The sequence below is a fragment of the Bacteroidota bacterium genome (assembly GCA_035506275.1).
Lineage (GTDB): Bacteria > Bacteroidota > Ignavibacteria > UBA10030 > UBA8401 > JAGVPT01.
On record DATJPT010000007.1, the window covers coordinates 57,672 to 115,342 of the forward strand.

The following is a 57,671-nucleotide window of genomic DNA, read 5'->3' on the forward strand; positions in this document are numbered from 1 at the left end:
CAATCTGACATTCTGTTACTGTTTATTGCTTACTGCTCACTGCTTTCTGTATTCTGTCTCCTGTCTTCTGCTTTTAAACTACAAATGCTTTCCCTCCAGCGGCAAATATTTCTTCACGTCTTCCATTAATTTTTCAAATTGTTTCGGCATCAATGATTGCGCTCCGTCAGAGTATGCTTCTTCGGGATTTGGGTGTACTTCAATGATCAAGCCGTCCGCGCCGACGGCGACCGCCGCTTTCGAAACCGGATGAATGAGACTTCTCACGCCCGTTCCATGGCTCGGGTCGACGATCACCGGCAAGTGGCTCAGTTCTTTCAGCGCGGGAACGGCGGAGAGGTCGCACGTATTGCGTGTGTAGTCCTCGAACGTCCGGATCCCCCGCTCGCACAGGACAACGTTATAATTTCCCTGCGACATGATATACTCCGCGGACATCAGCAATTCCTTCACCGTGCTTGACATACCCCGTTTCAGGAGGACCGGTTTCCTGATGCGTCCGACCTCTTTGAGCAGGGCGAAATTCTGCATGTTGCGCGCGCCGATCTGCAGCATGTCGGCGTATTCCGTCACGAGCGGAACGTCCGTCGGCGTAATCACCTCGGTGACGAACGGCATTCCGGTTTTCTCGCGCGCCTCAGCGAGGAGCTTCAATCCTTCTTCTTCCAACCCTTGAAAACTGTACGGCGAGGTCCGCGGCTTGAACGCGCCGCCGCGAAGCACCTGCGCCCCGGCTTTCTTGACCACCTCGGCGCTCTTGAGAATCTGCTCCCGCGTTTCGACCGAGCAGGGTCCCGCCATCACCACAAACTGCGGACCGCCGACCGAATACTTTCCCACCTTGACGACCGTTTTCTCCTTCCGCATCTCCTTGCTGGCGAGCTTGAACGGTTTCAAAATCGGCATCACGCTTTCGACGCCCGGAGCGACTTCAAGCGACTGCAGCCGTGTCTTCCCGCGTTCGTCGCCGATGCACCCGATAACCGTTCGTTCCGTTCCTACGATAGGATGCGGCTGAAAACCGAACTCCTTGACTTTTTCAATAATGTGGTTGAACTCGGCCTTCGTCGCGCCGGGTTTCATGACGATGATCATGCTGTCTGTTTCCTGTTCTGGATTTCAATGAATGAACCCGAATTATACATCAAAATTTATCTCTCACTTTTCAACAAATGAAAACTCAAACTGTCGACGAGCGCCTTCCAGCTTGCTTCGATGACATCCGGCGAAACGCCGACCGTGTTCCACGAAGCGCTGCCGTTCTGTGTTTCGATCAGAACGCGAACCTTCGCCGCCGTAGCGCTTTTGCTGTCGAGCACCCGCACTTTGTAGTCGGTGAGCTTGATCTGAGACAGTTGCGGATAGAAGCGCCCGAGCGCTTTCCGCAAAGCCTGGTCCAGGGCGTTCACGGGCCCGTTTCCCTCGGCAGCGGCAAGTTCGGACTTATCTCCCACGCGCACTTTGATGATAGCCTCCGAGTGCGGCTGGGCTTCGTATGATTCCTTGTGAATAATGACCTTGAACCCTTCCAGCTCGAAGAATTCCTTGAACTCTTTCGTCCTTTTTTTTACGAGGAGCTCGAACGACCCTTCGGCATCTTCGTACTGGTAGCCGTAATGTTCCATCTCTTTGAGATCGTCGACGATGTGCTGCACGGTCGGCGACTTGTCGTCGATGTCGATCCCGAGCTCCTTTGCCTTGTAGAGAACGTTGCTCCGTCCCGACAGGTCGGAGACAAGTACGCGGCGGACGTTGCCGACATTTTCCGGCTTCGTATGCTCATACGTTTCCGGAGTTTTCATCACGGCGCTGACATGCACTCCCCCTTTATGCGCAAAGGCGCTCTCACCGACGTAGGCAAGACTTTTTCTGTGTGTCAGGTTTGCGAGCTCGCTGATGTAATGCGACAGTTCCGTCAGTGTTTTCAATTGTTCATCTTCAACGCAACGATACTGCAGTTTCAACTGCAAATTCGGAATGATCGAACAGAGGTTTGCATTGCCGCACCGCTCGCCGTAGCCGTTGATTGTCCCTTGCACATGCACGCACCCGTTCTGAATTGCGGCGATGGTGTTCGCAACGGCAACTTCCGAATCGTTATGGGTATGGATGCCGAGAGGACACTTCACCTTGGCTTTCACTTCCCGCACGATGGAAGAAAGTTCATCGGGAAGCGTTCCGCCGTTGGTATCGCAGAGGACGATCACGTCCGCGCCGGCCTTCTCGGCAGCGTTCAGCGTTTTGAGAGCGTATCCTTTGTCCGATTTATATCCGTCAAAAAAATGCTCGGCGTCGTAGACGATCTCTTTGCCGTTCTTTTTGAGATAGCGGACGGTATCTTCGATGATCTCCAGGTTCTCGACATCGGAAATTTGGAGAGCGGCTTTCACGTGAAGGAGCCAAGTTTTTCCGAAGATCGTCACGACGGGCGTTTGAGCATCGAGGAGCGCTTTGATATTGGCATCTTCATGCACCGGGTTCTTTGCGCGGCGCGTGCTGCCGAACGCGGCGAGCTTTGCATGTGCGAAACGAACCTTCTTCGCCAGCTCAAAGAACTCCATATCCTTCGGGTTCGATCCCGGCCAGCCTCCTTCGATATAGTCGATACCGAACGCATCAAGCCGCTTCGCGATCTTCACCTTGTCGTCGGCGGAGAATGCCACTTCTTCCCCCTGCGTCCCATCGCGAAGGGTCGTGTCGTATGTGAAGATCTTCTGATTCATGATAAGCCCCGGAAAAGAAAATTAAAGATGAAGGATGAAAAATTGAAAATTTATGATCTAAAAATTTCTTCCCGTAATAAGGTTTTTAATTTCTGATTCTTGATTACGAGAAGCTATCTCAAAAATAAGATGAGATTGACCCTTCGACGCGTTCGCTCCGCTCACTTGCTCCCCAAAGGACCCCTTCGGGGAGTAAGCGATCCCACTCGAAGAGCTGGAGAGAGCATCGTCAACGCCCCTGCGGGTCGCAAGCCCGTCGGGAAGGATGAAGTGACATATTTTTGAGATAGCTTCTAATTGCCCTTCTTCCAGTTTTCCGGCCTCAGGCTTCGCACGGCGTCGCCGGTTTTCCACATTTCGGAGTTCTTCCACTCGTCCAATTCCTTCGTCAGCTTCTCGCGGTAATCAGGAGCGCCGCACGTTTCAAGGACTCTCCGTGTTTCGACTCCTTGTTGCACATCCCGGTATAAAAGCTCGAACAGTGGTTTGTTGACCGCTTCGAATTTCTTCGACCAATCGAGAGCTCCCCGTTGAGCCGTGGTGCTGCATGCGGCGAACATCCAGTCCATCCCATGAGCGCCGACGAGAGGATACAGACTCTGCGTCGCTTCTTCGACCGTCTCGTTGAACGCTTCGCTCGGCGTGTGCCCCATCGCGCGAAGCACGTCGTACTGTGCCTTCATAATTCCCGCGATCGCTCCCATCAACACGCCCCGCTCTCCCGTGAGGTCGCTGATCACTTCCTTCTCGAACGTCGTCGGGAACAAATAACCCGATCCGATGGCGATCCCGCAGGCAATCGCGCGTTCGCGCGCGTGCCCCGTCGCATCCTGATAGACGGCAAAGCTCGCGTTGATGCCGCTTCCGGCAAGATAGTTGGAGCGGACAGTTCTCCCCGAGCCCTTCGGCGCGACAAGCACCACGTCGACGTCGGACGGCGGAATGACGTTCGTCTGATCCTTAAAGACGATCGAGAAGCCGTGAGAAAAATAGAGCGCCTGTCCCTTTTTCAGATGCTTCTTGACGATCGGCCACTGCTCTTTCTGCCCTGCGTCGGAAAGGAGATATTGAATGATCGTGGCTTTGTCGACGGCCTCTTCGATCTTCGAAAAAAGGTTCTTCCCTTCCACCCAGCCGTCCTTCAACGCGTCGTCCCACCCCTTGCCCCCTTTCCGCTGGCCGACGACAACATTGATGCCCGCATCGCGCATGTTCAGCGATTGTCCGTACCCCTGCGGACCGTAGCCGAGAATTGCGACGACTTCGTTCTTCAAGACTTCTTTTGCTTTTGAAAGCGGAAATTCTTCCCGGGTAACGACTTCTTCTTTGACTCCGCCGAAATTTATTGTTGCCATAGGTAGCTGCCTTTTCCTTATTTTTTCTGTTCTAGTGTTGCTTCCACATCCTGGTCTTTTGATACATCAAGCGCTTTGTTCACTTCGGAAATTTTCTGCTGGCTCGAGAACGGCGTCACCTTCCAGAACATGTAGGAATATTCCTGCCAGCCGTTCAAAATTTCACGCGCTCGCTGGCTGTCGGTCTGCTCCAGATGGCGATAAATCGTCGCCTGCAAAAATTTTATGTCCTTCTCGTTGTCCAGACGGCTGATGCCGATCAGCTGTTTGTTGTACCGCTCTTTGAAATTTCCGTCGGCATCGAAGACGTACGCAACCCCTCCGGTCATCCCGGCGCCGAAATTCTTCCCCGTGCTGCCGAGGACGACGACGGTGCCGTTCGTCATGTATTCGCAGCCGTGATCGCCCACTCCCTCAACCACCGCCAGCGCCCCGCTGTTGCGCACGCAGAAGCGCTCGCCAGCCCGTCCGCTGGCATAGAGCGAGCCGCCCGTGGCACCGTACAACACGGTATTACCGATGATGACGTCCTGCGCTGCCGTTGCCCTGCCGAACGGGGGCATGATCGTGATTTCCCCGCCGCACATCCCTTTGCCGACATAATCGTTCGCTTCGCCGACGAGGATCATCCGGATGCCGTTCACAAGGAACGCGCCGAAGCTTTGACCGGCGCTTCCGTTGAACCGGAGCTCGATCGTCCCGTCCGGCAATCCTTTGTCCCCGTAAAGGTACGCAAGCTCGCCGGCAAGCTTGGTGCCGACCGAACGGTTGGTGTTGTTGATCTTGTAATTCTTAACGACCGAACTCTTCTCCCGGATCGATTCCTTTACGTCGAGAAGGATGGTATCGTCGAGAGGCGAGTCGGATTTCTCCTTGCGGGGCTCGATCCGCTGGCGTTGTTTGCTTCGCGTATCGCGCGGGGAGAGGATTGCGGAAAGGTCGACCGTATTCGCCTTGGGATGATTCTCCACCTTCACCTGGGTGAGCAGATCGGTACGTCCGATGACCTCGTTGACGGACGTGAAACCGAGTGACGCCAGGATCTCCCGCACTTCGTTCGCCACGGCCGTAAAATAATTGATCAGCATTTCCGGTTTGCCGTCGAAGCGGGTGCGGAGCTGCTCGTCCTGCGTCGCGATGCCGACCGGGCAGGTGTTGAGATGGCATTGACGCACGTACCGGCAGCCGATCGCGATCAGTGTCGCCGTGCCGAAATTAAATTGTTCTGCGCCAAGCATCGCTCCGATCACAATATCCCGCCCTGTTTTCATCCCGCCGTCGGTCCGCAGCGTGACGCGGCTTCGCAGACCGTTCAGCACGAGGACCTGCTGGGCTTCGGCGACGCCGAGTTCCCAGCTGCTGCCGCAATTCTTCACCGAACTCAATGGCGATGCGCCCGTTCCCCCTTCATGACCGCTGATAAGGATGACATCCGCATGAGCTTTCGCAACGCCGGCTGCGATGGTTCCGACGCCGGCTTCCGAAACAAGCTTCACGCAGATCTTAGCGCGCGGGTTGACCTGCTTCAGATCGTAGATCAGCTGCGCAAGGTCTTCTATACTATAAATGTCGTGGTGCGGGGGGGGCGAGATCAATTGGACGCCGGGCGTCGCGCGCCGCAGCCGCGCGATCAATTCGGATACTTTGTGTCCGGGAAGCTGCCCCCCTTCTCCCGGCTTCGACCCCTGCGCCATCTTGATCTCGATTTCTTTTGCATTCACAAGATATTCGGCCGTCACTCCGAAACGCGCCGATGCAATTTGTTTGATGGCGCTGTTTGCAGAATCGCCGTTGGGACGGACGCGGAACCGGGACGGATCTTCTCCGCCCTCCCCGGTGTTGCTCTTGCCCCCGATGCGGTTCATCGCGATCGCGATGGTCTCATGCGCTTCCGGAGACAGGGAGCCGAGCGACATCGCCGCCGTGGTGAATCGCTTCATGATGTCTTCGGCAGGCTCTACGTCTCTCAACGGTATCGGCTGTTTCCCCGACTTGAACGCCATCAGATCTTTCAGCGCAACCGGATCGTGCTCGTTCAATGCGCGGGAGAGATGTTTGTAATCTTCCTGGCTTCCCGATTTTCTCAGCAGCTGCATTGCGCGCAGCGCATCCGGAGACCAGGCGTGCAGCTCGCCGGTCTTCTTAAAGCGGTAGATCCCCTGATCGGTCAGTTTCGCGTCCGGCTGACCGTAGGCCGATGCATGCCGGGTCAGCGCCTCGCCGATGATCTCTTTCAATCCGATGCCGCCGATCCGCGAAGGGGTATTGGTGAAGTATGCATCGATCACTTCCTTGCCGACGCCGATCGCCTCGAAAATTTGAGCACCGCGATAGCTTCCCAGCAGGGAGATTCCCATCTTCGACATGATCTTCAGGATGCCGCTTTCGACCGCAACCTTGAAATTCTTGAACGCCGTTTCAAGCGTGAGCGATTTGTCGGCGCGGACATCGACGAGGCGGCGGATCGTTTCCAACGCGAGGTAGGGGTTGATCGCATTCACGCCGTACCCGATGAGCGTCGCGAAATGGTGGATGTCCCTCGGCTCGGCGGTCTCGGTCACGACGCTTAATCGTAAACGCTTGTTCTTCCTGATCAGGTGATTGTGAACCGCGCCGGTCGCAAGCAGCATCGGGAGGGGAACATTTTTTTCATCAACCCCTCGGTCGCTCAGCACGACAAGGTATTTCCCTTCGTCGGCGGCGCGCTCTGCTTCGGCGCACAATTCTTCCAGTCTTTTTTCCGCACCGGTCAATCCCTCTGAAAGCGGGAACAGCGTTGTGAGGGTTACGGACTGAAACGCTTCGTCTTCGAGCGAACGGAGCGCCTCGAGTTCATAGTCGAACAAGAACGGACTGTTGATCTGAACTTGCTTTGCATGCTCGGGCGTCTCTCCGAACCAGTTTCGCCGGAGCCCGAGTTTGCCCGTCAGCGACATCACCAATTTTTCCCTGATCGGATCGATCGGCGGGTTCGTCACCTGGGCGAATTGCTGTTTGAAGTAAGAAGAGAGCAATTTCGGCTGGCGCGAAAGAACGGCGAGCGGCGCGTCGTCCCCCATCGAACCGACCGGCTCCTTCCCTTCCTCGATCATCGGCGGAAAAATGAGCCCGAGCTCTTCGTAACTGTAGCCGAAGCAGAGCTGCAGGCGGAGAATTTCTTCGGGCGTCAGCTGCACTTTCGATGAAAGCGCCGGATGGACATGTTCCTGCATCCGCACAAGATTTTCCGACACCCATTTTGCGTACGGCCGCTCGGCCGCGAGTTCGCGCTTGATATCGAGGTCCTTCAGCAGCACACCCCGCTCCGTGTCGACCGCGATCATCTGTCCGGGTCCAAGCCTCCCCTTCTTCACAACGGTCGCATCGTCCATGTCGACGGGACCGACCTCGGAGCCGACAACGATCAATCCGTCGCTCGTAATCTTGTAGCGGCACGGACGGAGTCCGTTGCGGTCGAGCGATGCCGCGACGGTCACGCCGTCGCTGAAGATCAGTGCGGCCGGTCCATCCCACGGCTCGCTGAAGCACTCGTGGTATTCGAAGAATGCGCGGACCGCAGGGTCCACCCGGTGCGAGGAACTCCAGGCCTCGGGGACCAGCATCAGCATCGAATGAAGTATTCCTCTTCCGGATAACGTCAGCGCTTCGAGAGCGTTGTCGACGTTCGCCGAGTCGCTCGCATTCGGCTGGAGAATCGGCTTCAGGAATTCGACGTCGTCCCTCCAGAACGGCGATTCCAGTTCGGCCTCGCGCGCCCTCGTCCAGTTTCTGTTCCCCTGGATCGTGTTGATCTCGCCGTTGTGTCCGAGCATGCGGAACGGATGTGCGAGCTCCCACCGCGGAAACGTGTTCGTGCTGAAGCGCTGGTGGAAGATCGCGAGCGCCGTTTCGTACTCGGGGGACTGCAGGTCGAGGTAAAACCTGTCGAGCGCCAGCGGGGTAATCAGCCCTTTATAGACGATGGTCCGGCTTGAGAACGAGGATGCGTAAAAGTTGTCGATGGACGCTTTCTTCATCTCCCGCTCTATCTCCCGCCGGGTAATATAGAGCGCCCGCTCAAATTCCGCGGCGTTCAGGTGCTGCGGTTTTCCGATCAGAATTTGACGGATGTTCGGCTGTGTTGCCGCGGCCTTGTCGCCAAGGTATGAAGAATCGGTCGGCACGATGCGCCAGCCCAGGAATCGGAGCTCCCGTTTTTCAATGACCGATTCGACGATCGTTTTGCACGGCGTGAACGAATGCTCTGTTGTGTGCGGCATGAACAACATTCCGACCGCAAGCTCGGACTCGCTTTTTATTTGCGAGGACAGCTCCGGAACCGCGGAGAAGAAGAATTTTGCAGGAAGCTGCGTCAGGATCCCGGACCCGTCCCCCGTCTGCGCGTCCGCATCGACGGCTCCGCGGTGTGTGACGTTGCAGGCGGCCTTCAATGCCCGCTTGAGGATCTTGTTGCTCTTCGCGCCGGAAATATCCGCAACGAACCCCGTGCCGCACGCGTCGTGCTCGAAGCGAGGATCGTATAACGGAAAGTCTTTGCGGAGGTCTGTTTCGTCCGAGGGTTTCTTCAATCTACTTCTCCTTGGAATTCACGTTTCAAAGCAACTCTCCCGGTGCGCGCCATCTCTTTGATGACGAAGGGTTTCAGCATTTTGATGATCGCATCGATCTTCTGCTGGCTCCCAACAGCTTCAACGGTGACTGTCTTTGGACTGATATCGATTATTTTTGCCCGGAAAATTTCCGCGATCTGCATGATCTCTGACCGCGTTTCGGGCGTCGTCTGTACCTTGATGAGCGCAAGATCGCGTTCGACGTAGCTCTCGTACGTCAAGTCGATGACCTTCAGCGTGTCGATGAGCTTGTTGAGCTGTTTGATGATCTGCTCGATGATGTTGTCGTCCCCTTGCGTTACGATCGTCATCCGCGAAACCGAATCGTCCTCAGTCGGACCGACGGTCAGGCTGTCGATATTGTATCCTTTCGCAGAGAACAATCCCGCGATGCGGTTGAAGGCTCCGAACTTATTCTCGACGAGAAGAGAGATCGTATGCTTTCGGGCTTCGGGTGCGGCCGTTTCCTCTTTTTCAGCGACAAGTGTCATGATCATTATCCTTTAACCAGCGTGATGAGTTCCTCCGACTCGGCCTCTTCTCCGTTGACATTCGACAGTTCTTCATCCGGGACGTCGATGATCTCGTTGTAGGTCTGACCGGCGGGGATCATCGGATAGACGTTGTCTTCCGGAACGACTTTGAACTCCACGATCACCGGCCCGTCTTTTATCGAAAGGGCCTTGCGAATGACATCCTCAACCTCGCCGGTGTTCGTCGCACGGTATCCGGGGCAGCCGTAGGCCTCGGCGAGCTTCACGAAATCGGGCCCGTACATCGCGACGTGCGAATAGCGCTTCCGCCAGAACAGCTCTTGCCACTGCCGCACCATTCCCAGATAGCCGTTATTGAGAATGAAGATCTTTACCGGGACCTTATGCTCAACGCACGTTGCCATCTCCTGGATGTTCATCTGGATGCCTCCGTCCCCGCTCACCGAAATGATCGGCAGATCTTTACGCGCGAACGCCGCCCCCATCGCAGCAGGGAGCGAAAATCCCATCGTCCCCAACCCCCCCGAGGTGATGTGCGTTCGCGGGTGGATATACTTGAAGAACTGCGCCGTCCACATCTGGTGCTGGCCAACGTCGCTGATCATGACCGCGTTGCCGTCGGTGATTTCGCCGATCTTTTGAATGACGTACTGCATGCGGATCAATTTTCCGTTCCGGTAGCGGAGCGGGTGCTCGGCCTTCCATTGCTTGATCGTCTGAAGCCAATCCCGCGTGTCAAGCGGCTCGACCATCTGCCCCAATTTTTGCAAAACCTTCTTCACGTCGCCGACGATCGGGACATCAACTTTCACGTTCTTGCTGATCGCCGTCGGATCGATGTCGATATGGATCTTCTTCGCTTCGGCGGCGAACGCGTCAGGATTCCCGGTAACGCGGTCGTCGAACCGGGCGCCGACAGCGATCAGCAGGTCGCAGTAATGGACCGCGGTGTTCGAGTACCAGGTTCCGTGCATGCCCAGCATTCCCATCGAGAGTTCGTCGTTCTCGGGGTACGATCCGAGACCGTGGAGTGTCGTCGTCACTGGGATCCGCGCCTTGCGTGCAAAACTCTTCAGTTCATCGGACGCGTTCGAAAGAATCGCGCCGCCGCCGACATAGAGCACCGGCCGCTTCGACCGTGCGATGAGCGCCGCTGCTTTTTCAAGCTGCTTCATATGCCCTTCGACGTGCGGATTGTATGAGCGGAGTGAAACCTTTTTCGGATAGTCGAAATGGGTCTTGCTCGCCATGACATCCTTCGGCAGATCGACGAGGACCGGCCCCGGCCGGCCGGTTGTGGCAACATAGAACGCCTCTTTAATGGTCGCCGCCAGTTCCTTGACATCGCGGACGAGGTAGTTATGCTTCGTGATAGGACGTGTGATGCCGACAATGTCGGCTTCCTGGAAGGCGTCGTTTCCTATCAATTTAAGCGCGACCTGACCGGTAAAAACGATGATCGGCACCGAGTCCATGTAGGCATCCGCAATACCGGTGACGGTATTCGTCGCACCGGGACCCGACGTTACGAGAGCCACCCCGGGCTTACCGCTTGCCTTCGCGTACCCTTCGGCGGCGTGTACAGCCCCCTGCTCGTGCCGGGTCAAAATGTGCTTGATATCAGAAATGTCGTGCAAAGCATCGTAGATGCCGATGACCGCACCGCCAGGATATCCGAAGACAATTTCGACTCCCTCCTCAATTAAGGAGCGGACAAAAATTTCAGCTCCCGTCATTAATTTTGCGGGAAGGGGGGCGGCCGTTTCTTTTTGTTGTGCCATAACCGTTCTCAGGTTTTGTGAATGATGTGCGAAAATGTGTACAGCAAATCCAAAGGAGTTTCTGTTTTCCTCCGGAGGTTACGTTTTTTTTAGGGTCTAACTTTGGAAATTTTCGCTGGTGTGTTTGGGTAACCTCCGGTCTGTCTCAGCCTGCAATCGTTAGGCTTAGAATACCCGGTAGAATTCCCAAAATAATAATGATGCCGGCTACAGCGACGAAGAGGGGGGATACGACGAGCAAATGCGCTTCGAACCTCGAACCGCTAGCGATCAAATTCGTATTTTTATTAGTTCGTCTTGACATAACCGGCTGTCTGAGGATGACGATTCATCCAATCCGTTGCACTATAAAAAGATATAAATTTATTAGCTTTTGTCAAGTAAAATCTTCTGTTTTTTGGGTTTAGAACGAGTTTTGCCTAATTGTTTATCTCAAAAAAACGTCTATATTTGGTGTTGAATTGCCATGCTTAGAGAAAGAAACGATACTATTGCAGCGATCGCCACTCCGCTGGGGGAGGCGGGTATCTCTATGATCAGGGTGAGCGGTTCCGCCGCGATAGAGACCGTGGAGAGGGTTTTTCAGGGGACTATATCTCTTTTTGATGCCCCTTCGCATACGGTTCACCATGGAAGGGTGGTGCACCCGAACGACGGGCTTGTCGACGACGTTCTTGTCTCAGTTTTCAGACGTCCCCGCTCGTACACCGGCGAGGACATCGTGGAAATAAGCTGCCACGGAAGTTATTACGTTTCAAGAAAAATTCTTGAGACCGTTATTGGGAGCGGCGCAAGGATGGCCGATCCGGGAGAGTTCACCCACAGAGCGTTCTTAAACGGCAAGATGGACCTGATGCAGGCCGAAGCGGTGGCCGACCTGATCCATTCCAAGACTGCCCTGGCACACAAAGCATCGCTCGAGCAGTTGAGCGGCCGGCTGTCTGCCGCTATCAACGACCTCCGGCAAAAGGTCGTGGACTTGTGCTCCTTGCTGGAACTTGAGCTGGATTTTGCCGAAGAGGGAATCGGGCTGTCGGACAGGCAAAAGACGATTTCATTTTTCGATATAGTAATAACGGAATTAGAAAATCTTATTCGATCCTATAACTCCGGCAAGCTCATTCGTGACGGTGTTAAGGTCGTTCTCGCCGGAAGCCCGAATGTCGGTAAGTCCAGCCTCCTGAATGTCCTCTTGCAGGAAAGCCGCGCTATCGTTAGCGACATCCCCGGGACCACGAGAGACGTGATTGAGGAGACAGTGCTGATCGATGGAATTGCTTTCAGGCTTGTTGATACCGCCGGACTACGGCTGACAACGGATGTGATCGAACGAGAGGGAGTCAAGAGAAGCAATGATCAGATCAACTCCGCCGATCTGATTCTGTACCTCATCGACTCGTCTTCTCCGGCGGACCCAGAGTTTGAAAACTCTCTTGGCTTCCTAAAAGAGCATAAGGAAAAAATTATACTTGTTATCAATAAAATTGACGTTGGACGTCCGAAGCTCAGCGCATTAGCTTATGACAAAATCGAAACTGTGAGTATTTCCTGTAAAACCAAAGAAGGAATAGACAGCCTCGAAAAGAAGCTATCGAACTGGGTGTTGAACCAATTCGATTCAAATTCCTCAAGCATTAAAATTCAAAGTGACCGGCACCGGAAACTGCTTAAGGCGACCAGGGATAGCCTGATCTCGGCAAGGTCTGCGTGCGCGAATAACCTCGGCAATGAGCTGATCGCAATCGACCTGCGGGGAGCCCTAAATTCCCTCGGTGAGATCATCGGATTGACAACTCCGGACGACATTCTTAACAACATATTTTCCCAATTTTGCATCGGAAAATGATTGTTCCACGTGAAACAAGCCAATGCTGACAAGAGAGCCCAAAAAATACTATGATGTGATCGTTGTCGGAGGGGGGCATGCTGGAATCGAAGCCTCGCTGGCTGCTGCCAGGATGGGCTGCAATACGCTCTTGATCAGCCTAAAAATGGCCTCAATTGGCCGCCTTTCCTGCAATCCAGCTATAGGCGGCACAGCAAAAGGCCACATTGTGCGCGAAATTGACGCCCTTGGCGGGGAAATGGGAAAAATTGCGGACGCAACAGGAATCAATTTCAAGATGTTGAACAAATCCAAGGGACCCGCCGTCTGGTCTCCAAGGTCTCAAAACGACCGGGAATTGTATGCCGCCGAGGCGCAGAAAAGGGTTTCAAGAGAGCCAAATCTAGAATTGCTGGAGGATTCGCTTTGTGAGATAAACGTTGATGACGGGATTCTCAGGTCTATGAGAACCTCGGTCTTCGGAGTCATTGAATGCAGATCACTTGTCCTGTCCTCTGGCACATTCCTTAATGGCCTGATGCACACAGGGCTAAAGAATCGGAAGGGGGGGAGGTTTGGGGAACCGCCAGCCACCCAGGTCACGGAATGCCTGAATCGTCTCGGATTTGTTTCGGGGAGGCTAAAGACGGGAACTCCGCCGAGAATAGACATCCGCAGCATTGATCTTTCGCTTGTCGAACCGCAGGAGAGCGACCTCCCTCCGACGCCATTTTCTTACTCGACGGAGAGGATCTCGAACAAGTTGATTCCTATGTACCTTACCTATACGAACAAGGGAACTCACGATATTCTTAGGAAAGGTTTCGATCGTTCTCCCATGTTCACTGGAAAGATCAAGGGAACCGGTCCACGCTACTGTCCTTCCATCGAAGACAAGATTTTTCGTTTCGCCGACAGAGAGCGTCATCAGATCTTTCTTGAGCCGGAGGGGTACGAAACCAACGTGGTCTATGTGAACGGGTTCTCCACCAGCTTGCCGGAGGAGATTCAGTTTGAAGGATTAAAATCGATTTCGGGTCTCGAGCATGTTGAGATGCTCAGGGCTGGATATGCCGTTGAGTACGATTTCTTTCCGCCGAGCCAGCTGAAGCATTCGTTGGAGACGAAACTGGTCTCCGGGCTTTTCTTCGCTGGGCAAATCAATGGCACTTCCGGTTATGAGGAAGCAGCCGGCCAGGGGTTGATTGCCGGGATCAATGCCGCGCTTCATGTCAAGAACCTTCCCCCATTTGTCTTGAACAGAAGCGAAGCATACATTGGTGTGATGATCGATGATCTCATCAACAAGTCCACCGATGAGCCGTACAGAATGTTCACATCTCGCGCCGAGCACCGCCTCCTTCTCCGGCAAGATAATGCCGATAGAAGGTTGATGGGCCGTGGGCACAAGCTTGGGCTTGTTTCACATGGCATGGTGGAAGAGTTGAATTTGAAGGAGAAGGCGATAAGTACTGCCCTGGATTGCATTCAGAAAACTTTTGTCCCTCCCCGGTTGGCAAACAAGCTGCTGAGTGAGCATGGCTTGAGTGAAGCAGCGGAACATGAACAGCTAGCGCAGATCCTTAAACGGCCATCGATAACAATTGATGAAATTGTACCGATGATCGAAAGCGAGGAAGTAAAGAAAGCACTCAACATGAAAGGCGTTAAGGAGCAGGTTGAAATTGACATTAAGTACGAAGGGTACATCAAGCGCGAACTGGATCAAATCAGCAAATTCGAAAAATTTGAGAGCTATGAGATTCCTGACGATTTCGATTTCGCAAAGGTCAAGTCCCTAAGCAACGAGGGGAAGGAGCGGCTTAAGAAAGTAAGGCCAGCATCAATCGGCCAAGCATCAAGGATCTCAGGCGTCACGGTATCGGACATTTCCGTTCTCTCGGTATACCTAAAGAAATAATCTCGTAAAGATGTTCCACGTGAAACCTAACCGAAAATGATTTCGAAACCGATACAGGATGAAATCTGGCTCAGGACAATCGCACAGAAGAATGGTCTATCAATAACGGATATACAGTTTCAAAGGCTTGGCGCTTACGTCGAGCTCCTAAAGCGATGGAATCAAGGCGTCAACTTGATCTCGCGCAAAGATGTCGATCGGATTTGGTCAAACCATATCCTGTTTTCCATCGCATTTCTTTTTAAGGTCGATTTTGCCGGCGGCTGCAGAGTTCTCGACCTTGGAACGGGGGGCGGCCTGCCGGGAATTCCTCTGAGCATTCTTCGTCCCGATGTAAGCTTTGTGCTCCTGGATTCCATCAACAAGAAGATCAAGGCCGTTGAAGACATGGTGCAATCTCTCCAGCTCCCGAATGCGTCGGTCGTTTGCTCCAGGGCCGAGGATATAAACACGAGGAGAGGTTACGCCAATTCGTTTGATGCCGTTATTGCAAGAGCTGTGGCCAGCCTGGAAGATCTGGTCAAATGGGGAATGCCTTTTTTAAGCGTGACCGGCTCGGCCAATATGATATCGTTCAAGCAGGGAAAAGAGACGGTATCGTTTGCTCAAGCTCTGGTGGCGTTAAAGGGGGGAGACCTGACCGCCGAGATGGAGAAAACCGCGAGACGTTACCCGGGCATCAAATTCAGATCGACCGACCTGGTCCTGAACGGAAACGACGTCCTCCAGAACAGCGAAAGAAAATTCATTCTCGTTGAAAACTATCACCGGTGAAATTGTGTCCCCCCGATCAATTCTTTTCGACCGCTTGTTGGATTTAACCACCGAGCAGAGAAACCCCTCATCGATGGATATCGACAATCGGTCGATACAGGAAATTCTCAAGATCATCAATGACGAGGATAAGCGGGTTGCCCTCGCCGTGGAGAAAGAAATCGCTTCGATCGCGCGAGCCGTGGAGATCGTCGTCGAGACATTCAGGCAGGGGGGACGATTGATCTACGTCGGAGCCGGAACCAGCGGCAGGCTCGGAGTGCTCGACGCCGTGGAATGTCCCCCCACGTTCGGCACAAACCCGGAGATGGTTCAGGGAATGATCGCCGGGGGCGAGAAGGCAATGTTCCGCGCGCAGGAAGGGGCGGAGGACAAGGAAGACGGAGGCGCCAAGGACATCGACGAACGTCATGTCAACAATAAGGACACGGTCTGCGGAATAGCTGCGAGCCTCCAAACTCCCTATGTCGTCGGCGCGGTCAAGCAGGCAAAAAAAAGAAGGGCAAAAACAATCTATGTTACTACCAACCCTCGCAAGACACTCTCCCTGCCAGAGTTTCAAGAATTGGCCGGGGCATTAGATGTGGCCATTTGCCCGGAGGTCGGTCCTGAGGTGATCATGGGCTCGACACGGATGAAATCGGGCACCGCGCAAAAGCTGGTCCTGAACATGATCACCACCGCAGCGATGATCAGCATGGGGAAGGTCTATGAAAACATGATGATCGACCTGCAGCTGACCAATCAAAAGCTCAGAGAAAGAGCTAAGAGAATTGTAATGACAATAACGGGTATAGGATATGAAGAGGCCGGGAAGTATCTTGAAAAGGCAGACGGGCAAGTTAAAACCGCCTTGGTTATGATCAAGGGGGGCGTTTCAAAAGGCGAGGCCCGAAAGCGCCTTCAAAAGGCAAACGGTTTCGTGCGCTCCGCAATCAAAAACAATCACTAAGACAAAATCACGTCGGAGGAATGCCGTGAAAGCAATGCCGCTTGATACCGAAAATTTTCCGCCATTTATCGGATTTCCCAAAAAAGGGATCGAATTCCTCAACAAGCTCAAGAAAAACAACAACCGGGAATGGTTCGAGAAACATAAGCAGGATTTCGAATCTGAAGTAAAACTGCCGATGCAGTCCCTGATCGCCTCGCTGCAACCCTACTTCGAATCATTCGCCCCGGAATTTGATGTCAGTCCCAAGCGGTCGCTCTTCAGGATCTATAGGGACATCCGCTTCAGCAAAGACAAAACTCCCTATAAAACCCACGCGGCTGCCCATTTTGTCCTACGCGGAAAGCCCAAAGGGATCGAGGGATCCGGCTTCTATCTTCATATTGAACCGGGAAGCGTCTTTCTCGGGGGCGGAATCTACATGCCCGACAGCGACCAGCTAAAAAAGATCCGGCGAGCAATCGCCGGCCAGTCCAAGGAGTTTCTCGGGATTGTCAAGGATAAAAATTTTGTCAGAACATTCAAGGGGATCGATGGGGACAAATTGCAGCGAGTTCCAGCCGGTTATCAGCCCGATCACCCGATGGCTGAATGGTTAAAACTTAAGCAGTTCTTTGTCGGAGTCGATTGGAAGGAAGAAAAATGCTATAAGGCGCAATTCGTGAAGGATGTCGCCAAAATTTTTGAGCAGGCGATGCCGTTTATTTCTTTTCTCAACGCCGCAATGAAATAATGTTCCATCGCTTTTTATTTTCGCCTTCACCGTGCCCGTTTCATTGAGCGATACAAAACTTTACTATCTCCTCTACAAACCGTACGACGTACTCTGCCAATTCACCGACAGCCTCGGAAGAAAAACACTGAAGGATTTTGGCCCTTTCCCGAGAGACGTGTACTCCGTCGGACGTCTCGATCTCGACAGCGAGGGCTTGCTGCTCCTGACGAACGACAACGAGGTGAACCATCGGCTGACGGAGCCCGAATTTGAACACCCCAGAACTTATCTGGTGCAGGTAGAAGGCATTCCCTCTCAGGAATCCATCGAACGGCTGAAGGGGGGGGTGATCATTCAAGGGGAAAAAACAAAGCCGGCAGAAGTCCGTCTTCTCGAACATGAGCCGCAGGTTCCGCCGCGAACTCCCCCGATACGCGAGAGAAAAAGTATTCCCGCCTCCTGGGTCGAAATGACGCTGCGCGAAGGGCGCAATCGGCAGGTTCGAAAGATGACCGCCGCTGTCGGCCACCCGACGTTACGATTGATCAGAACAACGATCGGCGAATTAACGCTCGGGGGTTTGAAACCCGGCGACGTGCATCGGCTTTCAGAAACGGAAGGAAAAAATTTACGGAAATTTGTCGGATTGTAATTTCTGCGAACGGCAGCGTCTACCATTCTCTCGTTTCACCGATCATGAACACAAGGAAATTTTCCTGCGGGAGCTGCCGCCTGACGACTTCATTGCGAAGTTTCTCAGGAGGCTCTTCGAGCGGTTCGTCGGATTTCTTGAATGTTCCCCAGTGAACAGCCAGCATTTTTCTCGCACGAAGGTCGAGACACGCTTGCACTGCTTCGGCCGGGTCCATATGAATAGGCTTCATCAGCTCTCTCGGCTCATACGACCCGATCGGGAGGAGCGCAAGGTCAAACGGCCCGAACCTTTTCCCGATCTCTGCGAAGCCGCTGAAGTACCCTGAATCCCCTCCGAAGTACAGCTTTCGTCCTTTCCCGAGCAGCACCCAGGAACACCAGAGCGTCGTATTGCCGTCGCTTATCCATCGTCCCGAAAAATGCTGCGCCGGCGTGCAAATAATCTTCAGCCCCTTATACGTCACTCCTTCCCACCAATCCAGTTCCTCGACATTCGAAATCCCCCGGTCTTCGAACCAGTCGCGTATCCGTAGAGGAACAAAAAACCTTGTGTTCGGATTCTTCGACAGTTTCAGAATCGTTTCTTCATCGAGATGGTCGTAATGGTTGTGAGAGATCAGAACGATATCGATCGGCGGAAGTTTGTCCATCGCAATGCCGGGGGGTAATACGCGCGTTTCGCCGGCCCACGCCACCGGACCGATTTTGTCGCTCCACACAGGATCGGTAAGGATGTTGAGACCTTCAAATTGGATGAGGCATGTGGAGTGACCGACCCATGTGATGGTGTACGGTTTGTTTTGTTTGAGGACGGAGCCGTCGTTGTAGGTGTGCGGGATTTCACCGGTCGGCTTCGCGAACCAGTCCCCCAGCCTGCCGATGGCCCACGGCATCATTTTCGTGAACGAAGTTTCATGGAAGGATGAATCGGTGTTCCTGAATCCCCCCTCGGTATGATGCGCCGGCGCGGGCAATTCGCTGTTCTCTTGCGCTCTGAGTACCGGGATGGCAAGAACAATGAGAAATGCAAGAACGCAGGTTTTATGGAGGTGATTCATGAGGAAGAAAAAATGCGCTGTCGCGACCCGTATCCATATCAACGGACCGGAGCTGCTAATGTTTCATGCTCCCCGCCGGAAACACTGGTTTTTTCCATGAAAGGACTTTTACGGCGTCCCCTACGCGCAGGGTCCCGCTTTTTTCCGGAATGATGTTTTGTCCAAAGAGAACTTTCCCCCCTGCATTTCTGTAGTTCGAAAGCGTTGCCAGCGGCTCCTTCCCCTGAACCCCGGTCGCCTGGTCGACCGTCGGTGTCACACACCGTGCGCACGGCTTTACGACCTCAAAGATCATTTCACCCACGCCGATCTTCCCCCATCGGTCTTCATCGTAGGCATTGCACCCCTGGATGACGATATTCGGGCGGAACCGGTTCATCGGGACGGGAGTTGCCAGCCTGGAGTTCAAATCGCCGAGCGTCGTTTCGGAGATAAGCAATAGAGGGAACGCATCCGCAAAGCTCACAATATCCCCATCACTCCCATAATCAGGGTCAACTGGACGAATGACCTCCTCCGGCATGAAGACGACCCGGCATGAAACGCCGAGAAAATCGCTGAACCATTTTCTTGCTTCTTCGCCGGCAGAGACTCCCTCGGTAATGTCATCGTGAATTTGGACCTTGACAGCGTTCTTCGAGCCCGGTTTCATCGGGATGTCGAGCGGCGGCATTCCTGATGCCGATACTCCAATGGCACTATTCTTGATCGCTGTTGAGACCAAAGCCAATCGCGGATAGTCTCGCTGCGATAGAAAAATCCCCTCATCGTCCACCACCATCCACCGGCGATCGTATTGAATTCCCCGTCGCTCAACAAGGGCGCTTTGCAGGGAGATCCCTTTCGTCGACTTGATCGGGTAAACATTTATTTCGCACAGGGTCATCGGCATCGCACAAGAAGGATGGTGAGACAAAACGCACAAATAATATAGCAAGAACTTTTGTTCTTTCACAAATAAAAAAACCCGGCAATCGGCGGCCGGGTTTTGCAATTCAATGATAAACGGTCCTATTTTTTCGACTGGACATATTCGTGGATCGCCGCGGCGGCTTTCTTCCCTGCGCCCATTGCTTTGATGACGGTTGCCGCGCCGATGACGATATCGCCGCCGGCCCAGACTCCTTCGCGCGAAGTTTTTCCGGTTTCATCGGCGATGATGTTGCCGTACTTATTCGTCGTCAACCCGGGCGTGGTCTTATTGATGAGGGGATTCGAGCCGTTTCCCGTCGCGACGATCACCGCTTCGACGTCAAGGACAAATTCGCTTCCTGCGACCGGAACCGGCTTTCGTCTTCCGGAGGCGTCCGGTTCGCCGAGCTCCATCTTCTGGCATTCCATTCCGACAAGCCATCCGTTGTTTCCGATGAAGCGGGTCGGATTTGTAAGAAGCAGGAACTCGATCCCTTCCTGCTCGCCGTGATGGATCTCTTCCTTTCGCGCCGGCATCTCAACGCTCGAACGGCGGTAAACGATGTAAACTTTTTCTGTCCACGGCAGCCGGCGTGCGGTGCGCGCCGAATCCATCGCCGTATTCCCGCCGCCGATGACGGCGACATGTTTCGCCATCGGCACCGGCGTGTCCGCGTGGTTCGGAAATTCAAACCCTTTCATCAGGTTGACGCGGGTCAGAAATTCGTTCGCCGAATAGACTCCGTTCAAATTCTCTCCCGGAATCCCCATGAAATACGGGAGCCCGGCCCCCGTCCCGATGAAGACGGCATCGAAGCCGTCCTCATTCATCAGCTCGTCGACGGTGCGCGTCATTCCGACGACAAAATCGCACTGGATCGTAACGCCCAGTTTTTCCAGAAAGCTCACTTCGGCATCGACGATCTGCTTCGGAAGACGGAACTCCGGAATTCCGTACACAAGCACGCCTCCCGGTTTATGGAGCGCCTCAAAGATCGTGACCGCGTGGCCGAGCTTTGCGAGGTCTCCGGCGCATGTCAATCCCGCCGGCCCCGCGCCGATGACGGCGATTTTCTTTCCGGTCGGCGGCGCGATCACGGGCAGAGAAACGTTGCCGGTCATCCGCTCCCAGTCCGCCACAAATCGCTCAAGCCTGCCGATCGCTACCGGTTCGACCTTGGCGCCGATCGTGCAGACCGCTTCGCATTGCTCTTCCTGCGGGCAGACTCTGCCGCAGACGGCGGGGAGCGCATTCGTTTCCTTCAACGTCTGCGCGGCGAGCGGGAAATTTCCCATCGCAACATGGAAGATAAACTGCGGAATCTTGACGTTGACGGGACATCCCTCCATGCATTTCGGGTTCTTGCACTGGATGCATCGTTCGGCCTCCTCCACCGCCATTTCGGCCGTGTAGCCGAGAGGAACCTCCAGGAAATTTTTCGCGCGTTCCAGCGGATCCTGTTCCGGCATGCCATGGCGCGGGATCTTCATTCTCTCTTTGTTGCTGAGTTTTCTGGCCGGCTGTTCTGCTATTTCGCTGCTCATTTCTGATAATGCAATTGATTTAATTTTGGGGATTATCCTTCATCCGGCTTTTGTGACGCCGGATCTTCCAGTTTTGCTTCCTGATTTTTCATTTTCAATCATTACCATGCCGCTGTTTCGCGATGTTCCTGCGCTTCGCATATCTTCTCGAAGATATCGAACGAGATCTTTTCCTGCGGAGAGTACATTTTCTGTCTCGCCATGAGCAGCTCAAAATCGACGGCGTGAGCGTCGAACTCCGGACCGTCGACGCACGCGAACTTCATTTTATTCCCGACGACGACGCGGCATGCGCCGCACATTCCGGTTCCGTCCATCATGATCGGATTGAGGCTGACGAGCGTCTGCACGCCGAGCGGCCTGGTCAGGTCCGCGACCGCTTTCATCATCACCACCGGGCCGATGGCGAGGACGACGTCGACCGGTTCCCGTTGCTCGAGCATCGACTTCAAGATCGTTGTCACAAAGCCTTTTGTGCCGTAGCTGCCGTCATCCGTTGCAATGCGCACCTCGTCCGAAATTGCGCGCATTTCATCTTCCATCAAAAGGAGGTCCTTGGAGCGGGAACCGATGATCGAGATCGTTTTATTGCCGATCAGTTTATGTGCGCGCACGATCGGGTGGATCGCCGCAATTCCGAAGCCGCCGCCGATGGCGACGAATGTCTTTCCCGGTTCGACGTGGCTCGGAACTCCGAACGGCCCCACAACATCCATCAGAGAGTCTCCCGCTTTCATCATGCTCATCATCGTCGTCGTTTTACCGACCGCCTGAACGTAGAGCGTGATCGTCCCCTGAACGGCATCCCAATCCGCAAGCGTGATCGGAATTCTCTCCCCCTCTTCATGCAGCCGCAAAATCACAAACTGTCCTGCCCGCGCTTTTTTTACGATCTGCGGCGCCTTGATGACGTAGCGATATACTTTTGCGGCGAGGTCGTTCTTTTCTACGATTGGATACACATCTGCACCGTGGTCGTTAAAGGAGTTTCTCAATATTATTCCAACTAATGTGCCACACATTCTTTAGAGGGATTCTGATCAGATTAAACGGGAGGGTGTTCAGAAATGGGAAAGGGGTTGCTCCCCTTTCCAAAAATAGGAATGGGCGGAGGCGAAGTTAGAGCGGAAACTCTTTGGTATGCCAGTCTTTTGTCATATCCATCCAGAGGAACAAGCCGCGCCATTTGCCGAACGGTGCGTAATATTTTTCGATCGTCGAGTCTTTAACTTTTCTTCCGTTCTTAAAAAGTTCGTAAAATTTTCCCCGTCCCCACGAATCAAGCCCGAGGTAATCGTACCTCCCGAGAAGCTTTAAAATATTTCCGGCAGCGTACGGACCGATCCCCTTCACCTTCCGGACCTGTTCGAATAAATCTCCGGTCGGAAGGTCCGATGTTCTCCATGCTTCCAGCGAAATTTTTCCTGCTGCAATGTTTCTTGACAGCTCCAGAATGTACGGAGCCCGGTAGCCGCACCGGATTTCTTTCCGAAGGAACGACTCGGAAGAGGCGGCGACCGCTTCCGGCGTAGGAAATGCATAGACATCGCCGCGCACGCGGGCGCCGAGTTTCGTCACCAGAGCATCGACGATGGATTCCGTCAGCGCCCAGCTGCAATTCGTCGTGCAGATCATCTTGACGGCATCCTCAAAAACTGTCGGGCAGCGAAGGAGTCTTCCGGCGTTGACCTTGGAGATCCACCGGTAGCGGGGAAATTTTCTCGCCTCGGCGTAAAATTCTTCGAGCGGTTCCTCGACGCGAAGCATGGAATACAAGTATTTCGTGATCCGGGAGATCTTTTGCCGCGAAGGGACCGATCGCTCTTCGAGAGAAACCACGAGCGTATGCTTCTTTGCGGATACAGTGATATCGTCGTATCCTCCGTTTCCATTGGGAACAACCGCGGACAGGAGGCGTTCGTCTTTGTTCATACGGAACGGGGGGAGCGCGCACCATCCATGGCTGTAGACCGTTGCCCAAAAATTGAACGTTCGCGGAACGGGGAGAGAAAATTTCATAGTGGGCGCTGCGATTTGATTTTAATGGTTAATTTTGCGTTTTTGTTCGAGAAAAAAGGAGTGCTATGAATCAGAAATGGGTCGCTTTCCTTCGCATCGCCATCGGCGTCTTTTTTATCGCTCAGGGCCTGAATAAACTCAACTGGTATACGACGTCTGAATTTCTCCGCACAAGTCTCGACCGTTATGCGCAGAATCCGCCGCCGGCAGCGCTCTGGTATCAGCAGCATGTCGCCTATCCCGGCATTGAAGCCTGGTCGCGGATGATCCCGACGGGAGAAATGCTGATCGGGGTCGCGCTGGTGCTCGGACTTCTTACCCGCGCAGCCCTCATTGCTGCCATCGCGCTTGTCGTTAATTACCAGTTGACAAGCGGAACTTTGTTTGCTTTTTCCTTCTTTGCTAATCCGTATGCACTCGTCGTTCTTTCCTGCCTTTTTTTTCTGCTGGCATCAAGAGCGGGAAGCGCTTTTAGCATCGACGGGTCTGCGCGAAAGAAAACATCCAAAGCAAAAACGTAGCCCGCGAAAAACGCATCGTTCAATATTCCCCGTACCAAAATTCGTCGGTGGGGACAAATCTTTGCTGCAAATATTTTTGCGCTTCGGTCAGTGCAATTCCATAGAGCGCAGGATCACGCCCGGCCAGCGTGAGCCCGAGCTTGTATAATTCGACAGCTTCATCGCGCTTTCCCTCCATTTCAAGAACGTTGCCGAGCCGGATCAAACTCAGGATGGAATAGAGCTGCGTCGGCTCGCGGGCATCGAGCGCGGAGGCGCGGCGAAAATATTCTTCAGCCTTTGAAAGATCGCCTTTAATGACCGCGGATTTTCCGAGCGAGAAGAGAGAGATATTGTTCCATCCGGTAAGATTGTTCGGGTCCAATTGCAGAATGATATTCGCCTCGCGCTCGGAGTTGATAATGTCCCGGTCGAACACCCGGAAGCTTACGGACGTGCGCGCGTGCGCAAGAAGCCTCAGGCGGGGAACCCAGCGAAGAAGCTTGTAGCCGGGGTCGAGCTCGCTCTGGTCCGGCAGGAACGGGAGGGTGAATTCAAACTCCTGATCCTGGCGCTGAACGAATACTCTCTTGGTGACGGAGCGGGTCGAACCGGAAAAAACAAGATCGACCGGCGCCGTAAACAGATCCCCGCGCTGAGAGATCACCGCTTTCACCAAAAAGCTTCCCCTGTTCGTCTCCGACGCGTTCGTCGAAAGAAGCAATTCGGGGAAGCCTGTTTGAGCGAACCATTCCTTGAAGAACCAATCGAGCGGCGAGCCGTACGACTCTTCACACAATTGTTGGAACGTTTCAAGCGAAATCGGCGTACGCCTGTAATCACGGTAGAGCCTGTCGATGACGGCGTCGAATGCCGTCTCCCCCATAACGTATTCCAGCATCAGAAAAACATACGCCCCCTTGCTGTAAAAAACATTCCGTTCATTCTTTTTCGAATTGTGGACCTGCGCCAGCGTCTGAGCCGGATAAAAATCAAGCGCCCCGGAAAGGAAATCGAGCCGTATCCGCTGCTGAGCTTCATCATCCCTCCCCGCTTCATGAAGAAAAAATTTCGCCGCAAGATATTCCGACCACCCCGCTTCAAAGACAAACGTCGATTCCGTCGCCGGCAGGCTGAAAAGGCGTGCAACTTGCCGGACCCATCGGTTCCTTGCCGGCGCGAACAGGACCAGTGAATCGGCGGAGGAAAACTGGTACGAGCATCGTGCAATGATCAATCCGTTGTTCGAGCTCCATTCAGCGGAACCATCGTCCGTCCCGATGACAACGGCGCGAAGTCCGTCGGCCGAACTGTCCCGCCCTGCAATGGACGAGAACCATGAGTACGAATCGCGGAGCTGCCGCAGCACCGCTGCTGCGAGTTCGCCGGGATATTTTTCCCTGTCGTACCACAGGGAATATTGCACGCTGCTGTCGTTTGCCGTCATCGTTTGCCGCGCGAATTCGACCGACCCGCAAAGGACGAAGCATGAGCTCAGCGGCATCGGATGTTCATACGCAAAGATTTCCGACGTCGTCGCACCCGTTGTATGTATCGAATCGGGCTTGCCGTTCGCCACCGCCACATACCCGGATGGAAATACTGCTTCCAGGGCGACCGGGGCACGCTCGGCCGACACGGAACCGGCTGCACGCGAAAGCACCGGCCACCATGGAACGGCGTTGTTCGATGAGAGAAGAAATTCTTTCGCATCGATAAACGACGGTTCCCAATTGAGGCTGTCAAACGTTTCCTCATAAGAAATCCTCAACGGGAAGGATGTTCTCCCTCGTGCGCTGTCGGGAATTGTGATGGCAACATTTTTAACGGAATGATCCGATGGAAGATCCTCTTCCGCAGCATCCAGTTTCCGGTCGCTGGAATCGCGGACCGAGCGGATCGTCGCCGCGGGAGCGACGGCAATGATCAGCCGGAACAGAGAGTCCTTCGGAAGGCGGACCTGAATTTGCGCCTCCCCCCGGATCGAGTGATGCTCGATATCGAGTTCAATGCGAAGGGAATAGCGTTCGATCGATGCAGCGGTTCGTAAAGAATCCGCCTGCGCGGCCATGCGCGCCGGCAGCGCGATGGCTGCAATGAAAAAAAAATATCTGAAAATAAATTTCATTCGTTTAGGAAAAGGGGCACATGCACGACGGGTGAGAACATGTTACAGCTCGACCGGATGGTCAATATCCATTTCCGCAGTCAGAGAGGCGTTTGCGTAGACGATGTTCCGGCTGCCGGACGGAACGAGTATCGCCCAATCTCCTTTTTCATTTCGTACTTCGCTGCCAAAGAGTTTGCGGAGGCGCCCCTCGGTGAATTTTTCCCAGAAGACCCAGCCGAAGTACGCCTGCGCCCCTTCGATGTAAAAGGCCGGAACGCGCTTTCCTTCGTCGCACGGAATGTCGCCCACGACAGAGGGAAGAAAATTCTTTTTGCCCATCTCTTCAATAAAAACGTTGGTCACGTCGATGCCACCGAAGATCAACTCGTGCCTTGACCGCTTTACGGTCCTGCCGTCAATAATTTCTCTGAACGCATCGCGCAACCGCTTGTCGAGCTGGCTCCGCATATTTGCCGTCGTCATCGAACATCCTCCAACGCCGCATGCGCAATGATTTGCTTCATCGGGAAAATATAACACACACCGGAGCGAGAAGCAAAATCGTCGTTATGGCGGTGAATCAGCGCTTTCCGCCCGAAAAGCATCGTACCCTAAAGTAAAAACTCCCCGCGCCCAAGAACTGTTCCCTGCGTTCGCCCAGATCCCGTTGACATTCTCTGAGGCGTTGGATATATTGTTCGAAATTGTCTTTTTTTGAAGCACAGCGTGTCAACGAAAGTATGCCCGTAGCCGCTCTCGACAGGGAATCGCAGAAGAAAATCATCAGCGAATATTTGAAGGCTGCCGACCGGTACATTAAATCGGCGGAGTTTGCAAAAGCGCTGGATGAGGTCAATAAGGCGCTCGGCGTCGAGCCGAACAATATGTACGCCGCCGCGTACAATGAGCGGATCAAGGTCGCAATGGAGGCGGCGCGAAAGAAGGATGAGGAAGAGCGGCTCAAGAAGCAGGCGGAAGAACAGAAGAAAGCTCAAGCGACGGCGGCAAAGCCGGCAGACACCGCTCCCCGGGCTGCGAATGCTCCCGATGCAAAGCCGCAACCGGCACCTGCGCAAGCGACTGCACCGACGAGTGCACAGCTCCCGGGCGACGATATGATCGCGAAAATAAAAAAAGATGCCCTGGACTCGGCCGAGAAAAAAAACGACGCGCGGGTAGACCTGCTCAAGCAGGAATTCACCTCTTCCCAGCAAAAATATCAGGATGATATCGCGCGGCTCGCGGCGGAAGCCAAGGGGGCCGTTACGGCAAAGGAGAATGCGGAGAAAAAACTCGCGGAACTGCAAGCCCAAATTGGAAAAGGAGATGCCGGTTCTTTGCACGTTCAGGCCATCGATCTCCTGGGAAAATTATTCCGCAAAGCATGGGAGGACGGCGTCATCTCTCCGGACGAACGCGAGCTTTTAACGATCGTGAAAAATGCAGGGGGAATGTCCGATGAAGATTTTTCAAGAATGGAAAATGAAAGCGGTTCGTCCTCGTACATCGCACATCTTCGCGAAGTATGGGAAGACGGGGTCGTGACCCCGGAAGAATCGGAAGCGCTCGAGGCGCTTCGCAAGTCGCTGAATATTTCCGCCGAAGAACATTTCAAGCTTGAAGCCCAGGTCCGCAAAGAAAAACAGGCGAAGAAGTAGTTTTCTTCCCTGTACCTGCGATCAATGGTATCCCCTCCTTACTCGTTTCGCCAGAAATGATCTCCGATAGAGGATCGCTGAGAACCAAACAGCGTTAAACAAAATTATCGAGAGAAAAAGATACAACCGGAGGTTGTTGAGCAGCAGACAGGCCGTTAGAACGACGTATTCGGTGCCGAACCCGAGAAACCCGCCGAGCCGCAATCCAACTGCGTCTTCGTACCACGCTTTCGCCGCCGACTCGCTGTTTCCCGCCCGGCTTCCCAGACACCACGCATCGAGCCGTTTCATCAGACGATCCTGCCAGCCGTAGAAGAGATAGAATATTTTCTGCAGCTGGAGAGTAAGGGCGTCTTCCCGAAGATCCTCATCACGCAGTTCCTCCGAAAGCCGGTTCAATTCGTACTCCTTCTTTTGATGAAGGAACGAGGCCTGGTAAAAGACGTGGTATGAAACGCGGAGGCTGATCCCCACGAACCCAACGAACGAAATGAGGAATGCGGGAAAAAGGGGGACGCCGCTTCCCAAAAGAACCTCGCAAATCCCTCCGAAGAGGAACAGGTCGACAATGTAGTCTCCAATCGAATCGAGAAACCTTCCGCGTCTGCTGTATATCTTTTTTGCGCGCGCCAGCTGCCCGTCCGCCGAATCGAAAATATCTTTCAAATAGAAGCAGAGCGCGGCGGCGACAAAATGCGTTTCTGCAGCCGCGAGAAAAATTCCTCCGGCGATTCCGAAAAGGGTAGAAACGATCGTAAGCTGGTTCGGCGTGATCGGGGTGCCGTACAACGCGCGAACGACGATTCCGGCTACCGGCCGCTGCAGGTACACGTTGATGAGTTCATCGGAAATGTCCGATTTTACGGAGGCAGCGTAGCTGTACGAAGGAGTGGATTGATCCATCTTATGAAAAAAGGGACTCGGCTGTCTGCAAATCTTCGGGCGTATCGACCTCAATGGAGCGGTACTTACCGGCATCGATCGCATAGATCTTTGTCCCGCCGTCGATCAACTCCTGAAATGATGCCTCATAAAATTCATCGACCCGGTTTTCCGTTTTGATCCTTTTTTCCAGCGTGTCGTAAAGTTTTGTCGTGTCCCCCCGCGAGAATTTTTCGATGCCGATCGATTCGCCGAATGCTGACGCTGCGGGAAGTTCCTTGCCGATGCGGATGATTTCTCCCCCCTCCTTCACCTCGACCTTAACATCTTCCGCTCCGACGCTGTCCGACGTTCTTACCGCGAGAGTTGTTTCACGCGGCGATTTCATCACGAGCGGAATGATCTCATCGTCAAAGAGGATATCGCCGTCCAGCAGAAGGAGCTCATGGCCGATGATTTCGTCCCGCGCCAGCAGGAGCGAGAACGCGTTGTTGGTCGTATCGAACCGATTGTTGACGACGAAGGTAAAATCGAGCGACGGGAAATTCCGCTTCAGAAAATTCTTGACCTTCCAATCCTGAAAACCGACGACGATCGTGAAATGGATGATACCCGCGTGAAAGACCGCCCGGATGGTCCGTTCCAGGATCGTCCGATGGCCGATCTGGAGAAGGCATTTCGGAGTCGAGTCGGTGAGAGGGCGAAGCCGGGAAGCGGTCCCGGCGGCAAGAATAACGCAATGCATGAACGTTACCGTTGTTCGGGAATGGGGGCTCGTGTAACTGAAAAATACTTTTGCAGTTCCCGGATGAGACGCGTGTTTTGACCGGGCGTTCCGATGGTGATCCGGACAAAACCGGAGAGCTCCGGCTCTGAAAAGAACTTGATAAAAATTCCCTCTCCTTCAATGCGTTCTTTGAGCCCAGCGATCTGCTCTGCCGGGATTTTCACAAGAACGAAGTTCGCTTCGGAACGGTACGCCGTGCATCCGTCGCCCGCCTGAAAGAAATCATAATAGCGTTGACGTTCTCCGGCAGTTGCAGATGCCACCATCCGATAGTGCGCTGAGTCCCGGAGAGCGGCCAGCGCGAGCTGCTCCGACAACTGATTATAGCCTAAATACCGGGTGCTGTACGTGATGAGTTTTTGGTAGTTCTTTCCGACGAATGCGTGGCCGATCCGAACCCCGGCAAGGGCGTAGAGCTTTGAGAACGTCCTGAGCGCGGCAAGGTTGGGATAATGTGTGGTAAGCTGGGGAGCCGTGTCGTTCAAAGAGTCAGAAAATCCGAAATATGCCTCGTCGAGCACCACCAACGTCTCTGGAAAACTCTTCAATAGAATTTTGATGTCATCAGATGAGAACACGTTCCCCGTGGGATTGTTCGGCGAAGCGATGAGCAGGATGCGCGGGTTCTCGCGCCGGATAAGCGAACCGATCTCTTCACGGTCATAATAGAAGGACGACTCGCCGGCACGCATCGGATAGTCCATGACCCTTCCCCCAACTTCGGCGGCGACCGATTTGTAATACCACCATGAATATTTCGGGACCATCATCGTCTGTCCCGGACCAAGATAACAGTGGACTATTTGCTTGAGCATGTCCTCGCTCCCGTAGCTGAGCAGGACCGACGTCTCCGGAAGATTATACTCCTCTGCCAGTTTTTCCGAAAGCGTGCTCTTGACGCCGCGGAGATAATCGCGCGAGTACGTAGTGAGCTGATTCTTCGCCGTCTTCTGCAGAATGGAAAAGCACTCCGGTGCCGGACCGAACTGATTTTCGTTCCGGTCAAGATAGAGCACCGTCTCTTTGTGTGAGGCTGTCTTCATGTTTTGGTTTTTTCCTACACAAGAAAGTAGTGCTTCGTTGGAAACAATGCAAGAAGTTTCACGTGCACCGGGTTCATTATCTCCCTGAGTCCCGAAGCTTGATCCTCACAAACTCCACAATGATCATCGCATCGCCGATCGGGTCGACGCTCGGAGAGGTGAAATCCGGACCAAGCCGGGCTTCCAGGCGCGCCGCCGCGGAGGCAACGTCAGGCGGAATGCGTTCCAGCTTCATGAATGTCCGAAGAGCGCTCAGATAATCCTGTTCCGCGGAGTGAGGGGCATTCAGCTTCTGAAATTCCCGGATCGCGATCCCGGCAGCACGCCGCGCCGACGTTCGCAATCGGCCGGGGTTCTTTGATTGCCGCGCTCTCCGCAGTTCAATTTCTATTTCGTCGTTCCAATCGCCCATGGTTCAATTCTGAAAGACTGTCCTGCCGACTTCGCATGCATTGCACCGATCGGCGCGGCAATACCGTTTGTACAGCTGGATGACCCCTTGTTGGTCGAGGGCCGAATGCAATCCGATTTTTTTCTTCAGCAGCTGCCTTTCCATTTTTCGTGTGATGAAATTATCTTCCAGACGAGGAATCTCAGCCGCCAATTCCAAACAATGATCGTTGAGATCGTTCACGTCAAAAATGACCGCATACAAACTGCACAGAGGGATCAGCGTGTTGATGATTAGATCGTACGTACGGGCGTCGCCGAGCAGAGCATGCCGCCGCGGGGACGACTCGGTAAATGAATAGTGGAAGCTCCAAAACGAGTCCTCCTCGATCGTCAGCGCCGACAGAAGCTGCGCGAGCTTCTCATGGGCGGCTGAGCGGCCGCCATTAATTATGGTGACGATATGGATGAGAAGCTGCCGATACATAATGCGATGAACAAGCACGGATGCGGCCGCAACGCGCGCGGTCGGAAAATTCGAGGGACGCGTCGGGCTAAAGACCCAATCTGCGGAATGCATGACCTCCCGAGAAAGTAGTCTCTCCGGTGCGGAGATCACCGCCAGATCGTTCCATGTTGATCTCAATTGGTGGAGGCGTATCTTGGATTGCTGGTCGCGGACCGTTTGAGCTTCCGGCAGCAGCCCGGAGATATGAAAGAGAACCGCCTCGATTTCCAATGGAGTTAACTCCGCCTGCGGCGAAAGAGACCTCAGCAGCGGCACAGAGACGCGATTCGCAAGCCTTCCGAAGGGAACCCTGTTCTTGGAATATCCCAGCCCGTCCATGCATTCTTCATACAACAGCTGTTCCCAGGAAAATGGACTGCGCAGTTGCCGCGGGTCGACCTGCATTCCCGGAATCGGAATGTCGTCCGGGTTTTCTTTGCCGGGCTGCGGAGCGTAATTCTCAGACGGCTCAAGAACCTCGAGGGAATGCTCTTCGCTTATTCCGACCAAGCGCCGGTACAAATAAACTACTTTTTCGGTTAATCGTTCCCGAAAGAGAACGCCGATCCAGCGCTCAAGGAGGTCGCTCTGCACTTCATCGTTCAGACGATGGCATCGAAGAGACGCAGAACGCGAGAGATGCTCATCGCGCCGTGCATGCTCGATGATCTTCTCCAGCGGGAACGAGAGAAATTCGCCAATGGCAACAACGGGAACCGGGCGCCCGCTGGCGGTCAGCGTCGCCGGTCCGTTCGGACCGGCATAAAGAACAACGTGGAGGATCACCGAATTATATTTTGGATCGGTGTTGTGCAAATGCGCATACCAATCGTCTGCATAACGGTGAAACTCTATCTCGCCCCGGTATGTTTGTTCATCCAAAATGACAACACCGTCGCGGAAATCGGGCCCGCCGTCCCGGTTGACAATCCCCGGTGAAACAACTTTCAGTTTCCTGCCGTCGAGCGTTGCCAAACGTTCAGCGTTGAGGTATTGGTTGGTCCAGAGATGACGAAGAATGTCCTCGTGAATGGCTGTGGAATGCATTGCCGGTTCCCCCCGGAATACGATGATGAGACGCGGATGATTCGTGAGAAGAGGAGATCGTTTACTGCTGGAAGAACTTTTCCCGCCAGGAGTTGATTTCTTCCCTGAGCTTCAGCGCTTCTGCACGCGCAGCGTCGGCAAAATTTTCGCCGTCTGAAGCATAGAGAATGCTGCGGCTGGCGTTGATGATCGCTAAATATCCCTTGCTATCGCATCCATAATGTACTGCCGATTCTACACTCCCTCCCTGGGCGCCGATGCCGGGAATAAGGAGCGGAGCATCCGGCGCGTTTTCTCGGATCGAACGAAGCTCTTTCGGTTTGGTGGCGCCGGCCACAAAGCCGATATTCTTCTTTGTATTCCACTTCAGCGCCGTTTCAATGACCTTCTCGTAAAGAAATTTTTTGCCGACCTTGAGATATTGAAAATCCCTTGCTCCCGGGTTCGATGTCACCGCAAGAATGAACGCGCACTGCTCGCCCGACTGAATGAACGGTACGATGGAATCTTTCCCCATGTAGGCGCTGACCGTGACCGCATCGAACTTCAGGTCATTCAAAAAAATGTTCGCGTAGCGTTCGGATGAATTGCCGATGTCTCCCCGCTTGGCGTCGGCGATCGAAATAACGGAAGAAGGAATGGCCTGGCGTGTTTCACGCATCGCGCGCCATCCCCGCTCTCCTTCGGCCTCGTAAAAGGCAGCGTTGACCTTGTATGCGCAAACGATATCGCTCGTCGCCTCGATGATCCGCCGGTTGAATTCGGCCTGCGGATTCTCATGGGATTTCAGAAAGCCGGGGAGCTTAGCGGGATCGGTGTCGAGGCCGATGCAAAGCAGCGAATTGTTCCGTTGCTGGATGTTTTTTAGTTTCGAGACGAACGCCATTGTTACATTAAAATGAAAAGATGAAATCGGAAAAATAAAGAACAAAAATTTGCAATAGCCCGTATCCAGCGTTTACCGCTTACCTCTAAGCGTGAGAATGCTTGATGCCAGAATTTTTGATACCTCGTCCAATTCTCTCAGAAACCAATCGACGCTCTCGTATTCGGCCCGCTTAGAGTCTCTCAGCAGTGCAAACCAGAGTTTGCTTTCATTGGACGATTTGAGCGATGCAACAAAATAGTTCGTGAAATCTTTCCTGCTGCTTGCAGATTGCCCCTCAACGTAATTTCCAATAATGCTTGTTCCGCTTCTCAAGAGCTGGTCCCCTAACCGGCGGGAAACAATATCGTTTGGAAGCCGGTCAAGAAAAGCAATTAATTTTAACGTGAATGTGTACAGGCGGCGCTTAATTTCGTCCTTTTGGATCTGCGAGTTAGTATTCATTTTCCCCCCAAGGAAAATCGAATATTAAAAATGAAAAAGGAAAGACACAATGAAGAGATTAGAAATTTGGTGCTATCGGTTCTCTCTTTCTTTCATCCCTTTCTTTTTCATTTTTGCTTTGCAAATACTGATTTTGCCGGTCAATTATTTTTCCCTGTTGCAAAATCAAAGATTGCAAATGAAAAAGAAGAGATATCGAGAAAAAATCAAGCCATAGAAGATCTTATTTGACCAGAATACATTCTATTTTTAATTTCAATTTTTCCATTTTCATCTTTGATTTTTCATTTCTTCAGGTACTCCGCAAGCCATCCGAGCACCGTCTTATGCCACAGCTCGCTGTTGAGCGGCTTCAGCACCCAGTGGCCTTCGTCCGGGAAGTACAGCATCTTCGAGGGGACGTGCATCCGCTGCAGCGCCGTGAACATCTGGAAACCCTCGCTCACATCGAGCCGGTAGTCCAATTGCCCGTGGATGAGCAGCATCGGCGTCTTGAAATTTTTTACGAAGTTGCTCGGCGAGAATTTATCATAGAGCTCGCGGTTCTCCCACGGCGTTCCTTTGAATTCCCAATCCTCGAACCACAGTTCTTCGGTCGCACCGAAGGCGCTGATCGAATTGTAGTCGCCGTCGTGGCTCACGAGCGCTTTGAAAATCCCCTTGTCATTATGTCCTTCGATCCAATTGATCATGTACCCTCCGTACGACGCCCCGGCCGCGGCGATGCGCGCCGTGTCGATGAACGGATACGTTTTCATCACATACTCGACGCCGTTCATCAGGTCGGTGAATACTTTTCCTCCCCAGTCCCCAGAGATCTCGTCCGTGAATTGCTGGCCGTAGCCGGTACTGCCTCGCGGGTTGACCATGACGACAACGTAACCGGGGGATGCGAACATTTGCGGGTTCCAACGGTAGTGAGTGATATCGTCCCACTGTCCCTGCGGTCCGCCATGAATAAGATAGACCATCGGATATTTTTTGTTCGGGTCGAAGAAGGGGGGCTTCAGGATGAACCCCTCGACCTTTTTCCCGCCGGCACCGTCGAACCAAAACTCCTCAAGCGGGTTCATTTCCAGCTTGGCGATGCTGGCGTCGTTCGTCGTCGTCAATTGCCGGAGATTTCTCCCTTCGGTGTCCATCCGCCATACTTCGTGCGGATTGCGGACGGTCGTTCTGGTGAACACAAACGTCTTCCCGTCGGGAGTTAGTTGTGGCTGCGAGACATAGACCTTGGAGGTGACCTGTGCAACCTTCGATGCCTCTTTTCCTGTTGGAAGACTGACATTGTATACAGAGTGGTACCCCTGGTCATCTGCGTTGAAATAGATGGTCTTACTATCCGGCGACCAGATCACTTCGTCGGCTGAGCGGTCGTACGATTCGGTGAGGTTCGTGCGTTTCCCCGTTCCCCGTTCATATAGAATAATGTCGTACTTGTCCGCTTCGAAGCCGGGGCGTTTCATTGCGCGGTAGGCGATATACTTTCCGTCCGGAGAATAGACAGGCTGGTTATCATTCGCCTTGTTGTCGGTGATCCGCTTCGGTTGGCCGGTAGGCTTTCCCTTTTCGAGCGGCTCGATAAAGATATCGTTGTTCGTTGAGATCGCGATCATCGGATCGGTGTTTCGGACGAAGGCAAATTCTTTTCCGTCCGGCGAGAATGCGTAGTCGAAATCCCCCCCGATATCGATCGGCGGGGTATCATAATCCCCCGGAGTGACGTCGACCGCCGCACCGCCCGTCGCAGGAATAATGAACGCATGGCTCCGTTTTCCATCGGTGAAGTGGTCCCACACCCTGTACGGAAGCCGGGTAAAGACCTTCGCCTTTACTTTGCTCTTCTCCATCTCGTCGTTGCGCGCTTTGTTGCAGCTGTCGCTGGCGCAGTCGGGGAAAACGTCGGAGGCGAACGCGAAATACTTTCCATCGCTTGAGACGACAAGCCCCGAGACACCGGTTGAGATCGAGCTGACCTTTTTCGGTTCGCCGCCGCTGACCGCCACCGTGTAAATTTGCGGTTCGCCGTCGCGCGCCGAAATAAAGGCGATCGTTTTTCCGTCGGGGAGCCAGCGGGGAGAATTATCGGCCTTGGGGCTGTTCGTCAGCTGTCGGGCAGTGCCGCCGTCGATCGAGGTTATCCAGATGTCGCTGTTGCCGGTGTTGGTTTCTTTGCTGTAATAGGTGATCGTATACGCGATCCATTTCCCGTCCGGCGAAATCTGGGGGTCCGCAACGCGTCCCCAGCTGATCATGTCGTCGAAGGTGATGGCGCGCCGGGGCTGGGCCGATGAACAATGAACAATCAACAATGAACAGTAAGCAGTAAACAGTAATGAGAAAATGCGTTTCATGAGAACTCCAAAGATAGAAAATGTAAAAAGGTGCAATCGAGGTGGCACAAAAACGCCCCTCTGGCATTCAACTGTTTTCTTTTTAATTCTTCATCGCTAATTTTTTATTATTTCTTGAAGTTCTTCCACATCATCGACTCGACCGGTTTGTTGGTGTGCCGGTTATATTTCGCGTTCTCTTTCTTATTATAGAGGACTTCGACGTCGCCGTCGATCACAAAATAGATGAGCTGGCCGATCGGCATGCCGGCGTAAATACGCACCGGCTGGCGGACGGAAATTTCGAGGGTCCAGGTGTTGCAGAAACCGACATCCCCCTTGCCGGCAGTTGCATGAATATCGATTCCGAGCCGGCCGATCGAGCTTTTCCCCTCAAGAAATGGGACGTGGCAGTGCGTTTCGGTATACTCTTCCGTAACGCCGAGATATAACTTGCTCGGAACGAGGATGATGCCTTCTTTGGGGATCTCAAAGTGATGAATGGTGTTATGCGTTTTTGCATCGAGAATCTCATCGTCGTACATTGCCAGCGATTTCCCGAGATGGACGTCGTAGCTGTTCGAACCGAGGTATCTTCGGCTGAACGGCGTAATGACGATCGTGCCGCGCTTCATTTCTTCGAGAATTTTTGTGTCGGAAAGAATCATAAGAGTAATGAAGAATTATGAAATAAGAATTTCGACTGGGGGGGACGGGGCTCGGGTTATTGTGCTCGGACGTGGAATAAATCTATGAGATTTTTTTACAAATGCAATTTCGGAAGGACTTCGCAGCCTCTAAAAGAGAAAAGCCGCCGCGGATGCGCGGACGGCTTTTTACTATTCAGCGAATCGCGGGGGTCGATCGCGCGCTTATTCTTTGGGAACTTCGGATGAAACGCGGGCGATATTGTACGCACGCTTTCCTTTTTGCTCGACGCGGATCTCAAATTTGACGTTGTCTCCCTGGCGAAGCTCGTCGCGGAACCCCGTGTCCTTCACGTTGCTTTTGTGAAAGAAAATATCCTCGCCTTCCGGCGTGGTCAAGAAGCCGAAGCCTTTTGTAGAATTGAAGAATTTTACGGTGCCATTCAGCATATCTAAAGCCTCCTTATGTCCTCGCTGTTGAGGATCGGATGGTAACAGAAAGTCCCGTGCATTGCACGGGACTTGTCATCAACGCGTCAGAACTATATCTTCTGAACGTTCGCCGCTTGCAGGCCTTTCGGTCCATTCTCAACATCGAATTGAACCTGGTCGCCTTCGTTCAAGTTCTTGAACCCTTCGCCGACGATCGAGCGGTAGTGCACAAACACATCCTCGCCCGACGGCCGCGAAATAAATCCAAAACCCTTGGTCCGGTTGAACCATTTGACTGTTCCTTTTTCCACGGAACGTCTCCTTTCGTAAAAGATTTTTCAAAAACCTTTTTTCCGCAGGTTGTACGGAAAAAAGCGTACAGCGTTGACTCTTGCTGCCATAAACAAAAAATCGCATCAACGGCTTGCTGCATCTACCTTTCGATGCGACTACATTTCGTCTATCGATGTTTCAGAAATCGGTCCGAAGGTTCCTTCGGAAAAGGATAACCCTTGTGCCTCTGTCTTTGAAAAATCTCAAGCGAAAAAGCAATGACAAGCGCAATAACGATGTACTATTAATTGCGTCGATAATATACACCTTATTCCGGAGAAGAGCAAGGGGTTTTTCAGTCCCGGGTCACGCGCGGGAGTCGATTCTGATCGTAACGGAAAGGTTCGGGACTTGGAGCTTCGGGCCAAGAACTCCCAATGTATTGCCTCTTTCCAAAAAAGGTGTATCTTTGCTCTCAATCTTCCTCGGATATTCTGACTAATCCTGGTAATGGCTGGCACATACGACTTCGACCTCATAGTAATCGGCTCGGGACCGGCGGGTGAAAAGGGAGCGGCGCAGGCCGCCTATTTCGGGAAGAAAACAGCGATCATAGAAAAAGCCCCGCGTGTCGGCGGTGCGGGGGTCAACACCGGCACCGTTCCGAGCAAAACCCTCCGTGAAACAGCCCTCTATTTTTCAAACCTCCGGCAGCGCGGACTCTACGGCATCGACTACAGCGTCAAGCAGAACATCTCCATCGAAGATTTCATGTACCGCAAGACGCATGTCGTCAACAACGAATGGGACCTCATTTACCAGAACATCGAACGGCACAACATCGAGCTGATCTTCGGGAATGCTTCCTTTGCGGATGCGCACACTGTCCAGGTCGAAAGAGACGGGTCGATAGAAAAATACACCGCCGAGTTTATTCTCATCGCAACCGGCTCGATCCCCAACCGGCCGGACAATTTTCCGATCGACGACCGCCTTGTCTACGACAGCGATTCCATCCTCAACATGGACCGCATGCCGAGGAACCTTGCGGTCGTCGGCGGCGGCATCATCGGCTGCGAATATGCCACGATCTTTACCGCTCTTGGAATTCCTGTTACCCTCATCGAATCGAAGCCACGGCTTCTTTCCTTTATCGACGGAGAGGTCTCGGAGCGCCTTCACAAACATCTCACGCATCTCGGCATGACGATCCTTGTCAACGAAGTGTACGAGCGGCTTGACAAGGGAACGGAGACGGTCACCATCCACCTGAAGAGCGGGAAAAAAGTCATTGCCGACAAGGTGCTGGTCGCTGCCGGAAGATACGGGAACACAAAAAATTTAGGACTCGAGAAGCTCAGCATCGCTCCGAACGCAAAAGGACAGATCGCTGTCAATGCGCAATTCCAGACATCAGCACCGAACGTGTATGCGGCGGGAGATGTCATCGGCTTTCCTTCGCTCGCCTCCACGTCGATGGAGCAGGCGCGCGTCGCCATGTGCCATGCTTTCAAGCTCGAGTACAAAAAGCAGGTCTCGCCGTTTATTCCCCTCGCTGTTTACTCGATTCCAGAAATTTCCTATGCGGGGGCCACCGAGGAAAAATTAAAGGAGCAAAAAATTCCGTACTGCGCCGGCAGGGCGATGTTCGAGCTCAACGCCCGCGGACAGATCATCGGCGACCTGAGCGGCATGGTAAAACTTCTTTTCTCTCCTTCCGACCAGAAGCTTCTCGGCGTCCATATAATAGGGGAAGGAGCGTCCGAACTGATTCATATCGGACTTTTCGTCCTCTCGCAAGGGCTCACCATCGATTATTTCATTCAATCGGTGTTCAATTTCCCAACGCTCTCCGAGGCGTATAAATACGCAGCATATGACGGGCTGGGGAATCTGCAAAAAATGAAGTAATTCGAAGCTTGGGCCGGGTCAAATCGGACGCGTCCCAACCAAATACCTCCGGCAAATGTCCGACGTGCGGATTCCGCAATCCCGTTTTTTCCTTCCTGCTTGCTTTTCATTTTTAGCGCCCGTACTTTTGTACCGAAGTTTTTCCTTCCGGAAAGGGGTGCGATATGAAATCCTACCGAATCGGCGGCATGCTTGCGGCGCTGTCGTTAAGTATCTCTTCTCTCATTTTTCCGCAACAAAGTCAGACGTTCGACACTGCCGCATTTAAGCAATTCATTGCGTCACATCAAAACCTGTCAACGGAACAACTACAGTCTCTTTACGGCGCTGGAACGTTCTCGGCGGGAGCTCATACCGTTTGCGGTTCCGCTCAATACTTCGACAGCATCAATCAGCGATACGGTCTCACCGCTGCCGAACAATCTCTCCTGAATAAGAACGGTTTCATGGTCACGGAGCGGCTGAAGCCATATTCATTTGCCGACGGTTATCTGCAAATATACCGTTATGATCTGCCGGTCTTTGTTTCGACCGACGCCATCCTCCATGCTTTGCACATGTCATGCGATGCGCTTCTGATGCAGGTCGAGACCGACGTCCTGTACGAAAAGCTCGACACGCTCCTGTCCGCCCTTCACAGCCAGCTTCCGTCGATGGCAGCACGCTACCCCTCCGCTTCGATGAAGAACATGCTGGATGATATCGATATTTATCTCACCGTTCCTCAGCAGCTTTTGGGGAGATCGGCGACTCCCACGTTCAGCGAAAATACCAATGCTGTCAGCCAGCTTCTGAGCTTGATCAAAGGCGAACAGCCCGCAGACGTCGATCTCTTTTCGGACACGAAGCGCACAATAGACTTCAGTCAGTTCACGCCGAGGGGACACTATACACAGACCCAGCAGCTGACAGAATATTTCCAAGCAATGATGTGGCTCGGCCGCATTGAGATGTACATTATTTCCCCCATCAGCGCCGGACTGCAGCAAACCGATGCAGATATCCAGCGTCAGGCGGTCGATGCCGTTCTTCTCAGCGAGATGATGGACGGAGCGGACAAGTATCCTTTGCTGGGGCAGATCGACGGCATCATCCAGGCATTCGTAGGAGCATCGGATAATATCACGCTCCCAAACATCCGGTCGCTGATTCAATCGAACAATATCACAAGCGCCGACCTGCTGCTGGATTCGCTCACGTGGAAAAGCTTTCAGGATACGGTGGCACAAAAGCCATACGCATTCCAGCGTATCAACTCGCAGATCCTCATGTCCGACCCTATGAGCTCCGCGCAGGCAAAGCCGGCTTCTTCATTCCTGCTGCTCGGTCAGCGGTTTGTGATCGACTCGTATGTTACCGGGAACGTCGTGTACGATAAGATCATCTATGACAACATGAAGATCCTGCGGATGCTGCCGTCGACGCTGGACGTTTTGTTCGCGCTCGGCAACAATGCCGCCGCCCAGCTCTTGAAGCCGGACCTCGACCAGTATAAATACTCCTCGAACCTTTCTGATCTGCGCTACCTGATCGATTCGTACGATTCGGGATTCTGGCAAAGTACGATCTATAACGGATGGCTGAATTCGATCCGGGCGCTGAATCCGCCGGCAGACAGAAGCCCGCTCCCCCCGTTCATGCAAACGGCCGCGTGGTGGCAGGAAAAAATGAATACGCAGCTTGCATCGTGGGCGCAGCTGAGGCATGATTTTCTCTTGTATGCAAAACAGTCCTACACGGCCGGCGTTCCGATATGTTCCTTCCCGCAAAGTTACGTGGAGCCGATCCCGCAATTTTTTGAAGCAGTAAAATCATTTGCTGAAAATGCGGCGGCGGAATTTCAGCAGCCTGTGTTGCAGTACGGCTCGCGGGGCTCGCAATACTTTGCCTACGTCGCGGCCATTGCCGATACGCTCGGCTCAATCGCGCGAAAGGAATTATCGAATACTCCGCTCTCTGAATCGGAAACAGTCTTTTTGCGCTCCATGCTGTATATACAGACGCTTGAAGGAGGGTGTGTGCCCGAGACCGTCGTCAACGGCTGGTACGCCGGGCTCTACTACGATGGCCAGACGAGCCTGCAAAAACATGACATGACGATCGCCGACGTTCATACTGCGCCGACGGATTCGTTGGGCAACCCGGTCGGATGGGTGCTCCACGCCGGAACCGGCCCGTTGAACCTCGCCGTTGTCATCGCTGCGCTCCCGGGTAAATCCCCCACTGCTTTTATCGGTCCGGTGTTGAGCTATTATGAATATCTCGCAACGAACTTTACGCGGCTGACCGATGAGGAATGGGCGACGATGTACAACGTCTCACCATCGCTCCGTCCTTCATTTACAAACTTATATCTCGCCGACAGCATGGGCTCGGCCAAGCCCGAGGGGGCATCCCTCGTGATGGGGGTGAACAATCAGCCGCCTGCCTCACAGCTGCCGACAACGCTGGTGCTGGAAAAAAATTTTCCGAACCCGTTCAACTCATCGACGATCATCATGTTCACAATTCCCTCCGGATTGGCGAACGCCAACACCGAACTCGCAGTGTATGACATTCAGGGAAGACTCGTGAAGCGCCTTCTCTCGCAGCGGATGCCCGCCGGAAAATATGCCGCCAGGTGGGATGGATCGCTGAACAACGGAACCACCGTCGCAAGCGGCGTTTATTTCTATCATCTTGTCGTCGGTGATCAGCATCGGGTCGGAAAAATGAGCTTCATCAAGTAGGGGGAATCGATGAAAGGGCTGTGCGGGATTTTGCTCTTCCAATTTTGGGCGGGGGCAGCCGTCAACGCACAAATTGTCAACGAAGACGCCTATCCTGATCTTCCATACCCGGTCATCTCTGCATACGTTCTTCCTGCGCCAGGCGACTTCTACGTTTCGGGTTTGATGTCCTCCTCCTCTTCCTCTTTTGACGGATCGGAAGGATTCACGATCCCGTTCTTTTTGCTCCACCCGGAATCGCCGCAGAGAGCTGTCGTTTTGATTCCCGATACAGCCAGGTTCCTGTTCCACGCGTTCCAATACGACCAGGATGAATTTTCCGTGGCGTCCGCCGTCAGCACTGATGATTCCTTATTTGTTGCCTGGAGCAAGATAGGGCGCTTTGCTGCCGATGTTCCTCCTACGTATTTTGACAGGCCGGTTCTATCTGCCGGAAAATTTTCAAACGGAAAGTTCGAGCCAGTTTTCTCTTTTCCAAACGGCCTCCATCCGTCTGTGGCCCTGGATAATGCAAAGACTCTTCATTGTGTGTGGGAGAATGTAACGCCGCTCTCCTTAACCGGATATGGACTCGTCATTAACTATCAAAGCACGATATTGTATTTGTCAAGGAGTCAAACCGGCCTTTGTACGGACACTGTTGTTGTCGGGACCGGCTTTTTTCCGCAATTAATATATTCCCATAATACTTTACACTGCATTTATTTCGAGGCTGACTCGCTAAATCAACCCGACGTCCGTCTTGTATATCGAAAACTCAGCAATGGCCAATTTGACGATCCCGTTGTGTTGTATGAGATTCCCTCTGCGCAATATTTCCCCACCGCTTATACTTCGTCCGAATTCCCGATGAATCGGTTCGCCTGGGGTCCGGACAGCCTCGGTGGCATTCATGTTGGCTGGGCGTCGGTGTACGGGCCGGGAAAAGCTTACATGCTCCATTATCGCGGCGCGAGTGGAATACAAATAGACTCGACTCCAGGGTTTTATTCTATCCTGCCGAAATTCAAATTTATGCCCGATGGAGAAACAAGGGTTGTTGCCTCAACGCTGGATGCCTACAGCGACACGGCCAGGTTACGGTACTTTGTATCAAAGCAAGGAACAGCGATCCAGGAAGAACAGGTTTTTCGACTGGCGTCGAATTCCTCGTCAATCGTCTCTTTGATTACGGACTCATTGCAAAATCAAGACGCGCTGGTTACGGACTATTATTCAGCGATTGAATCATGCCTCATAAAAAACATCGGCAACCGCGATACTGCTACGGCTTATCTGGCCACCGGCTATAATTTTGAATCATCCTTTTATGTGGACAGGAGCGGCAGGGTGTGGTCGACCGCGACAAGGGGCCCTACAGGCGTGATCGTAAATTTTCTTTTGAGTGATGTTGACAAGGCGTCTGATTTTTCCTTCCCGCTCGCCATCGGCGACCGATGGTATTATTCATGGACCAACTACGAAAACCCTATCCCGCCTTATCCCGGCGGTTTCGATTCGACGATCGCAGACAAGGATACATTGTTCTTAAATGGCAACCGCTATGTGCGACTCCATTCCACTTTTTTCCCAGATGAATTTTTGAGGAAGGATGGATTTCGGGTTTACCAGTACTCATTCCGGGACTCTGCAGAAGTTCTCCGGTTCGACCTGTCGGCGCAAAAGGGGGACACGATCGCATTCTACCGGAACTCCCCCTTTGATTTTTCGGTGCTTCAGGCATCCGGAAATGGGAGTTATTTTGGCTTGCAGCGACGGTACCAAGACTACCAGGCGTTTCTCCCCGGCGCCCTTTTGTCCTCGACCACCGTTGTCGACAGCATCGGCATCGTCGGTGAGGCAGATGGGCTTGGAAACGCCACCACAATCACGGCGGCGCTTATCGACGGCAAGCGGTACGGAACGGTCGTAGCGGTTCATCGGTCTATGGAGGCCATCCCTCTCCGTTTCAGTCTGTCGCAGAATTATCCGAACCCGTTCAACCCCGCAACCGAGTTCCGGTTCACTGTTCCCGATGCACGCTTTGTTTCGTTGAAAGTATTCGATCTTCTCGGGCGGGAAGTATCAACGCTCGTCAGTGAAAAACGTCAGGCGGGAACATATGCTGTGCAATGGAACGGCGGAGATTGCGCGAGCGGCGTATACTTTTATCAACTGCGCGCCGGAGACCTTGTCGATACAAAAAAGATGCTGTTGGTGAAATAATTCCTCGGGGCCCGGCTTCGTCCGAAGGAGCGGACTTGAATAGACTTCTCTCTTTCTGCATTATCATTCTCTCCATCGCTCTCGGATGCAAAAACGATCCGACCGGACCGAGCTCTCCTTCGCTATTGGGGAAATGGAACTGGATCAAAAGCGTCGGCGGCTTTACCGGCGGCACGTTTACGCCGCAGACAGAGCGTCATACAAGCGCCATACGTTTTGGAGCAGACAGTTGCTATAAAGTGTATCGCAACGATTCCTTGGTCACCTCAAGCACGTTTTCTTTGAGCGAAGAGACAATAAACGGCGGCACGGTGGAAATACTGCGCTACCAGTTCATCGCTCCGGCACAGATCATTTCGCGGCTTGATGCCGACACGCTCATTCTTTCCGACAACGCTGCCGACGGTTTTACTTCTACCTGGAATAGGATCAACTGATGTTCTCCTCCCGAACGGACGTTTTTCGTCCTCATTGACAAACTACCGTAATTTTGCTACTATCCTGTAGCGAAATCGCTTCTCACCAAACCCTTCACTGAAAATTTAGACAGTACGCGTATGCCCGCATCAGAAAAACATATCGGTACCATATATAGCATCAGCAGCTCAAGCGCAATGGCCGTGCTGGATAATACGATCATCTCAATGGAACGAATGCTGGGAGGGAAACCGTACCAGATCGGCCAGATCGGCACCTTCGTCGCAATTCCGATCGGCACGACAAGCGTCATCGGAATGATCGCCCGCGTCCAGCTTTCCCACCAGGATCAGCCCGCAACAGAAGGCGTGGCGGAAGGCGCGCAAATCCTCAAGGGAAAAAAAGAGATGGAGATACAGCTGGTGGGCTCGGTTGTCAACGGAAAATTCGAGAAAGGAATCGCCAGCTTCCCGCCGGTCGGCGCCGACGTTTACATGACCGACGACAGCGATATGACGACGCTCTTTTCCACGTACGCACAATTCGGGTTTGCGATCGGCGACATCTCCGGCTATTTAGGAGAGCGCCAATACATCGACCCGAATAAATTCTTCGGAAAACACATCGCCCTCCTTGGTTCGACCGGATCCGGAAAATCGACCGCGGTCTCGTCGATCCTCCAGAAAGTACAGATGTTCTCCAACACGCATGTGATCGTGCTCGATATTCACAACGAATACAAGGCCGCCTTCCGCGACTTCGGAAACATCATCAATATCACCGACCTCGAGCTGCCCCACTGGTTCATGAATTTCGAGGAGATGCGCGAGGCATTCGTCGATGAAAGCGAGTCTTCGGCACAAAGCCAGGAAATGCTCTTGAAGGACCTCGTCCTTAATTCGAAGAAGATCAAGAACCCGACGCTGCAGGAATACATCACCATCGACGCGCCGGTCTACTATGACCTGAACGAAGTGCGGGCGAAGTTCCAGTTCTACGACACGGAGCGGATCACCGGCTACGGAGGCGGGCAGTCGCGCGAGGGACCGTTCTTCGGCCAGTTTACGCGCTTCCTCGTCCGCTTAGACAGCCGCATGACTGACAGGCGGTATGAGTTCATGTTCAAGCCGAAGAAATTCAAAGACTCCGTCGCGATCAAGGACGTCATTTCCAAGATCTTCGGCCTGGAAAACAAGAAACAGATCACCGTCCTTGACCTGAGCGGTGTACCGTTCGATATCGTCAACGTCATCGTGTCGCTCCTCGCCAGGATGATCTTCGATTTCAATTTCTGGAACAAGAGCAAGTCCGATTTTCCGGTACTGCTCGTCTTCGAGGAAGCGCACAATTACCTGCCGCAGGTCCCCACGGCGCACAACCGCGCGGCGCGGAGAACGGTCGAGCGCATCGCGAAGGAAGGGAGAAAATACGGCGTTGCGTGCATGATCGTCAGCCAGCGTCCGTCGGAGCTTTCGGAAACGATCCTGTCGCAATGCAACAATTTTATCACGCTCCGTTTGACAAATCCCACCGACCAAAACTACGTGCGGAAACTGGTCCCCGATTCCTTCAGCGGATTGTTCGACCTTCTGCCGACGCTCCGTCCAGGCGAAGCGCTCATCATCGGCGACTCGACGCCACTTCCCGTCCGCGTGCTGCTCGATTATCCAGCCCCGCCGCCGGACAGCGCCGACATCAAGTTCTATGACAAATGGGTGGGGTCGGAAAAGGAGACCGTCGTCTCGGATGTCGTCGAGCGGTGGTGGAGACAGGACAGATCGTGAAGAGCAATTATGAATTAGGAATTTTGAATTTGAAATTAGAGCAACAGAGGTTCTTTACTATGCCGTTTTTAATTTTGAATTCATAATTCAAAATTCCTAATTGTTTTGAAGAATCGCCTCGAGGTCAAAATACTCCTGCTGATCATCGTTGTATTGATCGCCGGTTTCGGAACGTACGTTATCGTTTCGATCAGCAGTCAGTCCAGCATGCTCATCGAGCAGAACCGGCAAAAGTCGATGCTCTTCGGGCAGACGATCATGGTAGGAATCCGCAACGTCATGCTCTCGGGGAAGGCGAGCTACGCCCGCGCGTTCGTGAACGACGCCCGCGACAGCCTCACCTCCGGCATGCTCACCGTGTACAACAGAGAGGGGAACGAAGTTTTTCAGGAAGAAGGAAAGGGCTTCGTCAAAAGCACGGGGGACCCGAACGTCCGCCGCGTCATCGAATCGCAGCGGGAGGTCGAAGCGATGCTTCCCTGCGACGCCGGAGAAGAGACATTTACCCGCCTCGAGCCCCTCATCAACGACAAAGAGTGCCAGCCCTGCCACGGGACGAACCACACGGTGAGGGGCGTTACCTGGGTTTCGCTGCAGCCCGACCTGATATCCTTTCAAACACAGAGCTCACACGTCGAACTTTCCAAAGCTCAATCGGAAATCAGTGAAATCGTCTGCAACACCCTCGCTGCCGGCTTCCGCAACATCATGGTCTCCGGCGAAGGTCCGCTCATGGATACGCTCATCAACCGTACTTCTGCGCTCCCGTTCATTGAACGGATTCAGGTTTACGACAGATTCGGCGACCTCCATTTCGGCCTAGAAAAAAATGTCCGCGCGCCGAGCGACGTTCTCCGTGCCATCGCGAAGACCACGCCTATTGAAATTCCCGACGACCGCAACGGACTTCTCACCCGCTTGATCCCGCTGCGCAACGAGGAGCGATGCCAGGTGTGCCACGACCCGAAAAATCCGTGGCGCGGCGTCATGGCGGTGACGCTGAGGATGCGCAGCCTCGACCGCAACCCCGACTCGCTCAAGAAGCAACTGACGATGATGCTCCAGGCATCGGTCGGAGCCGGGTTCAGAAGCATCATGCTCGTGGGGAAAGGAAGCTACGTCCGCTCATTCATCAACGAGGTCCGGATGATCCCGGCGGTGCATGACGTCCGTGTCTTCGACAGGGACGGAAACGAACGTTTCGTCAACCAGCCTGCCCAGGCGCTCGGACAAAAACTTGCGCAGCAGGCTCTTCTCACCAAACAGGTCATCGAGACGAAGCAGGTCATCGACGGCCAGGAATATCTGGTGCGCGTTTCCCCTCTCATCAACGACAAACGCTGCCAGGGGTGCCACGGCACCGACCATGCCGTGCGGGGCGTGGTGGAGGTTGCCGCCTCGATGGCCGACGTCAACGCCGCCGTCAACAAGAACAAAATTTATTCGCTGATCACCGGCGCTTTAACCGTGCTGCTCGTGTGGCTCATTCTCCGCGTCTTCATGAAGCGCGTTGTCGTTCACCCGATCGGAAACATCGGCGAGGTGGCGCAGCGGGTCGGCCGGGGGGATTTTTCCGCGGCGGCTGTCGTGACATCAAAGGACGAGATCGGCGACCTGGCCCAGCGCATCAACGAAATGATCGTCGGATTGCGCGAACGGTTCCATCTTCAAAAATTTGTCTCCCAGCAGACCGTCGATGCGGTGCGGCAGGCCGATGCAATGGGGATAAAACTCGGCGGCGAACGAAAGACCGCCACCGTTTTCTTCTCAGACGTCCGCGGCTTTACATCGTTCTCGGAGAAGGTCGAGCCGGAGAGGGTCGTCGCGATGCTCAATTCCATCCTCAGCCGCCAGACCGCGATCGTGAAAAAATACGGCGGGGATATCGATAAATTTGTCGGCGACGAACTCGTCGCGGTATTTTTAGGGGATGATATGGTGACACGGGCTGTTGAATGCGCGGTCGAGGTCCAGCAAACGATGAACGACGTTTCGGCGACAGCGGGGGAAGACGTCGGCATCGGGATCGGCATCAATACCGGCGAGATGGTGATGGGGGCGATGGGAAGCGAAGAACGTATGGATTTCACCGTCATCGGCGATTCGGTGAACCTCGGGGCGCGCCTCTGCAGCGCCGCAAAGCGCGGACAGATTCTGCTGTCGGGAAATTCCGCCGGTTACATCGGCGGCAATGGTTCGATCAGACTCGTAAAGCTCGAGTCGATAATGGTAAAGGGAAAAGAACGGCCAATAGAAATTTTCGAAGTGCAAAGACATGCTTAGATTCAGTTTCCTTCTTTTTATTCTTGCTGTCATTGAATTTTTCCTTCCGGTTCCCTCGGAAGGGCAGCAGGACCTCATCGCGCCGAAATGGGAAGTGCGCGCGGTATGGTTGACAACCGCCGGCGGCGCCGATTGGCCGAAGACGTACGACGTTGCCGCTCAGAAAAGGTCTCTCGCGGGAATTTTTGAAACTCTCCAGAAGAAGCATTTCAACACGGTCTTTTTTCAGGTGCGTCCGCGCGGGAACACATTTTACAGGTCACGGTTCGAACCGTGGGCCGCGGAATTGACAGGCACCCTCGGCCAGGATCCAGGGTGGGATCCTCTTGAGTTCGCCATAGGGGAGGCGCACAAGCGGGGGATGGAGCTTCATGCATGGTTCAACGTTGCGAAGGTCTATAACAGCGGCCAGCCGCCGCTCAGCTCGCCGCGCCACATTGTGCGCAGCCATCCCGAATGGGTCCAGCAGTACGACGGAGAATGGTGGGTCGACATGGGAAGACCCGAAGTCCGGGAATACACCGAGAACCTCGTCATGGAACTGGTCCGGCTGTACGACCTCGACGGAATTCACTTCGATTATATCCGCTATCCGGGACAAAAATTCGAGGACTGGAACTCCTTCCGCCTGTACAGCGACGGCGTGGAACGGGACCAATGGCGCCGGAACAACATCACGCAATTCGTCCGGGAGATGTATCGGCAGATCATCGGTGAGAAACCGATGATGAAGGTCGGGTCGGCGCCGCTCGGTATCTACAGGCCGATCCCGGGGGCGCAATCGGGATTCTCCGCATACGAGGAGCTGTATCAGGATTCACGGTCGTGGCTGCAGGAAAAAATTCAGGATTATGTGGCGCCCCAGATCTACTGGGATTTCGGAGAGCAGGTGAATCCGTACGACCCGGACTTTCGGGCACTCTGTATCGATTGGAGCAGGAATAATTTCGGCCGGTATGTCTATGCGGGGCTCGGCGTGTACCGTGATAACGTTCAGAAGGAAGTCACCGAACAAATATTTCTGACGCGAACGCTTGAATGCCAGGGACAGTCGTTCTTCCGCTACGAGAACATCCTGGACCTTCCCGGCATTGCGATCACATACAAATACCCGGCACTCATCCCGCCGATGCCGTGGAAGGATTCGATCCCCCCGCTTCCGCCGACGGATATCGCCGTTGTGCAGGGCTCCGGCCATTCCACCATCGTCAAATGGAAAGAGCCGGCGATCGCCGTGGACGGCGACGGCGCTTCGCATTACGTCGTGTACCGTTCCACCGAGGAATCTGTCGACATCCGGAACCCACGGAACATTGTCGCGGTGCTTCCGTCGGCGACAACACAGTATATTGATGAGACGCCGGGCAATACCAGCTATTATTATACCGTGACTGCCCTCGACAAAGGGAACAACGAGAGCGGAGGAAATTTTCTTGCGTATCAGACACGAAAGAACGATGTGCTGTCGTCGGCAGAATACTCGCTGGGCCAAAACTATCCTAATCCGTTTACCGATCGAACGTATATCTCTTACGAAATTGCAGACCGAACGCCGGTCCAGCTAAGCGTAAGAGATTCTTCGACGAACAAAGAAATCCTCATCGTGCAGGAGACGGAGGACGCGGGGACATATATTGTCTCGCTGGAAGGAACAGCGCTCGCGAAGGGGAGGTATCTTTATACGCTCAAAGCCGGCTCATTCGTCGCGACGAAGATACTGGAACGGGGAGAATAATTCTAAAAATTCAAAAGCAAAAAATGAAAAAGAGGAATGTGTTGTTCGCATTCCTCTTTTCTTTGGGCTTTCACATCCTTGTTTAATTCTGCTTCAGCGGGTATGCCGCGGCTTCCTTATCGGTAAGGGCAATGAGATAGCTGTCATCCGGCATAGGAAACAGGTGTGTCTCCTTATCGACGCCGACCTGAAATTCGACCGCTCCGGTTGCCAGGTCGATGCGCGTCAGTTTTCGGTCGACGCAGTACATCAGCTTGTTCCCGAACAATTCAGGGGTGAATTTTATCTTCTGCCAATCGTAGCTCCAGTCGTGTTTCCATTTCGCGCTGCCGGTCGAGGGATCGAACGCCGCAATACCATCCGGTCCGTATGCCACAATTTGTCCGTTCGCGGTTTCGACGCGGAGGGGCTGGGTGAGGTTCTTTTTCCTGCTGTAGGCAAATGCCTTCTCAAAGTCGATCGTGCCGACGTCGTTTTTCTTCAGGCTCGATTCCCAGGCGAATTTCCCGCCGTCCCGTCCGAGTTTGAGGGCATAGATCTTTTCAAGGTCGCTGAAATACAATACTTTCTGCGCGGCATTATAGCTCTTTTCGAAGTCGAAGGGTTTTGCGACAAGAGCCCGGTCGCGGTCCGCATAGCCGCTGAAACCGAGAGCGATCGAGTGGAAGGTGAATGAATTCCGCGCCGCGCTCAAACCGAAGCTCCCCTGCGCAAGGGACGGGTCCTCATCCGTTTCCACTTTCCAAAGAACTTTGCCCGCCGCCGGGTCGACGGCCATAAATCCGTACGGAGTGTCGTTGGTTTCTTTTTTGAAGTCGATCTTATCGTCCCGCACGGTGTTGGTTCTGTACGCCTCATAACTGTGGTCGCCGCGTAAAAAAACGACCGAGTATTCTTTCTTCCCGAATTTGGCGTACAGCAACCCGTCGATCACAGCAAGGTCGGCGATCTGGACCCCGTCGAGCTCCTTTTCCAGCGTCCATAACTTCTTGCCGGCGGAAAAATCGAATGCGATCAGCCGGTCCTTTCCGGTGAAATAAACGATGTTCCCCTGCACAATGGCCGAGCTGGTTTTCTTTTCATCACCGTCAAGAACGGGAAAGTAATTTCTGTAAACGTACGCACCGGTCTTCATGTCAACGGCGCAAAATCCTTCGCCGCTTCCGCTGCGGGTCTCGGGATTGAGCATTTCCGACGAAGTGACAATGCCGATGACAAGTTTGTTGTCCATCTGGGTCACATCATAATCGAAGCCGATATCGGAGTAGCCGAAATCCGCCCCCCGCATGGCTTCCGAAAGTCCCATCGTAGCCGCGGCAAGGTAGACCCTTCCGAGCGACCCGAGAAAACTGGTCTCGTGCGAAACCACTTTTTTTCCGAGCGCAACGGGCGTCCGGTAGTCGACATTGCCGGTAAGGAGATTCAATCCCATCAGATAAAGATATGTACCCTGCTCACTGCCGCTGTCGCGGGGACGGTTATACGTGATAATGGCCCGGCTGCCGTCCTGCTCAATAAACCGGTGAGCGAAACCTTCGAAGTTCGGGTCGCCGTCCTTCGACTGCCAGACGGTTTTTCCGCCGACTGGGTCGAGGGCGACCATTTTGTTCTTGAGGCTGATGAGAAGAATATCCTTTCCGTCCACAAGATACGCCTGCATCGACCGAATGTCGGCGTATGAAAGCGGGATGCCTGCGGTCGAACCGTTCTGGAAATTGAAATGAATGAGCGAGTCTTTGGTGAACACGGCGCATCCCTGCGTTGTCGGCACGAGGACTTCGTGCGATGCGTCGAGGGCAACTTTGCGGCGCACCAGTTCCTTGTTGTGGACGGCATCGACCACCGCAACCTCTTCGTCGAGAACAAACAGGATCGCGCTCTCGTCGTCGGATTTGTGCGACCACGCGAATTTCTTTTTCACCAGATCGCTGTTCGCCTCGTACTTTTCTCCGGTGAAAAGCTGCGCGCCGGTGTTGATATCGAAGAGACCGAGTTTGTCCCCCTTGAGCATGACGATCTCTTTTCCCTGCTTCTGCAGGTCGAACAGCACGTACCCGCCTTTCGATTTCAGGTCGGCGTTGATCGTGACGTTCAGCAAAATTTTGCCGGTGTTCATATCGAACAGCACGCGCTGGTCCTCGTAGCGGATCATGATAACGCTGGCCGACCCTTTATCGGCGCTTTTGTAATCCTCCTGATCGACGCCCGGCACCTCTGTTTCCCATAATTTGGCCCCTGTCATCGCATCATAGCATTGAACCGTTTTCGACGTACTGACAAGGAATTTGCTCCCATGGAGAACGTATTTGATCCCTTTCTTGGCAAGCCCTTTGACCTCCATCGTCCAGACCTTTTTCCCGGAAACGGCATCAAACAATCCGATCGATTCGCCGCTGGCGAGAAGGATGTGTGTGCTGTCGTCAAGGAACCGTATCGCGTTGATCGTTTTCCCGAAGCTCGTCGTCCACGCCGCCCCTTTTGTGTCTCCGGCAACAACGATTCCGGCAACTGTTGCTGTCAACAACAGAAGCGCTTTCATAAGAGCTGCCGCCGAAAGAGATCGCACTCTTTTCATAGAACTGTTCTCCTTAGTTTGTACGATTGGGTAAATGCAGACCTACGTGGAGCCAAAAATATCTTCTTGGCATCCGACATACAATCGCACAAAGGTAGTAATCTTGTTCAATGAGCAGTTATCAGTAAGCAGTAAAAACGAAAGTTAATTTTTGGATGCTGATAGCTGTTTCCTGATAACTGCTCACTGTTTATTGAGGTATTTCAGCACGGCTTCTGTGCGGGAGCGGACGTGGAGCTTATCGTAAATGTTGCGGAGATGAGTGCGGACCGTTTCAACGCTGATGAACAGCGTATCGGCGATCTCTTTGTAGCGGTATCCTTTGGCAAGATGGGAGAGTATTTCCTGCTCGCGGGCTGTCAGCCCGACGGTTTCGCCCGCCGGCGGACCGCTCCGTTGAAACGTCTCGACGACCTTGCGCGCGATCTGGTTGGACATCGGCGAACCGCCGTGATGCACCTCTTCTATGGCTTCCAACAGCTTGGCGGGGGGTGTTTTTTTGAGAAGGTAGCCGCTTGCGCCGGCGACGAGAGATTGGAAGATCTTCTCATCATCCTCGAATGACGTGAGCATCATGATCTGGAGCCGCGGCTCGCGCAGCTTCAGCTTTGTGACGCACTCGATGCCGGATATCTGCGGCATATTGATGTCCATCAACACAACATCGATCGGGGATCCCGGAATTCGTTCGAGTGCCTCCTCGGCGTTGGCAAACGCTCCGACGCAACGGTACCCCTCCGTTCCGTTAATCAAAACGGCGATGCCGTCGCGAACTTCTTTATCGTCGTCGACTATCGCAACACTGATCATGGAAAAACGTACTCTATTAATGCCGATGTTACAATCACACAAAAGTAGTAATTCATCGCGGGGGGAGCTTGACATCAAGAACGATCGTCGTTCCCGACGCGGGCGCAGAACTGACGGTAAAAACGCCGCCGACGCCCTCGATACGCTTCCTCATGCTCAGGAGCCCGTTCCCCGCTTGAGCACGTTCGTCCGGAACAAACCCTTTGCCGTTGTCTCGAATGGAAATGCTCAACCGTCCTTCCTGAAGAAGGCAGCCTACGCGTACTTCGGTCGCCCCGGCATGTTTCACGATATTATGAACGGCTTCTTTCACGGTCAGAAAAATGTTGCGCCGTGTTTCGGCCGACAAGGGGAGCGGGGGCACGCCGTCGGGAAACTCCAAGACGCAGTGAACGGGAGCAACCTCAATATATTCGGCGACATACTGACGCGTGTAGGCGAGCAAATTATCCAGCGTATCGTTCTTGGGGTTCAACGCCCACACAATTTCGCCAAGGTTGTCAATAACATTGCGCGACATCTCGGAAATTTTCTCAAGCTGTGCCGCGGTCTCGTCGCGGCGGTCCAGACTGCGCTGCGCCAGTTCTCCGAGAATCGCGATCCTCGTCAGCGTCGACCCGACTTCATCGTGCATGTCCTGCGAGATGCGCGCCCGCTCGCGATCGAGAATATGTTGACGCTCGAGCATCTCGATCCGGCGCCTGGCCTTCCTCAAACCATAGTACCGTACGATTCCGGCAAACGAAGCAAGGAGTGAAATCCCCACCGCGCCGAAAAACCACCACGTTTGCCAGAAATACGGGGGGAGCATGAACGACACGGATGCCCCGGTCATGTTCCACACGCCATCGTCGTTGGAGGCAATCACATGAAAAACATATCGGCCCGGAGAAAGATTGGAAAACGTTACGCTTTGCTCCCCGGCGGCGTCGATCCATCCCGCGTACGTACCTTCAAGCTTATACTTGTAGCGAACGCGGGACGGGATCCGGTAGCTCAGCGCCGCGTACGTAAAAGAAATATCGATAGCTGGACGCTGAAGCTCGAGCGCTCCGGCCGGCGATATCGCCGTTCCGTCAACGGTGATATTTTCGAGGACCACGGGGGGCGGCGCTAAATTGGTCATCAGGTTGTTCGGGTCGACAATGGCAACACCCCTGATCGTCGCAAACCACATCGTCCCGTCGTCCATCTTCCATCCGCCGTGCTGAAAGCTTCCGTTTCCCTCCGCGCTGCGCATCCCGTCTTCCTCGCCATACACAACGCACGGGATCCGGCTGATGCGGTGTTCATCGAACAATTGCAGGTCGCTCTTCCGAACGACAAACACGCCGGTATTGCTGCTCATCCACAATTTACAGCTGTCATCCTCCAGAATAACATGAATCGTATTGCTATGAAGTCCGTCCTTTTCCGTGTACGAAGAGATGCGTCCCCCCTTCATGCACGCAAGTCCGCCGTCCGTTGCTATCCATAGCGCGCCGCTTGAATCCTGATAGAGCGAGCGCACCCAATTGTTCGGCAGGCCGTCGGCAACGGTATAATTGGTCAGCGTCCCGGAATGAAAGCGAAACAAGCCCGCCTGGGTTCCGATCCACATGGCCCCATCCTGGTCCGTTCTCATCACCCGGATCGTATTATCGGCAAGCGCCGTTCCGAGTGAAATCGAATCAACGATCTTTTCGTTTTCGGCGATGCGTATCCCTCCGTCGTTCACGGCAAGCCAAATTCTTCCAGACGAATCCATCGTCATCGTGTTGGACCAAAAAGGTTGACGGAGAAGCCTGCGGTGTCCGCTGGGGTCCTCGACCGCAAAACCCCCGAGCCATACATCGTTGTTCCTGTCTTCAACAAAACTAAAGAAATTATTGCCGCTGATCGGAGAAGATATTGTTCCTTGCTGATCGACGGTGCAGGAGACACCGCCGAGAAACCCGACCCATTTTCTTTTACGGGAATCCTCGAAGACTGACCAGACATTCTCCCCGGGGAGACCTTCCGGCGGCCCTATGGTTGTGAACCGGCCGTTGCGAAACCGATGCAAGCCGTTTCCATTCGTGCCAACCCAGATATCCCCGTCGGCGTCCTCGCCGACCGTGATAATTTGCTCGATTGGAGAATTTTGCTTCTTGCCGTAACTGTCCCACCGGCCATTGTCGTATTTCACCAGGGATCCAGTCCCCGAAAACCACAACGACCCGTGTGAATCTTCAAAAAGGGGGACCGGAAACAACGCCTCGACTGAATCGGGTATTCGTTCTTTGAACGAATAGCCTCTCTCGTATTTGGTCAAGTACACGTTGTGCCGGTTGATCGCTGCGATAAGCCAGATCCCTCCGCCCCTGCTCGGAGCAAAGGCCGCCGACATTCCGGCAAACGGCCTTGGCGGCAATCGTCTCACCCTCCCTTGTTTGATCGCATAGATCTCTCCCACCCAGCCGAGCCAGATCGTCCCTTGACGGTCGGCGGCAATATATTGCGGACTGTGTCCGCCAAAATCCGAGCTTGGGTATATCGCATCGATCAGGGTGTCGCGGAGAGAAACAACCCCTTTTTCGGTGACCATCCAAACTCTCCCGGCTCGGTCAATTGTCATGCATCCCATGTTGACGTACTTTCCGATTCCTTCATTCGTCAACGGATGAAAAGCATACCCGTCATAGAAAACAACGCCGCCGCCGTACGTGGCAATCCAAAGGCGGCCCTGCGGATCTTCACAGAGTGCGGCAATCCTGTTGCTTGAAAAGGCTCCGGTGTTCCCCCTGTCAAAGACCGTGAATTTTTTGCCGTCGAATCGAGCGAGCCCCTCGTATGTCCCCAGCCAGAGATAACCGTCGCGGCTTTGGAGGATCGCGTTAACGGAGTTCTGCGGCAGTCCTTCTTTCACCTGCCAGTGGTCGTGAACGAACTGCGACAGTCTCTTGTGCATCGGAAGCGTTTGTGATCCGGCATGGTGAAAAAAAAGAGGGATGAAAAGGAGAGAGGCTGCCTTCCGCAAGAACTGCCCTTCGAAAAAGCGGCGTGCTATGGGACGGGAAGGCGCGCTCGTAGGGGGGCCCGGGAAAGCGTGATGCTGCGAGAGGTTCAAATCCGAATCCGCGTCAGTATTCTTTCCTGTTGGCGTATACATTCATCAGCAGGCCCATCATGATCATGTACGAACACAATGACGAACCGCCGTAACTCAGGAACGGGAGGGGAATGCCGATGACCGGCATTAGCCCGATCGACATGCCGATGTTGACAAATACATGAACGGCGAACAAGGAGGTGATCCCGATCGCAATGGTGCTGCCGAACCTGTTCTTCACCATGTAGCCAACCCTGAGGCCGTGCACAAGAATGACGGCGAAGAGCGCGACGACGATGACGGCGCCGAGGAACCCGAATTCCTCGCCGGGAACGCAAAAGATAAAGTCGGTCCACTGCTTTGGAATAAAATTCAGCTGCGTCTGCGTCCCCTGCAGGTACCCCTTCCCCCAAAATCCCCCCGAGCCGATCGCGACCTTTGCCTGGATGACGTTGTAGCCGGCCCCCAGCGGGTCGTTGTTCGGGTCGAGGAATGTCGCAATTCTTTTTTGCTGGTAGAGCGGAAGTTTTTCATACACAACCTGGACGAAAATTCCGACCATGGCGTTGATACCGAACATGAGAGCGCTGAAGAATCTATCCTCGCGGAAAAAATAGAGCAAGGCGCCGACCGCCGTGAGCACAACAAGAAACGTCGTGGTCCCGATGATCGCCGACAGCGCAACCACTCCCGGCGCGATGATCGCGATGATCAGGAAATTCGACGCACCGGCCCAATACAGCATCGGGATGAACATCGCGATGAACGTCAGCGAGGTTCCCAGGTCCGGCTGCATCATGATGAGGGAGATCGGCAGAAGGAGAATGGCGAAGGCGATCGCGACATCCTTGATGCTTCCCATGCTCGTGTCGCT

General features: G+C 53.6%; 45 protein-coding genes (1 of these 45 only partly in view). 16 read left to right on the plus strand and 29 right to left on the minus strand.

The window, feature by feature from the left end:
* Positions 1–78 precede the first annotated feature (78 nt).
* The 6 genes from aroF to ilvB form a co-directional block, all read right to left on the minus strand.
* Positions 79–1,095 (minus strand): 3-deoxy-7-phosphoheptulonate synthase, encoded by a 1,017-nt coding sequence (aroF, locus tag VMF88_05150; protein ID HTY10438.1) that lies wholly within the window; start codon positions 1,093–1,095, stop codon positions 79–81.
* 56 nt (positions 1,096–1,151) lie between these two features.
* On the minus strand, positions 1,152–2,723 hold the full coding sequence (cimA, locus tag VMF88_05155) for a citramalate synthase (protein HTY10439.1): 1,572 nt from the start codon (positions 2,721–2,723) through the stop codon (positions 1,152–1,154).
* Between the two features lie 293 nt (positions 2,724–3,016).
* Positions 3,017–4,078 carry a ketol-acid reductoisomerase gene (ilvC, locus tag VMF88_05160; GenBank protein ID HTY10440.1) on the minus strand — a complete coding sequence of 354 codons (1,062 nt, stop codon included), beginning with the start codon at positions 4,076–4,078 and terminating at the stop codon, positions 3,017–3,019.
* A 17-nt stretch (positions 4,079–4,095) separates the two neighbouring features.
* The gene (gene gltB / locus VMF88_05165; GenBank protein HTY10441.1) at positions 4,096–8,646 is read right to left on the minus strand and encodes a glutamate synthase large subunit; all 4,551 of its coding nucleotides are present in this window, start codon (positions 8,644–8,646) and stop codon (positions 4,096–4,098) included.
* Positions 8,643–9,179: an acetolactate synthase small subunit gene (gene ilvN / locus VMF88_05170; GenBank protein ID HTY10442.1), complete on the minus strand. Its 537-nt coding sequence runs from the start codon at positions 9,177–9,179 to the stop codon at positions 8,643–8,645. The genes gltB and ilvN overlap by 4 nt, the downstream gene beginning before the upstream one ends.
* Before the next feature lie 5 nt (positions 9,180–9,184).
* Complete coding sequence (gene ilvB, locus VMF88_05175) at positions 9,185–10,963, minus strand: biosynthetic-type acetolactate synthase large subunit (protein ID HTY10443.1); 1,779 nt, start codon at positions 10,961–10,963, stop codon at positions 9,185–9,187.
* A gap of 466 nt (positions 10,964–11,429) precedes the next feature.
* Between ilvB and mnmE the strand changes: the two genes are divergently transcribed.
* Genes mnmE through VMF88_05205 form a run of 6 tightly spaced genes read left to right on the plus strand, consistent with a single transcriptional unit; the run spans position 11,430 to position 17,802 of the window.
* Positions 11,430–12,809, plus strand: a complete 1,380-nt coding sequence (mnmE, locus tag VMF88_05180; protein ID HTY10444.1) for a tRNA uridine-5-carboxymethylaminomethyl(34) synthesis GTPase MnmE — start codon at positions 11,430–11,432, stop codon at positions 12,807–12,809.
* A 22-nt stretch (positions 12,810–12,831) separates the two neighbouring features.
* Positions 12,832–14,709 (plus strand): tRNA uridine-5-carboxymethylaminomethyl(34) synthesis enzyme MnmG, encoded by a 1,878-nt coding sequence (mnmG, locus tag VMF88_05185; GenBank protein ID HTY10445.1) that lies wholly within the window; start codon positions 12,832–12,834, stop codon positions 14,707–14,709.
* A gap of 36 nt (positions 14,710–14,745) precedes the next feature.
* Positions 14,746–15,483 (plus strand): 16S rRNA (guanine(527)-N(7))-methyltransferase RsmG, encoded by a 738-nt coding sequence (gene rsmG / locus VMF88_05190; protein ID HTY10446.1) that lies wholly within the window; start codon positions 14,746–14,748, stop codon positions 15,481–15,483.
* Positions 15,484–15,487: 4 nt separating this feature from the next.
* Complete coding sequence (gene murQ / locus VMF88_05195; GenBank protein HTY10447.1) at positions 15,488–16,435, plus strand: N-acetylmuramic acid 6-phosphate etherase; 948 nt, start codon at positions 15,488–15,490, stop codon at positions 16,433–16,435.
* 34 nt (positions 16,436–16,469) lie between these two features.
* Positions 16,470–17,168, plus strand: a complete 699-nt coding sequence (locus VMF88_05200) for a DUF2461 domain-containing protein (protein HTY10448.1) — start codon at positions 16,470–16,472, stop codon at positions 17,166–17,168.
* Positions 17,169–17,199: 31 nt separating this feature from the next.
* Entirely contained in the window at positions 17,200–17,802 is a 603-nt protein-coding gene (locus VMF88_05205; GenBank protein ID HTY10449.1) for a pseudouridine synthase, read from the plus strand.
* A 19-nt stretch (positions 17,803–17,821) separates the two neighbouring features.
* On the opposite strand, the gene VMF88_05210 is transcribed toward VMF88_05205, so the two are convergent.
* The 5 genes from VMF88_05210 to VMF88_05230 all read right to left on the minus strand — a co-directional run bounded on the left by VMF88_05210 (position 17,822) and on the right by VMF88_05230 (position 23,338).
* Positions 17,822–18,862 (minus strand): MBL fold metallo-hydrolase, encoded by a 1,041-nt coding sequence (locus VMF88_05210; protein HTY10450.1) that lies wholly within the window; start codon positions 18,860–18,862, stop codon positions 17,822–17,824.
* Between the two features lie 55 nt (positions 18,863–18,917).
* Entirely contained in the window at positions 18,918–19,754 is an 837-nt protein-coding gene (locus VMF88_05215) for an MOSC N-terminal beta barrel domain-containing protein (GenBank protein HTY10451.1), read from the minus strand.
* 119 nt (positions 19,755–19,873) lie between these two features.
* Positions 19,874–21,265 carry an NADPH-dependent glutamate synthase gene (gene gltA, locus VMF88_05220; GenBank protein HTY10452.1) on the minus strand — a complete coding sequence of 464 codons (1,392 nt, stop codon included), beginning with the start codon at positions 21,263–21,265 and terminating at the stop codon, positions 19,874–19,876.
* 155 nt (positions 21,266–21,420) lie between these two features.
* Complete coding sequence (locus VMF88_05225) at positions 21,421–22,281, minus strand: sulfide/dihydroorotate dehydrogenase-like FAD/NAD-binding protein (protein ID HTY10453.1); 861 nt, start codon at positions 22,279–22,281, stop codon at positions 21,421–21,423.
* 157 nt (positions 22,282–22,438) lie between these two features.
* A complete protein-coding gene (locus VMF88_05230; GenBank protein ID HTY10454.1) occupies positions 22,439–23,338 on the minus strand; it encodes a Fe-S cluster assembly protein HesB in 900 nt (299 codons plus the stop codon).
* A 65-nt stretch (positions 23,339–23,403) separates the two neighbouring features.
* On the opposite strand from VMF88_05230, the gene VMF88_05235 reads away from it, so the two are divergent.
* Positions 23,404–23,859: a DoxX family protein gene (locus VMF88_05235; GenBank protein HTY10455.1), complete on the plus strand. Its 456-nt coding sequence runs from the start codon at positions 23,404–23,406 to the stop codon at positions 23,857–23,859.
* Positions 23,860–23,878: 19 nt separating this feature from the next.
* Here VMF88_05235 and VMF88_05240 read toward each other — a convergent pair whose 3' ends face one another.
* Entirely contained in the window at positions 23,879–25,966 is a 2,088-nt protein-coding gene (locus VMF88_05240; GenBank protein HTY10456.1) for a hypothetical protein, read from the minus strand.
* 42 nt (positions 25,967–26,008) lie between these two features.
* Positions 26,009–26,431 (minus strand): hypothetical protein, encoded by a 423-nt coding sequence (locus VMF88_05245; GenBank protein HTY10457.1) that lies wholly within the window; start codon positions 26,429–26,431, stop codon positions 26,009–26,011.
* 257 nt (positions 26,432–26,688) lie between these two features.
* Here VMF88_05245 and VMF88_05250 point away from each other — a divergent pair, with 257 nt between their 5' ends.
* Positions 26,689–27,606, plus strand: a complete 918-nt coding sequence (locus VMF88_05250) for a hypothetical protein (protein HTY10458.1) — start codon at positions 26,689–26,691, stop codon at positions 27,604–27,606.
* Positions 27,607–27,627: 21 nt separating this feature from the next.
* Here the strand turns inward: VMF88_05250 and VMF88_05255 are convergent, their stop codons facing one another.
* The 7 genes from VMF88_05255 to VMF88_05285 all read right to left on the minus strand — a co-directional run bounded on the left by VMF88_05255 (position 27,628) and on the right by VMF88_05285 (position 33,593).
* Positions 27,628–28,509, minus strand: a complete 882-nt coding sequence (locus tag VMF88_05255; GenBank protein HTY10459.1) for a CDP-alcohol phosphatidyltransferase family protein — start codon at positions 28,507–28,509, stop codon at positions 27,628–27,630.
* Between the two features lies 1 nt (position 28,510).
* Complete coding sequence (locus VMF88_05260; protein HTY10460.1) at positions 28,511–29,233, minus strand: phosphocholine cytidylyltransferase family protein; 723 nt, start codon at positions 29,231–29,233, stop codon at positions 28,511–28,513.
* Positions 29,234–29,238: 5 nt separating this feature from the next.
* Positions 29,239–30,318 (minus strand): aminotransferase class I/II-fold pyridoxal phosphate-dependent enzyme, encoded by a 1,080-nt coding sequence (locus tag VMF88_05265; GenBank protein ID HTY10461.1) that lies wholly within the window; start codon positions 30,316–30,318, stop codon positions 29,239–29,241.
* A 76-nt stretch (positions 30,319–30,394) separates the two neighbouring features.
* On the minus strand, positions 30,395–30,730 hold the full coding sequence (locus tag VMF88_05270; GenBank protein ID HTY10462.1) for a hypothetical protein: 336 nt from the start codon (positions 30,728–30,730) through the stop codon (positions 30,395–30,397).
* Positions 30,731–30,733: 3 nt separating this feature from the next.
* Positions 30,734–32,263: a DUF2851 family protein gene (locus VMF88_05275; GenBank protein ID HTY10463.1), complete on the minus strand. Its 1,530-nt coding sequence runs from the start codon at positions 32,261–32,263 to the stop codon at positions 30,734–30,736.
* Positions 32,264–32,324: 61 nt separating this feature from the next.
* The gene (pyrF, locus tag VMF88_05280; protein ID HTY10464.1) at positions 32,325–33,149 is read right to left on the minus strand and encodes an orotidine-5'-phosphate decarboxylase; all 825 of its coding nucleotides are present in this window, start codon (positions 33,147–33,149) and stop codon (positions 32,325–32,327) included.
* Positions 33,150–33,221: 72 nt separating this feature from the next.
* Positions 33,222–33,593 carry a four helix bundle protein gene (locus tag VMF88_05285; GenBank protein ID HTY10465.1) on the minus strand — a complete coding sequence of 124 codons (372 nt, stop codon included), beginning with the start codon at positions 33,591–33,593 and terminating at the stop codon, positions 33,222–33,224.
* Between the two features lie 30 nt (positions 33,594–33,623).
* On the opposite strand from VMF88_05285, the gene VMF88_05290 reads away from it, so the two are divergent.
* Entirely contained in the window at positions 33,624–33,824 is a 201-nt protein-coding gene (locus VMF88_05290; protein HTY10466.1) for a hypothetical protein, read from the plus strand.
* A 53-nt stretch (positions 33,825–33,877) separates the two neighbouring features.
* Here VMF88_05290 and VMF88_05295 read toward each other — a convergent pair whose 3' ends face one another.
* The 4 genes from VMF88_05295 to VMF88_05310 all read right to left on the minus strand — a co-directional run bounded on the left by VMF88_05295 (position 33,878) and on the right by VMF88_05310 (position 37,316).
* Entirely contained in the window at positions 33,878–35,947 is a 2,070-nt protein-coding gene (locus tag VMF88_05295) for a S9 family peptidase (protein ID HTY10467.1), read from the minus strand.
* 107 nt (positions 35,948–36,054) lie between these two features.
* The gene (gene dcd / locus VMF88_05300; protein HTY10468.1) at positions 36,055–36,594 is read right to left on the minus strand and encodes a dCTP deaminase; all 540 of its coding nucleotides are present in this window, start codon (positions 36,592–36,594) and stop codon (positions 36,055–36,057) included.
* Positions 36,595–36,798: 204 nt separating this feature from the next.
* Positions 36,799–37,023 carry a cold shock domain-containing protein gene (locus tag VMF88_05305; GenBank protein ID HTY10469.1) on the minus strand — a complete coding sequence of 75 codons (225 nt, stop codon included), beginning with the start codon at positions 37,021–37,023 and terminating at the stop codon, positions 36,799–36,801.
* Positions 37,024–37,115: 92 nt separating this feature from the next.
* Positions 37,116–37,316 (minus strand): cold-shock protein, encoded by a 201-nt coding sequence (locus VMF88_05310; protein ID HTY10470.1) that lies wholly within the window; start codon positions 37,314–37,316, stop codon positions 37,116–37,118.
* Positions 37,317–37,788: 472 nt separating this feature from the next.
* Between VMF88_05310 and sthA the strand changes: the two genes are divergently transcribed.
* On the plus strand, positions 37,789–39,189 hold the full coding sequence (gene sthA / locus VMF88_05315; GenBank protein HTY10471.1) for a Si-specific NAD(P)(+) transhydrogenase: 1,401 nt from the start codon (positions 37,789–37,791) through the stop codon (positions 39,187–39,189).
* 164 nt (positions 39,190–39,353) lie between these two features.
* The gene (locus tag VMF88_05320) at positions 39,354–41,918 is read left to right on the plus strand and encodes a DUF3160 domain-containing protein (GenBank protein HTY10472.1); all 2,565 of its coding nucleotides are present in this window, start codon (positions 39,354–39,356) and stop codon (positions 41,916–41,918) included.
* A 149-nt stretch (positions 41,919–42,067) separates the two neighbouring features.
* Here VMF88_05320 and VMF88_05325 read toward each other — a convergent pair whose 3' ends face one another.
* Positions 42,068–42,259, minus strand: a complete 192-nt coding sequence (locus VMF88_05325; GenBank protein HTY10473.1) for a hypothetical protein — start codon at positions 42,257–42,259, stop codon at positions 42,068–42,070.
* A gap of 508 nt (positions 42,260–42,767) precedes the next feature.
* Here VMF88_05325 and VMF88_05330 point away from each other — a divergent pair.
* The 5 genes from VMF88_05330 to VMF88_05350 all read left to right on the plus strand — a co-directional run bounded on the left by VMF88_05330 (position 42,768) and on the right by VMF88_05350 (position 50,342).
* Positions 42,768–44,123: a T9SS type A sorting domain-containing protein gene (locus tag VMF88_05330; protein HTY10474.1), complete on the plus strand. Its 1,356-nt coding sequence runs from the start codon at positions 42,768–42,770 to the stop codon at positions 44,121–44,123.
* Positions 44,124–44,158: 35 nt separating this feature from the next.
* Positions 44,159–44,560, plus strand: a complete 402-nt coding sequence (locus VMF88_05335; protein HTY10475.1) for a hypothetical protein — start codon at positions 44,159–44,161, stop codon at positions 44,558–44,560.
* A gap of 120 nt (positions 44,561–44,680) precedes the next feature.
* Entirely contained in the window at positions 44,681–46,324 is a 1,644-nt protein-coding gene (locus VMF88_05340) for an ATP-binding protein (protein HTY10476.1), read from the plus strand.
* A 105-nt stretch (positions 46,325–46,429) separates the two neighbouring features.
* The gene (locus tag VMF88_05345) at positions 46,430–48,607 is read left to right on the plus strand and encodes an adenylate/guanylate cyclase domain-containing protein (protein HTY10477.1); all 2,178 of its coding nucleotides are present in this window, start codon (positions 46,430–46,432) and stop codon (positions 48,605–48,607) included.
* Complete coding sequence (locus VMF88_05350) at positions 48,600–50,342, plus strand: family 10 glycosylhydrolase (GenBank protein HTY10478.1); 1,743 nt, start codon at positions 48,600–48,602, stop codon at positions 50,340–50,342. Before VMF88_05345 ends, VMF88_05350 begins: the two co-directional genes overlap by 8 nt.
* Before the next feature lie 82 nt (positions 50,343–50,424).
* Here the strand turns inward: VMF88_05350 and VMF88_05355 are convergent, their stop codons facing one another.
* The 4 genes from VMF88_05355 to rodA form a co-directional block, all read right to left on the minus strand.
* Entirely contained in the window at positions 50,425–52,917 is a 2,493-nt protein-coding gene (locus VMF88_05355; GenBank protein HTY10479.1) for a PQQ-binding-like beta-propeller repeat protein, read from the minus strand.
* A 183-nt stretch (positions 52,918–53,100) separates the two neighbouring features.
* Positions 53,101–53,727, minus strand: coding sequence for a response regulator transcription factor (locus tag VMF88_05360; protein ID HTY10480.1), 627 nt, complete (start codon positions 53,725–53,727; stop codon positions 53,101–53,103).
* Positions 53,728–53,779: 52 nt separating this feature from the next.
* The gene (locus VMF88_05365) at positions 53,780–56,656 is read right to left on the minus strand and encodes a two-component regulator propeller domain-containing protein (protein ID HTY10481.1); all 2,877 of its coding nucleotides are present in this window, start codon (positions 56,654–56,656) and stop codon (positions 53,780–53,782) included.
* A gap of 172 nt (positions 56,657–56,828) precedes the next feature.
* On the minus strand, positions 56,829–57,671 hold the 3' portion of the coding sequence (rodA, locus tag VMF88_05370) for a rod shape-determining protein RodA (GenBank protein HTY10482.1). 375 nt of this gene lie beyond the right edge of the window; only the last 843 of its 1,218 coding nucleotides appear in the window; the start codon falls outside the window, past its right edge — the gene reads right to left on this strand; the stop codon is at positions 56,829–56,831.

What these genes read in the sequence shown, in the direction of transcription:
- aroF (HTY10438.1), bottom strand. Translation starts at nt 1,095, where the DNA reads ATGATCATCGTCATGAAACCCGGCGCGACGAAGGCCGAGTTCAACCAC.
- cimA (HTY10439.1), bottom strand. Translation starts at nt 2,723, where the DNA reads ATGAATCAGAAGATCTTCACATACGACACGACCCTTCGCGATGGGACG.
- ilvC (HTY10440.1), bottom strand. Translation starts at nt 4,078, where the DNA reads ATGGCAACAATAAATTTCGGCGGAGTCAAAGAAGAAGTCGTTACCCGG.
- ilvN (HTY10442.1), bottom strand. Translation starts at nt 9,179, where the DNA reads ATGACACTTGTCGCTGAAAAAGAGGAAACGGCCGCACCCGAAGCCCGA.
- ilvB (HTY10443.1), bottom strand. Translation starts at nt 10,963, where the DNA reads ATGGCACAACAAAAAGAAACGGCCGCCCCCCTTCCCGCAAAATTAATG.
- mnmE (HTY10444.1), top strand. Translation starts at nt 11,430, where the DNA reads ATGCTTAGAGAAAGAAACGATACTATTGCAGCGATCGCCACTCCGCTG.
- mnmG (HTY10445.1), top strand. Translation starts at nt 12,832, where the DNA reads ATGCTGACAAGAGAGCCCAAAAAATACTATGATGTGATCGTTGTCGGA.
- rsmG (HTY10446.1), top strand. Translation starts at nt 14,746, where the DNA reads ATGATTTCGAAACCGATACAGGATGAAATCTGGCTCAGGACAATCGCA.
- VMF88_05200 (HTY10448.1), top strand. Translation starts at nt 16,470, where the DNA reads ATGCCGCTTGATACCGAAAATTTTCCGCCATTTATCGGATTTCCCAAA.
- VMF88_05210 (HTY10450.1), bottom strand. Translation starts at nt 18,862, where the DNA reads ATGAATCACCTCCATAAAACCTGCGTTCTTGCATTTCTCATTGTTCTT.
- VMF88_05215 (HTY10451.1), bottom strand. Translation starts at nt 19,754, where the DNA reads ATGCCGATGACCCTGTGCGAAATAAATGTTTACCCGATCAAGTCGACG.
- gltA (HTY10452.1), bottom strand. Translation starts at nt 21,265, where the DNA reads ATGAAGATCCCGCGCCATGGCATGCCGGAACAGGATCCGCTGGAACGC.
- VMF88_05230 (HTY10454.1), bottom strand. Translation starts at nt 23,338, where the DNA reads ATGAAATTTTCTCTCCCCGTTCCGCGAACGTTCAATTTTTGGGCAACG.
- VMF88_05235 (HTY10455.1), top strand. Translation starts at nt 23,404, where the DNA reads ATGAATCAGAAATGGGTCGCTTTCCTTCGCATCGCCATCGGCGTCTTT.
- VMF88_05240 (HTY10456.1), bottom strand. Translation starts at nt 25,966, where the DNA reads ATGAAATTTATTTTCAGATATTTTTTTTTCATTGCAGCCATCGCGCTG.
- VMF88_05245 (HTY10457.1), bottom strand. Translation starts at nt 26,431, where the DNA reads ATGACGACGGCAAATATGCGGAGCCAGCTCGACAAGCGGTTGCGCGAT.
- VMF88_05250 (HTY10458.1), top strand. Translation starts at nt 26,689, where the DNA reads ATGCCCGTAGCCGCTCTCGACAGGGAATCGCAGAAGAAAATCATCAGC.
- VMF88_05255 (HTY10459.1), bottom strand. Translation starts at nt 28,509, where the DNA reads ATGGATCAATCCACTCCTTCGTACAGCTACGCTGCCTCCGTAAAATCG.
- VMF88_05260 (HTY10460.1), bottom strand. Translation starts at nt 29,233, where the DNA reads ATGCATTGCGTTATTCTTGCCGCCGGGACCGCTTCCCGGCTTCGCCCT.
- VMF88_05265 (HTY10461.1), bottom strand. Translation starts at nt 30,318, where the DNA reads ATGAAGACAGCCTCACACAAAGAGACGGTGCTCTATCTTGACCGGAAC.
- VMF88_05270 (HTY10462.1), bottom strand. Translation starts at nt 30,730, where the DNA reads ATGGGCGATTGGAACGACGAAATAGAAATTGAACTGCGGAGAGCGCGG.
- VMF88_05275 (HTY10463.1), bottom strand. Translation starts at nt 32,263, where the DNA reads ATGCATTCCACAGCCATTCACGAGGACATTCTTCGTCATCTCTGGACC.
- pyrF (HTY10464.1), bottom strand. Translation starts at nt 33,149, where the DNA reads ATGGCGTTCGTCTCGAAACTAAAAAACATCCAGCAACGGAACAATTCG.
- VMF88_05285 (HTY10465.1), bottom strand. Translation starts at nt 33,593, where the DNA reads ATGAATACTAACTCGCAGATCCAAAAGGACGAAATTAAGCGCCGCCTG.
- VMF88_05290 (HTY10466.1), top strand. Translation starts at nt 33,624, where the DNA reads ATGAAAAAGGAAAGACACAATGAAGAGATTAGAAATTTGGTGCTATCG.
- VMF88_05295 (HTY10467.1), bottom strand. Translation starts at nt 35,947, where the DNA reads ATGAAACGCATTTTCTCATTACTGTTTACTGCTTACTGTTCATTGTTG.
- dcd (HTY10468.1), bottom strand. Translation starts at nt 36,594, where the DNA reads ATGATTCTTTCCGACACAAAAATTCTCGAAGAAATGAAGCGCGGCACG.
- VMF88_05305 (HTY10469.1), bottom strand. Translation starts at nt 37,023, where the DNA reads ATGCTGAATGGCACCGTAAAATTCTTCAATTCTACAAAAGGCTTCGGC.
- sthA (HTY10471.1), top strand. Translation starts at nt 37,789, where the DNA reads ATGGCTGGCACATACGACTTCGACCTCATAGTAATCGGCTCGGGACCG.
- VMF88_05320 (HTY10472.1), top strand. Translation starts at nt 39,354, where the DNA reads ATGAAATCCTACCGAATCGGCGGCATGCTTGCGGCGCTGTCGTTAAGT.
- VMF88_05330 (HTY10474.1), top strand. Translation starts at nt 42,768, where the DNA reads ATGAATCGGTTCGCCTGGGGTCCGGACAGCCTCGGTGGCATTCATGTT.
- VMF88_05340 (HTY10476.1), top strand. Translation starts at nt 44,681, where the DNA reads ATGCCCGCATCAGAAAAACATATCGGTACCATATATAGCATCAGCAGC.
- VMF88_05350 (HTY10478.1), top strand. Translation starts at nt 48,600, where the DNA reads ATGCTTAGATTCAGTTTCCTTCTTTTTATTCTTGCTGTCATTGAATTT.
- VMF88_05355 (HTY10479.1), bottom strand. Translation starts at nt 52,917, where the DNA reads ATGAAAAGAGTGCGATCTCTTTCGGCGGCAGCTCTTATGAAAGCGCTT.
- VMF88_05360 (HTY10480.1), bottom strand. Translation starts at nt 53,727, where the DNA reads ATGATCAGTGTTGCGATAGTCGACGACGATAAAGAAGTTCGCGACGGC.
- VMF88_05365 (HTY10481.1), bottom strand. Translation starts at nt 56,656, where the DNA reads ATGCACAAGAGACTGTCGCAGTTCGTTCACGACCACTGGCAGGTGAAA.